This is a genomic window from Myroides indicus (assembly GCF_004364575.1).
GTDB lineage: Bacteria > Bacteroidota > Bacteroidia > Flavobacteriales > Flavobacteriaceae > Flavobacterium > Flavobacterium indicum_A.
In genome coordinates this window covers 1-57,671 of the sequence record NZ_SOAG01000009.1, presented here as the reverse complement: position 1 = coordinate 57,671, position 57,671 = coordinate 1, and the positions used below count along the sequence as shown (strand labels likewise).

General features: G+C 36.7%; 59 protein-coding genes, 1 tRNA gene and 1 pseudogene (1 of these 61 running past the window's edge). 20 read left to right on the top strand and 41 right to left on the bottom strand.

Annotated elements, in window-relative coordinates:
• The 3 genes from C8P70_RS14220 to C8P70_RS05190 form a co-directional block, all read left to right on the top strand.
• Nucleotides 1-81: the 3' portion of an SdpI family protein gene (locus tag C8P70_RS14220; RefSeq protein WP_133712278.1), read on the top strand. Its footprint begins 66 nt before the window's first position; 81 of the gene's 147 nt are visible here — the last part of the coding sequence; the start codon falls outside the window, past its left edge; the stop codon is at nt 79-81.
• A 156-nt stretch (nt 82-237) separates the two neighbouring features.
• On the top strand, nt 238-600 hold the full coding sequence (locus C8P70_RS05195) for an SdpI family protein (RefSeq protein ID WP_133712277.1): 363 nt from the start codon (nt 238-240) through the stop codon (nt 598-600).
• Nucleotides 601-715: 115 nt separating this feature from the next.
• A complete protein-coding gene (locus tag C8P70_RS05190) occupies nt 716-1,993 on the top strand; it encodes a replication-associated recombination protein A (RefSeq protein ID WP_133712276.1) in 1,278 nt (425 codons plus the stop codon).
• A 35-nt stretch (nt 1,994-2,028) separates the two neighbouring features.
• On the opposite strand, the gene C8P70_RS05185 is transcribed toward C8P70_RS05190, so the two are convergent.
• The 15 genes from C8P70_RS05185 to C8P70_RS05115 all read right to left on the bottom strand — a co-directional run bounded on the left by C8P70_RS05185 (nt 2,029) and on the right by C8P70_RS05115 (nt 16,700).
• Entirely contained in the window at nt 2,029-2,727 is a 699-nt protein-coding gene (locus tag C8P70_RS05185) for a YjjG family noncanonical pyrimidine nucleotidase (RefSeq protein ID WP_133712275.1), read from the bottom strand.
• Nucleotides 2,728-2,760: 33 nt separating this feature from the next.
• Nucleotides 2,761-3,513, bottom strand: a complete 753-nt coding sequence (locus tag C8P70_RS05180) for a JAB domain-containing protein (RefSeq protein ID WP_133712274.1) — start codon at nt 3,511-3,513, stop codon at nt 2,761-2,763.
• Between the two features lie 70 nt (nt 3,514-3,583).
• On the bottom strand, nt 3,584-4,939 hold the full coding sequence (locus tag C8P70_RS05175; RefSeq protein ID WP_133712273.1) for a UDP-N-acetylmuramate--L-alanine ligase: 1,356 nt from the start codon (nt 4,937-4,939) through the stop codon (nt 3,584-3,586).
• Nucleotides 4,940-5,081: 142 nt separating this feature from the next.
• Nucleotides 5,082-7,235, bottom strand: a complete 2,154-nt coding sequence (locus tag C8P70_RS05170; RefSeq protein WP_133712272.1) for a S46 family peptidase — start codon at nt 7,233-7,235, stop codon at nt 5,082-5,084.
• An 86-nt stretch (nt 7,236-7,321) separates the two neighbouring features.
• On the bottom strand, nt 7,322-7,684 hold the full coding sequence (mnhG, locus tag C8P70_RS05165) for a monovalent cation/H(+) antiporter subunit G (RefSeq protein ID WP_133712271.1): 363 nt from the start codon (nt 7,682-7,684) through the stop codon (nt 7,322-7,324).
• Nucleotides 7,677-7,952, bottom strand: a complete 276-nt coding sequence (locus tag C8P70_RS05160) for a monovalent cation/H+ antiporter complex subunit F (protein ID WP_133712270.1) — start codon at nt 7,950-7,952, stop codon at nt 7,677-7,679. Before C8P70_RS05160 ends, mnhG begins: the two co-directional genes overlap by 8 nt.
• On the bottom strand, nt 7,949-8,431 hold the full coding sequence (locus C8P70_RS05155) for a Na+/H+ antiporter subunit E (RefSeq protein ID WP_133712269.1): 483 nt from the start codon (nt 8,429-8,431) through the stop codon (nt 7,949-7,951). Before C8P70_RS05155 ends, C8P70_RS05160 begins: the two co-directional genes overlap by 4 nt.
• 6 nt (nt 8,432-8,437) lie before the next feature.
• Nucleotides 8,438-9,949 (bottom strand): proton-conducting transporter transmembrane domain-containing protein, encoded by a 1,512-nt coding sequence (locus tag C8P70_RS05150; RefSeq protein ID WP_133712268.1) that lies wholly within the window; start codon nt 9,947-9,949, stop codon nt 8,438-8,440.
• Nucleotides 9,946-10,299, bottom strand: a complete 354-nt coding sequence (locus C8P70_RS05145) for a Na+/H+ antiporter subunit C (RefSeq protein WP_133712267.1) — start codon at nt 10,297-10,299, stop codon at nt 9,946-9,948. The genes C8P70_RS05150 and C8P70_RS05145 overlap by 4 nt, the downstream gene beginning before the upstream one ends.
• Before the next feature lie 14 nt (nt 10,300-10,313).
• The gene (locus C8P70_RS05140; protein ID WP_133712331.1) at nt 10,314-10,751 is read right to left on the bottom strand and encodes a Na+/H+ antiporter subunit B; all 438 of its coding nucleotides are present in this window, start codon (nt 10,749-10,751) and stop codon (nt 10,314-10,316) included.
• Nucleotides 10,732-13,047, bottom strand: coding sequence for a putative monovalent cation/H+ antiporter subunit A (locus tag C8P70_RS05135; protein WP_133712266.1), 2,316 nt, complete (start codon nt 13,045-13,047; stop codon nt 10,732-10,734). The genes C8P70_RS05140 and C8P70_RS05135 overlap by 20 nt, the downstream gene beginning before the upstream one ends.
• A 514-nt stretch (nt 13,048-13,561) precedes the next feature.
• Nucleotides 13,562-14,374 carry a carboxypeptidase-like regulatory domain-containing protein gene (locus C8P70_RS05130; RefSeq protein WP_133712265.1) on the bottom strand — a complete coding sequence of 271 codons (813 nt, stop codon included), beginning with the start codon at nt 14,372-14,374 and terminating at the stop codon, nt 13,562-13,564.
• Nucleotides 14,375-14,392: 18 nt separating this feature from the next.
• Nucleotides 14,393-15,448 (bottom strand): alpha/beta hydrolase, encoded by a 1,056-nt coding sequence (locus C8P70_RS05125; RefSeq protein ID WP_133712264.1) that lies wholly within the window; start codon nt 15,446-15,448, stop codon nt 14,393-14,395.
• A gap of 196 nt (nt 15,449-15,644) precedes the next feature.
• Nucleotides 15,645-16,118 (bottom strand): ecotin family protein, encoded by a 474-nt coding sequence (locus C8P70_RS05120; protein WP_133712263.1) that lies wholly within the window; start codon nt 16,116-16,118, stop codon nt 15,645-15,647.
• A gap of 129 nt (nt 16,119-16,247) precedes the next feature.
• Nucleotides 16,248-16,700 (bottom strand): VOC family protein, encoded by a 453-nt coding sequence (locus C8P70_RS05115; RefSeq protein WP_133712262.1) that lies wholly within the window; start codon nt 16,698-16,700, stop codon nt 16,248-16,250.
• Between the two features lie 322 nt (nt 16,701-17,022).
• Here C8P70_RS05115 and C8P70_RS05110 point away from each other — a divergent pair, with 322 nt between their 5' ends.
• Nucleotides 17,023-18,903, top strand: a complete 1,881-nt coding sequence (locus C8P70_RS05110) for a TonB-dependent receptor plug domain-containing protein (protein ID WP_133712261.1) — start codon at nt 17,023-17,025, stop codon at nt 18,901-18,903.
• Nucleotides 18,904-19,048: 145 nt separating this feature from the next.
• Here C8P70_RS05110 and C8P70_RS05105 read toward each other — a convergent pair whose 3' ends face one another.
• The 6 genes from C8P70_RS05105 to C8P70_RS05080 form a co-directional block, all read right to left on the bottom strand.
• Nucleotides 19,049-19,720 (bottom strand): WG repeat-containing protein, encoded by a 672-nt coding sequence (locus C8P70_RS05105; RefSeq protein ID WP_133712260.1) that lies wholly within the window; start codon nt 19,718-19,720, stop codon nt 19,049-19,051.
• Between the two features lie 72 nt (nt 19,721-19,792).
• On the bottom strand, nt 19,793-20,542 hold the full coding sequence (locus C8P70_RS05100) for an SDR family NAD(P)-dependent oxidoreductase (RefSeq protein ID WP_133712259.1): 750 nt from the start codon (nt 20,540-20,542) through the stop codon (nt 19,793-19,795).
• Between the two features lie 82 nt (nt 20,543-20,624).
• Nucleotides 20,625-21,197, bottom strand: coding sequence for a pentapeptide repeat-containing protein (locus C8P70_RS05095; RefSeq protein WP_133712258.1), 573 nt, complete (start codon nt 21,195-21,197; stop codon nt 20,625-20,627).
• 39 nt (nt 21,198-21,236) lie between these two features.
• The gene (locus C8P70_RS05090; protein ID WP_133712257.1) at nt 21,237-22,382 is read right to left on the bottom strand and encodes a glutathionylspermidine synthase family protein; all 1,146 of its coding nucleotides are present in this window, start codon (nt 22,380-22,382) and stop codon (nt 21,237-21,239) included.
• 9 nt (nt 22,383-22,391) lie between these two features.
• Nucleotides 22,392-22,757, bottom strand: a complete 366-nt coding sequence (locus C8P70_RS05085) for a hypothetical protein (RefSeq protein WP_133712256.1) — start codon at nt 22,755-22,757, stop codon at nt 22,392-22,394.
• 13 nt (nt 22,758-22,770) lie between these two features.
• Complete coding sequence (locus tag C8P70_RS05080; protein WP_133712255.1) at nt 22,771-23,064, bottom strand: hypothetical protein; 294 nt, start codon at nt 23,062-23,064, stop codon at nt 22,771-22,773.
• A gap of 108 nt (nt 23,065-23,172) precedes the next feature.
• Between C8P70_RS05080 and C8P70_RS05075 the strand changes: the two genes are divergently transcribed.
• Nucleotides 23,173-24,045 carry a helix-turn-helix domain-containing protein gene (locus C8P70_RS05075; RefSeq protein ID WP_133712254.1) on the top strand — a complete coding sequence of 291 codons (873 nt, stop codon included), beginning with the start codon at nt 23,173-23,175 and terminating at the stop codon, nt 24,043-24,045.
• Between the two features lie 36 nt (nt 24,046-24,081).
• On the opposite strand, the gene C8P70_RS05070 is transcribed toward C8P70_RS05075, so the two are convergent.
• The 3 genes from C8P70_RS05070 to C8P70_RS05060 form a co-directional block, all read right to left on the bottom strand.
• Nucleotides 24,082-24,152, bottom strand: a tRNA-Trp gene (locus C8P70_RS05070).
• 44 nt (nt 24,153-24,196) lie between these two features.
• A complete protein-coding gene (locus C8P70_RS05065; RefSeq protein ID WP_133712253.1) occupies nt 24,197-24,565 on the bottom strand; it encodes a zinc ribbon domain-containing protein in 369 nt (122 codons plus the stop codon).
• 106 nt (nt 24,566-24,671) lie between these two features.
• Nucleotides 24,672-25,382, bottom strand: coding sequence for a hypothetical protein (locus tag C8P70_RS05060; RefSeq protein WP_133712252.1), 711 nt, complete (start codon nt 25,380-25,382; stop codon nt 24,672-24,674).
• 463 nt (nt 25,383-25,845) lie between these two features.
• Between C8P70_RS05060 and C8P70_RS05055 the strand changes: the two genes are divergently transcribed.
• Entirely contained in the window at nt 25,846-26,625 is a 780-nt protein-coding gene (locus C8P70_RS05055; RefSeq protein ID WP_133712251.1) for a hypothetical protein, read from the top strand.
• 23 nt (nt 26,626-26,648) lie between these two features.
• A complete protein-coding gene (locus tag C8P70_RS05050) occupies nt 26,649-27,002 on the top strand; it encodes a hypothetical protein (RefSeq protein ID WP_133712250.1) in 354 nt (117 codons plus the stop codon).
• A 26-nt stretch (nt 27,003-27,028) separates the two neighbouring features.
• Here C8P70_RS05050 and C8P70_RS05045 read toward each other — a convergent pair whose 3' ends face one another.
• The 3 genes and pseudogenes from C8P70_RS05045 to C8P70_RS13970 form a co-directional block, all read right to left on the bottom strand.
• A complete protein-coding gene (locus tag C8P70_RS05045; protein WP_133712249.1) occupies nt 27,029-27,637 on the bottom strand; it encodes an alpha-ketoglutarate-dependent dioxygenase AlkB family protein in 609 nt (202 codons plus the stop codon).
• Between the two features lie 78 nt (nt 27,638-27,715).
• Nucleotides 27,716-27,907: a hypothetical protein gene (locus tag C8P70_RS13900; RefSeq protein WP_133712248.1), complete on the bottom strand. Its 192-nt coding sequence runs from the start codon at nt 27,905-27,907 to the stop codon at nt 27,716-27,718.
• Nucleotides 27,847-28,116: pseudogene (locus C8P70_RS13970) on the bottom strand (MerR family transcriptional regulator). Before C8P70_RS13970 ends, C8P70_RS13900 begins: the two are co-directional and overlap by 61 nt.
• A gap of 181 nt (nt 28,117-28,297) precedes the next feature.
• On the opposite strand from C8P70_RS13970, the gene C8P70_RS05025 reads away from it, so the two are divergent.
• Complete coding sequence (locus C8P70_RS05025; RefSeq protein ID WP_133712246.1) at nt 28,298-28,651, top strand: hypothetical protein; 354 nt, start codon at nt 28,298-28,300, stop codon at nt 28,649-28,651.
• Nucleotides 28,652-28,662: 11 nt separating this feature from the next.
• Here C8P70_RS05025 and C8P70_RS05020 read toward each other — a convergent pair whose 3' ends face one another.
• The gene (locus C8P70_RS05020) at nt 28,663-29,514 is read right to left on the bottom strand and encodes a methylated-DNA--[protein]-cysteine S-methyltransferase (RefSeq protein WP_133712245.1); all 852 of its coding nucleotides are present in this window, start codon (nt 29,512-29,514) and stop codon (nt 28,663-28,665) included.
• A gap of 273 nt (nt 29,515-29,787) precedes the next feature.
• Here C8P70_RS05020 and C8P70_RS05015 point away from each other — a divergent pair, with 273 nt between their 5' ends.
• On the top strand, nt 29,788-31,392 hold the full coding sequence (locus C8P70_RS05015) for a L,D-transpeptidase family protein (RefSeq protein WP_133712244.1): 1,605 nt from the start codon (nt 29,788-29,790) through the stop codon (nt 31,390-31,392).
• A gap of 32 nt (nt 31,393-31,424) precedes the next feature.
• Here the strand turns inward: C8P70_RS05015 and C8P70_RS05010 are convergent, their stop codons facing one another.
• A complete protein-coding gene (locus C8P70_RS05010) occupies nt 31,425-32,165 on the bottom strand; it encodes a murein L,D-transpeptidase catalytic domain family protein (protein WP_133712243.1) in 741 nt (246 codons plus the stop codon).
• Between the two features lie 187 nt (nt 32,166-32,352).
• Here C8P70_RS05010 and gpmI point away from each other — a divergent pair, with 187 nt between their 5' ends.
• The 6 genes from gpmI (at nt 32,353) to pruA (ending at nt 39,153) form a co-directional block, all read left to right on the top strand.
• Nucleotides 32,353-33,870, top strand: a complete 1,518-nt coding sequence (gpmI, locus tag C8P70_RS05005; RefSeq protein ID WP_133712242.1) for a 2,3-bisphosphoglycerate-independent phosphoglycerate mutase — start codon at nt 32,353-32,355, stop codon at nt 33,868-33,870.
• Nucleotides 33,871-34,012: 142 nt separating this feature from the next.
• Nucleotides 34,013-34,831, top strand: a complete 819-nt coding sequence (map, locus tag C8P70_RS05000; RefSeq protein ID WP_133712241.1) for a type I methionyl aminopeptidase — start codon at nt 34,013-34,015, stop codon at nt 34,829-34,831.
• Between the two features lie 17 nt (nt 34,832-34,848).
• The gene (locus tag C8P70_RS04995) at nt 34,849-35,613 is read left to right on the top strand and encodes a class I SAM-dependent methyltransferase (RefSeq protein WP_133712240.1); all 765 of its coding nucleotides are present in this window, start codon (nt 34,849-34,851) and stop codon (nt 35,611-35,613) included.
• A 114-nt stretch (nt 35,614-35,727) separates the two neighbouring features.
• On the top strand, nt 35,728-36,978 hold the full coding sequence (locus C8P70_RS04990) for a type IX secretion system plug protein (protein ID WP_133712239.1): 1,251 nt from the start codon (nt 35,728-35,730) through the stop codon (nt 36,976-36,978).
• A 72-nt stretch (nt 36,979-37,050) separates the two neighbouring features.
• The gene (apaG, locus tag C8P70_RS04985) at nt 37,051-37,437 is read left to right on the top strand and encodes a Co2+/Mg2+ efflux protein ApaG (protein WP_133712238.1); all 387 of its coding nucleotides are present in this window, start codon (nt 37,051-37,053) and stop codon (nt 37,435-37,437) included.
• Between the two features lie 90 nt (nt 37,438-37,527).
• Entirely contained in the window at nt 37,528-39,153 is a 1,626-nt protein-coding gene (pruA, locus tag C8P70_RS04980) for an L-glutamate gamma-semialdehyde dehydrogenase (protein ID WP_133712237.1), read from the top strand.
• Between the two features lie 45 nt (nt 39,154-39,198).
• On the opposite strand, the gene rsmG is transcribed toward pruA, so the two are convergent.
• Nucleotides 39,199-39,828, bottom strand: a complete 630-nt coding sequence (gene rsmG / locus C8P70_RS04975) for a 16S rRNA (guanine(527)-N(7))-methyltransferase RsmG (RefSeq protein ID WP_133712236.1) — start codon at nt 39,826-39,828, stop codon at nt 39,199-39,201.
• A gap of 111 nt (nt 39,829-39,939) precedes the next feature.
• Here rsmG and C8P70_RS04970 point away from each other — a divergent pair, with 111 nt between their 5' ends.
• From C8P70_RS04970 to C8P70_RS04955, 4 genes are all read left to right on the top strand, one after another.
• Nucleotides 39,940-41,130 (top strand): pyridoxal phosphate-dependent aminotransferase, encoded by a 1,191-nt coding sequence (locus C8P70_RS04970; RefSeq protein WP_133712235.1) that lies wholly within the window; start codon nt 39,940-39,942, stop codon nt 41,128-41,130.
• A 98-nt stretch (nt 41,131-41,228) separates the two neighbouring features.
• Entirely contained in the window at nt 41,229-41,810 is a 582-nt protein-coding gene (locus tag C8P70_RS04965; protein ID WP_133712234.1) for a Crp/Fnr family transcriptional regulator, read from the top strand.
• Nucleotides 41,811-41,888: 78 nt separating this feature from the next.
• On the top strand, nt 41,889-42,620 hold the full coding sequence (locus C8P70_RS04960) for a pirin family protein (protein ID WP_133712233.1): 732 nt from the start codon (nt 41,889-41,891) through the stop codon (nt 42,618-42,620).
• Between the two features lie 25 nt (nt 42,621-42,645).
• On the top strand, nt 42,646-43,170 hold the full coding sequence (locus C8P70_RS04955; RefSeq protein WP_133712232.1) for a YceI family protein: 525 nt from the start codon (nt 42,646-42,648) through the stop codon (nt 43,168-43,170).
• A gap of 82 nt (nt 43,171-43,252) precedes the next feature.
• On the opposite strand, the gene C8P70_RS04950 is transcribed toward C8P70_RS04955, so the two are convergent.
• The 11 genes from C8P70_RS04950 to C8P70_RS04900 form a co-directional block, all read right to left on the bottom strand.
• A complete protein-coding gene (locus C8P70_RS04950) occupies nt 43,253-43,522 on the bottom strand; it encodes a hypothetical protein (RefSeq protein WP_133712231.1) in 270 nt (89 codons plus the stop codon).
• 17 nt (nt 43,523-43,539) lie between these two features.
• Nucleotides 43,540-44,454 (bottom strand): pseudouridine synthase, encoded by a 915-nt coding sequence (locus C8P70_RS04945; protein ID WP_133712230.1) that lies wholly within the window; start codon nt 44,452-44,454, stop codon nt 43,540-43,542.
• Between the two features lie 76 nt (nt 44,455-44,530).
• Nucleotides 44,531-45,133: a TlpA disulfide reductase family protein gene (locus C8P70_RS04940; RefSeq protein WP_133712229.1), complete on the bottom strand. Its 603-nt coding sequence runs from the start codon at nt 45,131-45,133 to the stop codon at nt 44,531-44,533.
• 101 nt (nt 45,134-45,234) lie between these two features.
• Nucleotides 45,235-46,158, bottom strand: coding sequence for a geranylgeranylglycerol-phosphate geranylgeranyltransferase (locus tag C8P70_RS04935; RefSeq protein WP_133712329.1), 924 nt, complete (start codon nt 46,156-46,158; stop codon nt 45,235-45,237).
• A gap of 63 nt (nt 46,159-46,221) precedes the next feature.
• A complete protein-coding gene (locus C8P70_RS04930; protein ID WP_133712228.1) occupies nt 46,222-47,160 on the bottom strand; it encodes a mevalonate kinase family protein in 939 nt (312 codons plus the stop codon).
• A gap of 73 nt (nt 47,161-47,233) precedes the next feature.
• Nucleotides 47,234-47,587: a cysteine-rich CWC family protein gene (locus tag C8P70_RS04925; protein WP_133712227.1), complete on the bottom strand. Its 354-nt coding sequence runs from the start codon at nt 47,585-47,587 to the stop codon at nt 47,234-47,236.
• 15 nt (nt 47,588-47,602) lie between these two features.
• A complete protein-coding gene (locus tag C8P70_RS04920) occupies nt 47,603-49,036 on the bottom strand; it encodes a COG3014 family protein (RefSeq protein WP_133712226.1) in 1,434 nt (477 codons plus the stop codon).
• 16 nt (nt 49,037-49,052) lie between these two features.
• Nucleotides 49,053-49,646, bottom strand: a complete 594-nt coding sequence (locus C8P70_RS04915) for a penicillin-binding protein activator LpoB (protein ID WP_133712225.1) — start codon at nt 49,644-49,646, stop codon at nt 49,053-49,055.
• A gap of 29 nt (nt 49,647-49,675) precedes the next feature.
• Nucleotides 49,676-50,062, bottom strand: coding sequence for a hypothetical protein (locus tag C8P70_RS04910; protein ID WP_133712224.1), 387 nt, complete (start codon nt 50,060-50,062; stop codon nt 49,676-49,678).
• 62 nt (nt 50,063-50,124) lie between these two features.
• Nucleotides 50,125-51,213 carry a diphosphomevalonate decarboxylase gene (gene mvaD, locus C8P70_RS04905; RefSeq protein WP_133712223.1) on the bottom strand — a complete coding sequence of 363 codons (1,089 nt, stop codon included), beginning with the start codon at nt 51,211-51,213 and terminating at the stop codon, nt 50,125-50,127.
• 94 nt (nt 51,214-51,307) lie between these two features.
• A complete protein-coding gene (locus C8P70_RS04900) occupies nt 51,308-52,900 on the bottom strand; it encodes a tetratricopeptide repeat protein (protein WP_133712222.1) in 1,593 nt (530 codons plus the stop codon).
• 448 nt (nt 52,901-53,348) lie between these two features.
• Here C8P70_RS04900 and C8P70_RS04895 point away from each other — a divergent pair.
• Nucleotides 53,349-57,671 (top strand): MBG domain-containing protein (locus C8P70_RS04895; RefSeq protein ID WP_133712221.1); only part of this gene is annotated, 4,323 nt, incomplete at its 3' end.

Sequence of the window (57,671 nt, the reverse complement as noted above, 5' to 3'; positions counted from 1 at the left end):
ATGAAAAGTCAAGAGCACTGGCATTTTGCTCAAAAAAAGCAGCTAAAGAACTCATTCGTTCCGGATTGTGGTTATGTGTAAGTTTACCCTTATTGTTTATTATTCCGGACGGAGATATTTATACATCCTATATTTTAGGAGCGATTGTAGCTTTTAGCCTTTTTGTTCCTTGTATTTCCATTTTCAAAACCGAAAAAGCATTAAAAAACAAATTTAAATAAACTAAAAAAACGCTTTATGAACCCCGAAGATAGTATCTCTGTCATCTTATTTTTTGTCGCTTTTATTACTTTAATTTCAGGATATTTGTTTCGGTTTAAACCACCCAAAACAATAAACTTTATTTATGGTTATAGAACTAAAAGATCCATGAGCGGTCAGGAACATTGGGATTTTGCACATCTTTATTCGGGTAAATTAATGTTGATTTTGGGCGCTGTTTTATTCTTTTTAGCCCTTCTTTCCTTGTTTGTTAAAATTCAATTAGAAGAGCCTTTTTTGGGTTTATTAGCTGTAGGTATATTTGTCATCGGAATGGCTATTGTTATTTATAAAACCGAAAAAGCCCTCAAAAAAACATTTGATAACAAGAAAGCTTAATGAGATTTGAGCTCGGGTTTTAAAAATCCAATTAACAGCTTCTGCTCTCCGATTGCAAATTTTAATTTTTAATTCGTCGCCAGAGATTGTATTTTTGTAACTCATACATCGGATCATGGAAGCACCCTTAGCAGAAAGAGTAAGACCTCAGGCTTTATCGGATTATATCAGTCAATCGCATCTGGCAGGCGAAAATGGCATTTTGACTCGTCAGTTAAAAACAGGATTTATTCCTTCACTCATTTTTTGGGGACCTCCCGGAACGGGAAAAACCACCTTGGCAGAAATCATTGCCAAAGAAAGCGAAAGACCTTTTTATGCGTTAAGTGCTATTAACTCGGGCGTAAAAGACGTGAGGGAAGTCATTGAAAAAGCCAAAACCAATTCCGGATTATTCACTGCCCGCAACCCTATTTTGTTTATTGACGAAATTCATCGCTTTAGCAAATCACAACAGGATTCTCTGCTGGCAGCAGTAGAACGGGGCTGGATTACGCTGATTGGTGCAACTACCGAAAATCCAAGTTTTGAGGTGATTCCCGCCCTGCTTTCACGATGTCAGGTTTACACGCTTAATCCGTTTACCAAAGACGATTTACAGGCGCTTTTGGAGAGAGCGATGGAGAAAGACGATAAAATAAAGCGTAAAAAAATCACACTTACAGAAACTGAAGCCCTGTTTAGGGTTTCTGGCGGCGACGGAAGAAAACTGCTCAACACATTTGAACTGATTGTCAATTCTATACCGGAAGAAAGCATTGAAATAACTAACGATGCCGTGATGAAAATTGTGCAAAAAAACACGGTCTTATACGACAAAACCGGTGAACAGCATTATGACATCGTTTCGGCATTTATCAAGTCTATTCGCGGGAGTGATCCTAACGGTGCTGTATATTGGCTGGCACGTATGATTGAAGGAGGTGAAGATGTAAAATTCATTGCCCGGAGATTGCTTATCGCCGCTTCAGAAGACATCGGCAATGCAAACCCTACTGCTTTGATCATGGCAAACAATACGTTTCAGGCAGTGTCTGTCATCGGTTATCCCGAAAGCAGAATATTGCTGAGCCAATGCACCGTATATCTGGCAACGTCTCCCAAAAGCAATTCATCTTATATAGCTATCGGCAAGGCACAACAAGTGGTAAAACAAACCGGAGATTTATCCGTTCCCATTCATTTGCGCAACGCTCCTACCAAGCTGATGAAAGAACTGGGCTACGGAGAAGATTACAAATACTCGCACGACTACGCCAACAATTTTGTCAACCAGGAGTTTTTACCGCAAGAAATCAGTGGTACAGTTTTTTATGAACCCGGACAAAACGCACGGGAAAACGCTACGCGGGAATTTTTAAAAAATAGATGGAAATTAAAATATAACTATTAGTTATAAAAAGTTGTATTTGGTTATAAACATAAAAGCTATAACAACCCCTTAATATCAATGAGTTTGTTTACCTGCACTAAATCTGATGTTATATTTTTATTGTGCTCGTTGTAGTAAATAACATCCATTCCTACGTTTTGCGCACCTTTAATATCTGCCAATAAATTGTCGCCTATCATTACCGAATTGCCAACGGAAACCTTAGCCTGATTTAACGCATAAGTAAAAATTCCGGCATCCGGTTTTTTAACTCCTGCCAGTTCCGAATTGGTAACGGTTATAAAATAATGGCTAATCCCTGAATTAATCAGCTTTTGGCGTTGTACTTCATCAAATCCATTAGTAATAATATGCAGTCTGTATTTATCCTGTAGATAATCTAAAAGCTCTAAAGCGTCATCAAATAAATAGTTGTAGTCAGGAAGATATTTTAAGTAACTCTCCCCTATCTGAAGTATTTCTTCTGTATTGCCCTCGTATTTTAAATATTGAAAAGTATCTCTGATCCGCCCGACGCGCAGTTCATCGTGCGAAATAAGATTCAGACTGTATTTATGCCAATATTCTTCATTGATTACAACATAATGACTCAAAAAATCAGCAACAGAAAAGGGCATTTTCATCTCGTCGATTACGCGCTCAAATGCCAAAGCTGAATTTTTTTCAAAATCCCATAAAGTGTGGTCTAAGTCAAAAAATATATCGGTTTTGTTGTCAAAGGGTTTAAATATCATAGTCATTTTCATTAAACGACAAAGATACTTTTTTTAAATCAGTCCGTTATCGGCAAAACTAAAATAGTCAAATTCGGTAATGATAAAATGATCCAAAATAACGATATCCATAATCTTACCTGCTTCGACTACCTTTTTAGTCAGCTGAATATCGGCATGGCTCGGTTTGAGCTTGCCTGAGGGATGATTGTGCACGAGAATTACTGCAGTTGCCTGATATTCTAATGCCAACTTAAAAAGAATACGCAAATCTAAAACTGTTCCCGTCATTCCTCCTTTGCTTATATTTAAAGTATCTATTACTTTTTGACTGTTAAACCGCTCTTCAATCAGCATATCCCTGCTTTTTACAATTTTCCTGACCCGATTGGCATTGCTCAGCAAAATAACCCAAAACTCTTCATGACTGAGTTCTCCTACTCTGGGCTGCATCATTTCAAAAACATCTTTACTGCAGGTTATTTTCTGAGAAACTGTTACTTCGCGCATCCGTCTTCGCTGTCCAAGCTCCAGCGCAGCCACGATAGATAAAGCCTTTGCTTCACCTATTCCTTTATACGTCATCAATTGTTTTTCACTCAGTCGTGCCAATTCGGGTAAACTATTTCCGTTATCCTGTAAAATTCTTCGGCATAAATCTACTGCCGATTCGTTCCTGTTGCCCGAATTGATTAAAATTGCCAGTAATTCAGCATCTGTTAAAGCAGTTTTTCCTTTTGTCAGGAGTTTTTCTCTTGGGCGATCGTCTTCTGACCAAAAGTTTATCGGTATCTTCTGATTTTCCATAAGCATCTATTTCATTTCTACTCATTCATTGAAAATCATACCTCAAAAACCGAGCCTTAAAAAACAATTTCTACATGTTTTCGGCAACGTATTGATTTAAATCCAGACCGCCGTAATCTCCTGAACTCATAAACAGCAGTACTGCGTTATCCAGATTCAAAGTCTGCAAAAACAGTTTAAACTCTGCAGCATTTGTAAATGTTTTCAATCCCTCCCTTTGAAACGCACCCTGCATCTGTTCCGCGCTTATTTCGGGCATTCTCTTTATTTTAAGAGCTTCCAGCGAATAGAAAACTGCTGCTGTATCTGCTTTATCTAATGCTCCCTGGTATTGAGATAAAAATTCAACATTCAGACTGCTGTAAGTGTGTAATTCTAAAAGAGCGATCAACTTTTTGTCGGGATATTGATTTTTTACTGCCTCTGTCGTTGCTTTGACCTTACTGGGCGAATGTGCAAAATCTTTGAAAACAACAGTTGATTTATTTTCAGCAATTTTTTCTAACCGTTTTGATGCTCCCTTAAAGGTAGCTATTGCTTCATAAAAATCTGCCTCGTCAATTCCCATATTCTGGCAGATCCACTTCGCACCATTAAGATTATTGAGATTATGTGCTCCAAAAATCTCCAAAGGCATATCTCCGTCAGAAGTCTCCAGATAAGTAATTCCGTTACTGATAGTGTAAGGAGGGGTAGAATAAGGCAATCTGCGAATTGTATTTTCAGACTGTTCAACAATTTCTTTTACAACTGAATCTTCCTCATTATAAACCAAAATACCGCCATTGATAATTTTGTCAATAAAAATTTTGAATTGCTCTACATAATTTTCAAACGTTGGAAAAACATTAATATGATCCCATGCAATACCGCTTAACAAAGCAATATTGGGCTGATATAAATGAAATTTAGGTCTTAAATCTGCAGGAGATGATAAATATTCGTCTCCTTCTATCACCATAAAGTCATTTTCATGAGTAAGGTGTACCATATTGTCAAAACCCTCCAACTGTGCACCTACCAAGAAATCAACAGCTACGTTGTGATAATTCATCACGTGTAAAATCATGGAAGTAATAGTTGTTTTTCCATGCGAACCCCCAATAACCACGCGGGTTTTATTTTTGGAATGCTCGTAGATAAACTCAGGATAAGAATAAACTTTTAATCCGAATTCTTGTGCTTTCAGCAATTCGGGATTATCTTTTTTGGCGTGCATTCCCAAAATAACCACATCAATATCCTTGGTTATTTTTTCAGGAAACCATCCCATTTGTTCGGGTAGCAATCCTTTTGCCAGCAAACGCGATCGGGAAGGTTCAAAAACAGCATCATCGCTTCCGGTTACTATGTCTCCTTTATCGTGTAAAGCCATGGCGAGATTGTGCATTGCACTGCCCCCAATGGCTATAAAATGTATGCGCATTGTCTTATTTTTTCAGTATTCAAAGCTACATTTTTTTTGATAGAATAGAAAGCAGAACAAAGAGAATTGACCAGAGAAAGATAATAAAAAAAATGCCTTAGAAAAATATCTAAGGCATTTTTTATAGTTTTAAAGCTGATAATTATTTCATTACTGTCATTTCCTCAACAATGTGTTTTGCATCTGCAAATTTATCAATGATAAATAACACATAACGGATATCTACATTGATTGTTCTCTGCAATTCCGGATCGTAAATAACGTCTCCCGCCATAGCTTCAATATTTCCGTCAAACGCTAAACCGATCAATTCTCCTTTTCCGTTCAATACCGGTGAACCTGAGTTCCCTCCTGTAATATCGTGGTTAGTCAAAAAGTTAACAGGCAAGTATCCTTCTTTAGCGGCATATTGTCCGTAATCTTTGGTTTTGTATAAATCAATCAGTCTTTGAGGAACGTCGAATTCATCATCCCCGGGAATATGTTTATCAACAGTACCTTTTAACGTTGTATACCAATTTTCTTTGGCATCGTTAACTTTGTTTCCGCGCGGCAAATCTTTTACTGTTCCGTAAGTCAATCTCAAAGTTGAATTAGCATCCGGATAATATTTTCCTTCCGGATTGCTTTTTCTCACGCCATCAACAAATAATCGATATGCTTTTTGATATTTATCTTCCAGCTTAGCTATATGTTCAGGTGTTTCTCTGTATTTATCTAATAAAGCTGTTGAAACTTTAAGTAATAAATCTTCTGAAATATCTTCTTGATCCGGATTGTTTAAAAAGGCTTCCATTTTTTCTTTATTTCCAAAAACGCTTTTGTCAAAAGCTTCATTGACGAATTTGTGGAAATCTCCTTTATACTCTTCTTTAATTTGAGCTATATAAGGAGCAATTTCGTATCCTTCAGATTTAGTTGCATAAAGCTTTAGCTGTTCTGCCAACATTTCTCTTTCTAATGATTCGTCAAACCCCGTATACATATCTTCGATATACGCTTTAAAGTCCGGCAACATTTCTGTACGCTTTTCTTCATCTCCGGCAATATACGCCTGCATTCCACCTGCTAATCTATACGGAGCGGCAGCGATAGAAGAAGTTCTCAGAATAGTCATCAGATAGTTGTCATGACGAGCTTTTTCGTTTGTAGCCGCGTAATAAACGTTAATATCTTCAATAACATTTCCGTATTTAGCTTTGTTTTCTTTTTGATTTGCCCATTGGCTAAACTCTTTTTCTGCTTTTGTTTTAGCCGCTACTGTTTGGTGTTCGGTCAGAGCATCAATCATTCCCTGACGGTTTTTCCAGTAGTTAGCAACCCCCGCATATTTGCTGGCATACGCTAAGCGAACTTCGTCACTTTCGTTCATGTGTTTTTTAAGGACATCCATTCCTAAACGGGATCCTTCTACCCAAGCCGGATAAGCAAACTTAATATTTTGCTCCACTCCCTGTGCCGGCATCCAGCGGTTAGTTCTTCCCGGATAGCCCAAAATCATCGAAAAATCTCCTTCGCTGATTCCGGCAATTGAAACCGGTAAATGATGTTTCGGTTTCATCGGAACATTTTCAGAAGAGTATTCTGCCGGATTTCCTTCTTTATCTGTATAAACACGGAAAATAGAAAAGTCTCCTGTGTGACGAGGCCACTCCCAGTTATCAGTATCTCCCCCAAACTTTCCAATGCTGTTAGGCGGTGTTCCCACCAATCTTACATCATTAAAGTCTTGATAAACGAAATAATAATATTCATTTCCCTGAAAAAAAGATTTGACAGAAACAGTATATTTTCCGTCTTCTCCGTTTTCTTTCTGAATTTTAGCAATTTCCTGATTAATTGCTTTTTCTCTTTCTAACTCTGTCATATCATCGTTGACAACACCTAAAATTCGCTTAGTTACATCGTCCATACGAACAAAGAAGCGAACAGAAAGATTCTTAGCAGGACGCTCGGAAGCATGGTCTTTTGCCCAGAAACCATTTGTTAAAATATCATCTTCGGGCGTAGATAAATCTGCAATTTTATCGTATCCACAATGGTGATTTGTCAATACAAGTCCTTGGTCAGATACGATTTCGGCAGTACATCCGCCGTCAAACTGTACAATAGCATCTTTTAGCGAATGATTGTTGATACTGTAAATCTCTTCGGCTGTCAGCTGTAAGCCCATTTTTTCCATATCGCGCTGATTTAACCGCTCTATGAACATCAAAAACCACATTCCTTCATCTGCCTTTACTTTTACCGGCAATGCCAATAAAAAAGCAGTAATAAATAAAACAATTTTTTTCATAATTATATTTAAGTGTATTCTAATATGCGAAGATAGCTTTTTAAACAATTTTTTTGTTTTTAAATGTAATTTATATTGCGTTAATTTCATTTTTTATCCGAATCCTTATTTTTTTCTGCTTCTTCTTTGTATTTATCTTTGAGTTCATCTATAACGGTTTTATCCCAAAGCTTTATTCCGGTATGATAAGCAGTACGGGCAATTAAAAAAGCCGCTACCGGAGAGGTTATAAACAAAAAGAAAACAATGGCTATTGCCTTTGTTGTAATTGAAAACTCGGAAAAGTGAATTGCGGCTGCGCCTAAAATACAGCCTATACCTAAAGTGGCCGCTTTTATAGTTACAGAAAGCCGGGTATAAAAATCGGGCAGCCTAAAAACGCCAATCGACGCAATTAAAATAAATATTGCGCCCAAAGTACTCAAAACCATTATTAAAATATCAATCATCCTTGTTTCGTTTTTCTAAATAAAAGGAAAAAGCAACCGTACTCAAAAAAGCAATCAGAGCCAAAATAACTGCCACATCCAAAAAAATAGGATTATCAGCTATCAGGCTAAACAAACCAATAAAGCCTACACCTACTGTAATCAGCAAATCAAGTGCCACTACTCTGTCTACCACTGCCGGTCCTTTGAGAAACCGTAAAAAAATAAAAATCAATGACAAACAAATGATAGGCATTACGATATATATTAAATACGTTTCTACCGTCATCGCAATATTTCTAATAGTTTTTTTTCAGTTCTTTCTTTCATTCGGGATATAAATTTTTCTTTGTCCTTCAAATACATGGTGTGAATATAAATATGCGTTTTATCTTCTGCAATCTCTACCACCATTGTTCCGGGGGTAAGTGCTATAATATTGGTAAGCATCGTTATTTCAAAATCCGTTTTGGCATCTATATCATATTTAATCATTCCGGGAGTAGTATGGTAATTGGGTGTAATTACATCTATAGCCACCTGAAAATTAGCATGCAGCATATCATATAAAAAATACAGGATAAATAAAATTATTTTGGGTACTCTGTAAAAATACTCTTTTTCAGATTTGTTTGAATTCTTAGTTAACAACCACAAAATAAAAAAGCCGGCAACCGCACCAAATACAAAGTTTGGATAATTTAACTGTCCGGTTAACGCCACCCAAACAAAAATTAAAAGTATATTGAGTAGAAAATATTTTAACATCTGCTTTTATTTTAGATTTTTCATTACTGCATCAATATATATAGACGGGTTTTTCATTTCGTGCGCTACTCTTTCCGAAACCTCAATAATGACCGGTGCATTTAATCCGATATAAAGAGAGACACCAGCCAAAGCTGTTATCGGCAATATAAGAGCTATTTTTCCGCTTTTTGAAAACGGAGCAAAATGGTCTATTTCTTCGCTGTTTGGCTTGAGCAAATCTTTCCAGAAAACCTCTGACCAGATTCGAGCCACTATAAACAAAGTGATAAAACTTGCAAAAATTAAGGTTCCGAGCAACACATATTGCTTTTGTACAAAAGCTTCCTGAAATAGCATTATTTTTGGCCAAAATCCTGATAAAGGCGGAATCCCTACTAATGAAAAAAGGATTACAGCAAAAATTAACGACAGTTTAGGGTAATCTTTATAGAGTCCTCCTAAACGAGTAATATCCTGTGTTTCTCTGATTTTTTGAATAAGACCGCTCATCATAAACAGATTGCTTTTTACAATCACATCGTGAATTAAATAAAATATTACTCCTACAAAAGCAAGTTCGGTATAAAGTCCTATTCCGGCAATCAGATAACCAATATGGCAAACGATAAAATACGACAGGATTCTTCTGATATTTCTCTTGTTAATTACACCGAAAGCCCCGCTGATCATGGTCAAAATTGCAATTACAATAAATACCTGCAGAATAAAATCATCCGGCTTAAAAATAATTGTAAAAACCCTAAATAAAGAATACACTCCCATCTTAGTCAATAATCCCCCAAAAATCGCTCCAATTGCCGAAGGCGGTGTGTGATAAGAAGAAGGCAGCCAAAAATAAAGCGGAAACACAGCAGATTTAATACCAAACCCGACAAAAAACAGCAATGATGTTACAGTCACTAAACCTCTGTTCTCAATAATAGCAACCTGATTTGCCAAATCAGCAATATTTAAACTTCCTGTAATTCCGTATAAAATTCCGATAGCTGTCAAAAATATAACGGAAGCCAGCATATTCATTGTTACATACTTTACAGCACCTTCCATCTGTCTTTTCTTACCTCCTAAAGTAAGCAATACAAAAGAAGAGATGATAACCACTTCAAACCAAACGTATAAATTAAAAATATCTCCGGTTAAAAAGGCGCCCATAAGCCCCATAATCAAAAAGTGATATATAAAGAAATAACCATATTTTATACGGCTTATATTAATCGCTGAAGTAGAATATATGCCAACCGACAACGATACGATTGCCGTCAGCAAAACCATAACGGCACTGAGCGTATCCGACACAAAAGTGATTCCAAAAGGAGCTTCCCATCCCCCTAATTGCAGTGTTATATTTCCGTATTTCCACGTGGCAGAAAATAATCGCCAGCACATTATAAATGCAATACTGTTGCCGATGATGCTGATAATTTTTTGAGCTTGTACCCTCTTCCAAAAAAACATCAGCAAAACTGCCGTAAACATATGCGCAAATATGGGTGCCAATATGAAGTTTGAAATCATATATCTAAATCTTGAATATTAAGTGAATCTAAATCATCAGATCCCGTTGTACTGTAAACTTTGTTTAATAAAACAATAGCAAAAGCCGTCAAGCCAAAACTGATTACAATTGCTGTTAATATCAATGCCTGCGGAACCGGATCGGCATACGCATCTACAAAATGAGTTTCTTCCGCATCAATAATAGGAGCTTTTCCTTTAGTTAGTTCTCCCATCAAAAAAATAAGAATATTAGCTCCGTTTCCTAAAATTATAAAGCCCAGCAAAAGCTTCACCATACTCCTTCTGAACATAAGGTAAATTCCTGCGGAATAAAGAACCCCTACCAAAGCGACTAATAATAATTCCATTTCTTTTCTACAATTTAAACATTTTCAGCTATGGTAAATAAAATAGTGAGCACTACGCCTATCACCACCAAATAAACTCCAATATCAAAAAACAAAGCAGTTCCTACCGATCCTATTACAGCTACTGAATCCGCAAACCAAACCCCGGTCATAAAAGGCAATCCCAACAAAACCGGTAGAAGTCCACTAAGAATAGAAAGCGCCAATCCCGCCGGGATCAAAGCCATAGGCGAAAATTGAAATAACGACAGCGTTTGCTTGGTACTGTAAGCAAAGGAATGAAGTACAAATGCGATAGAAGCTATTAGCCCTCCAACAAATCCTCCACCCGACAAATAATGCCCTCTCAATAAAACAAATACAGAAAACAACAACAATACCGGTAACAAATAATTAGTTGCGGTTCTTAAGATGGTTTGATCCTGTTCTTTTTTACTCCGATATCTCTTCATCACTTGCTCTATATTTTAACAAACTAAATACTCCTATAGCCGCAATAGACAACACAATAGTTTCTATTAGCGTATCAAATCCTCTAAAATCTACCAGAATCACATTCACTACATTTTTTCCTTTTGCCAGTTCATAAGCATTTTCAGCATAAAAACGGCTAATTTCTTTATCTGCCGGAGAAACTAATGCCTGCAAGGTGATCAAGGATATCAAAACGCCAAAAGCAATAGATATAACAGCGTCTCTAAACTGAATAGCGCGATTGCTTAAATTTAAAAATGCCGGCAATTTAAACAATACAAATACAAAAAGCACAACAGTTAAAGTGTCTATTGCAAACTGAGTCATCGCTAAATCCGGAGCTCCGTAAAACACAAAAATCAAACAAATACAATATCCGATTACACCCGTTGCAGCAATTGCTGTAAGCCTTGACGAAGTACGGATAGTAAACAATATAGCTACTACCATAATCAGAAAAACAACTAACTCATAGACTCGGAATTCTGAAAGCCCGGTTGTATTTACGTGTAAAGGAACATCTTCAAACAATTTATATCCCACTAATCCGATCACGAAAATTACAATAACCATTAAATAGACTCTCAGATACCCATTTTGAAAAAAGCGGGTATAAATAAAAGCAAAAACCCTGAATTTATCTACAAATAACGTAAATATATTTTGCGGAGAAATTGCATTAAAACGCTCCGTCAGCCGCATAGGATTTCTAAATTTCTTAAAAAGAAAATACAACAATATTCCGAAACCAATGGTCATTCCACTTAAAATCAGTGCCCGATTAACTCCGTGCCATATTTGTAAATGCTGATCTATCTTTTTTCCGTTGATAGCATGTGCCAAGGCTGTCACAAAACCGTCATCTGCCAAAATAGGTAAAACGCCAAACAGAACGCTAAAAAATGCCAGTATTAACGGAGGAAGCCACAAAACAGCTTCTGGTTTTTCAATCTCTGCACAGCGTACGGTTAATTTTCCAAAAAAAGGTTTTAGACCTACTAAAAATCCTGAACACGTCAAAAAAACATTTGTCACTACTGCCGTCACTGTTAATATCATAGCTATCGTATGCAACGGATAATGTAAAGTGGCTTCATATATAAGCTCTTTTCCTATAAACCCAAAAGTCAATGGAATTCCCGCACAAGACAAAGCACTAATCAGTCCTGCAACGGCAATCCAAGGCATCTTATGCCTGATTCCTCCTAGTTCGTTTATGTTTCGCGTATGCGTACTGTGATCGACAACCCCTGTAATTAAAAAAAGAGAAGCTTTATACAGTGCGTGAACCACAATAAAAGCACTAGCAGCATACAAAGCTTTTTCTGTACCTACACCCAGCAAAAAAACCAGCATTCCCAATGCAGAAACAGTAGAATATGCCAAAATCGACTTCATATCTTTCCTAAAAACAGAATGCAGAGCCCCATAAAGCATAGTTACTCCTCCCGCAATCTGTAACGTAGTATTCCATTCGTATTCACCGCCTAAAACGGGAGTAAATCTCGCCAGCAAATAAATACCTGCCTTTACCATTGTTGCCGAGTGCAAATAGGCAGATACCGGTGTTGGCGCTTTCATTGCTCCGGGCAGCCAAAAATGAAAGGGAAACTGTGCTGATTTTGTAAAAGCTGCAGCGAACAAAAATGAAATCAGCAATATATAGGCACTGTGATTTTTAAGAATCTCTGATTGTCCTAATAGCTCCTGAATAGAATATGTTCCGGTAATACTTCCCATCATTACTCCGAATGACAGCAGGAAAAAACCTCCTAATCCGGTAATAGACAACGCCCAAAGTGCGCTTTTCCGGGACTCTTCATTTTCATTGTTAAAGCCTATTAAAAAAAATGATGTTATACTGGTCAGTTCCCAAAAAATAAATAGCGAGATCAGATTATCGGATAAAACCAAACCCAGCATCGCTCCCATAAAAAGTCCTAAATAGCAAAAAAAGCGATGTAGATAAACATGTCCTCTCATATATGAGGAGGCATACAGATAAATTAATGTTCCTATTCCTGTTATCAGCAAGCTGAAAAGCAATGAAAGTCCATCAATTTTTAAATCCAGAGAAATCCCCAAGGAAGGAATCCATTCGTTTTTAAAGAACACATTTGTTCCTTCCCTAACCTTAGGAATATACGACAAAAAAGTAATAAAAAGAGTAAAAGGCACTAAGGTTATCAGCCCTACATATTTTGAATGCACAAACCTTTTCATCAAAAGAGTGATGAAAGCTAGTGCAAAAGTGAGTACAATTAATGTCAACATAAATGAGATTTATTTCTCTTTTTTCTTCTTTTTTCGAACGTTTGTAAATATACTCAAAAAATCAAAAACGGGAAATTACAGCTATATTCTGCGGCTTTTTTTAACAGTAAATTAGTATGAACATCTAAAAAAATACATTTTTTGTTTGTACATCATTAGTTTTATAACACAAAAAATCACAGTCATTGATAAAACTCCAATTCGCAGTATTTTAGAGAGATATTAATAAATTACTTTTTAACAGAAATAATTTTTAACCCTAATATAATAATAGTTTTTGATTGTTAATATTTTATCAATCCTTACCTCTTTATAAAAATAGAAGTTTGCGCTACAAAAACAATCTATAAACCTGAGTTCGACATAAGGATTTAGTAAAACAGGGCTAGTTGGGTTGTGTTTTCTGTTTCAAATTTAATGCTTGGTTTGCTTTCCTGAAACAAAGAGGTATATTTTAATAGCTTTTATTCTGTTTCTACTTCAGTTACATCAAGGTAAAGCGTCATCTCCTGTTTCAGTTTTCTCCACGGAAATTCACCTGCACGCTTAAATATTCCGTATTTATGCTTTCCGGTTTTATATGTAATTCCAAAACATTTTGGTGTTTCCCTTCCACTAAACCGTCAACCCATTCCAAAGAAACTGCTATTTGTTTTTTGTCTTTTATTATAATATCATAATCCTGTAAATCAACAGTAAATATCCCTTTTTTTCTATCTGTTATATCAAAAATAATATCTTCTCTATTAAATAATTTTATTGGTTCTCCTTTGTCAACATCATAAAATTTTAATCGCAATTTTACATTTTGATATTCATTACAACCAATATGAAAACTAAATTTATCAACCACAAAATCATTTTCCACATCAAAAATCATCCCTTGTTCAACGCCTAATTGATCGTCTTTAGAAGCGTCGTGGATACTGTAATATTTCATCAGCATTTTTCCAACTTTGGTATTACCGATTTTATAGCGATTAATGTGTTTTTTGATAATTGCAATTTCAGGTAAAACAGACGATTCGGGAATCAAATAAATAGTTGGATTATTTTCGAGTTCTTTTACTGATGCAACATAATCCTGATAACCTATCATCGAAAATCTAACTTTATTTTTTTCAGTGAGATATTTATTTGTTTTCATTAAAAAAGTTCCGTCTTCTTTTGAAATTGTTCCCATCGCTTTATCGATAACGCCAATACTCACATAAGCAAGATTAGCATGGGTTTCTACGTTTTTTATCGTTCCGCTAATTTGATTTTCCTGAGTAAATCCTATACTCGCCAATAAAAAGAGTATAATACTTAAAGCTATTTTCACCATAATATATTAATATTTAAGCTATTGATTTAAAATCCAGTTAACCATATAAGCACTCGCCTTTTCATCAATATAATACATCTCTTTTCCCAATACCAGTTCCGGTTCGGTTGTTAGATAATGGTCTAATCCATCCAACACTTTTATTTCCACCTTAGTATTACCTAACGACTTTAATTTTTCAACTCCCGCCACAGGATCAACAATGATATCATTAGTACCAATTATATAAAGCATTGGCACTTCTACATTAGCATACATCTTTTCAAAATCCTTTTTGATAAGAGCCTTATGTGTAGGGAATGTGGCATAAGTAAAACGTTCATAGCGCTTTGAAGTATATCCTTGTTTCTTCGCTATTTTTCTCGTCTTATACAGTAGTTTAATATCTTGTTTCATCGTAGTAGAATCTTTTGTTGTTGCAAAAGCTTGATTAAAGATATCCATAATCTTATAAGCCTCTTCTAGGTTTTCATATTTAAACTGCATTGGTAACTCCCCTATTCCATTTTTTAACTGGTATTTAAACCATTCACCATGACTTTGAACAGGAGTTGCCCATTGGACCATAAAATCAGGATTAGCTTTCTTTTTATTAACAGCATCAATAGCAATCATTCCTCCAAAACTATGACCAATAACTCCTACTTTTTTATCTTTTAAAGCAGGAAGTTGTTTCAATTTTTGAAATAAAACTGCCATATCATCAACTAATTCGTTGATTCCTATTCTAATTTCATTAAATTCTCCTTCCGATTCAGAGATTCCTCGTTCATCATATCTAAAAACAGCTATGTTATGCAACAACAATTCTTCTGCGAGTTTAAAATGATTTTCACGCGTATCAGGTCCCGATCCAGGAATTATCATCACTACTTTATAAAAGGGTGTTTTTGGCAATAACAAAGTTCCATACAACTGTATTTTTTCAACTTCATTAGTCGCATTTACCTCTATCTTATCGAAGCGTTCTTGATAGGGTAGCACGCTTTCGTATTCGTAGTAATATTTTTTGTTTTGAGCAATTGCAAAAGCTGAAAATAAAAAAACAACAGCAGTCAGTAAGATTCTTATCATATTAAATTATTGATTTATTTTTTAATAAAATATTAGTATCACTTTTTTTTTATTTCAAAAAATATTTGATAAAACTATCTGATTGATCAAATAAAAACAAAGCATATAACTATTAATTAACAAATAGAATCAGTCTGATATTAAAAAAGCATCGATGATTACTCCTCGATGCTTTTTTAAACTTTTAAAATGCTTATTATTTTTGCACTACTTCCAGAGCTTCGTAATCATCCCCATCTGTCTGATATATTTTAAACTTTACCTCATAATCCTTCGGCACGTAGATAACAATCGGCATACGTCCGTTATACCTTGCCGTTTCAGGAGTTGTCGAAACAAACATATGTCTGCCTTCTGCATCCGGACACGCCATACGCGTAGCAATAACGCCGCCTCCGCTAAAAACATAATAGTCATAGCCCCAGCCTTGCAAATCTTTTTTCTCTACCACTCCGTTGAGCTTAAAACTGTTGCATCCGTCAACATCCATCCACTTGCCTACTCTGAATTCCAGCTTTTTATTACCGTCATTTTCAGAATGAGGAACTTCTATGACCATCTGTTTATACCCTTGTTCGGGTTTTGGAAAAATAGATAAATCAACTTTTTGCGCCATAGCCCCTGTTGTTAATCCTAAAAAGACAATTACGAAACTAAATAATCTTTTCATATCAATTATTTTTATAAATAAATTTTAATACTGCAATATACAACGTTTTTTTACCAACAAATCACATATATTTACAATAAAAAACAAAAATAACTGTTAATTTACCTGATACAACTTTGCTGCAGAAACTTATTTGCCGCCGTTCATCCTGTTTTTTCCTTCGTAATGTATCATCCAGGCAACGCCAAACTGATCGATAAAAGAAGAAAACAGTTCGGCAAAAAACGTTTCACCCAATTCCATTTCCAGTTTTTGTGCTTTATAGCTCAGCTTTTCATATAATTTTTTTGCTTCGTCGGCTGTTTGAGCATCCAGCATAACATAAGTACTTGTTCCAAAAACGGCTTTTTGTCCAAAATGATCGCTGCAGTCAGACCCCATCAGCATAACCTCATCGTTAATCATAATAGCCGTGTGCAAAATTTTGTTTTTTTCCGATTCAGGAAGTTCAAAATCCGGGCTGGGCGGCATATCTCTGTATCGATTTTTGCCCAACGACGGTTTGTCAAATACCTGTTGATAAAAATTGAATGCTTCTTCACAATTGCCGTTAAAATTTAAATAAGCGTGTACTTTTGCCATACTGATTGTTTTTAGTTATTAATTATATATAGAAACTGTCTCTAATAAGCGCGGGGTATTCCTTTATGCCCTAAAAAAGACAACTCAAAAATATAGACTTTGAAAAGGTTTTTTCTTTGCATAGGACAAGTTTTAAGCGCCGGATAAAAATTCTCAATCAATCGGCGATACAGTTGGTTTGCTTTGGTTTGCAGACCGGACTACCTCAAAATTTAAAAGTGGCATAGCTGCATTTGCAAAAGAACCGATACTTTTGCCGCAATCTAATGAGCTTAAAAGAGTTATTTGAACCCTATAACAGAAAATTAATTTTTTATAACGTATGAAAAAATCAGCTATACTGTCTGCTTTTGCCTTTACTTGTGCGGTATTGAATGTGCAGGCACAGGAAGAACAAACGATACAAACCGATACCGATATAGCAGAAATTGTTATTTACGACCAGCGTTTGCAATTGCCGGAATCTTTAAAAAACAGAAACATAACCGTTCTTACACAGGAGCAAATTAAACAGCTGCCCGTAGAGTCTGTTAATGAACTTTTGGCATATGCATCAGGCGTTGATTTGCGTCAGCGCGGTCCGTTTGGCACCCAGGCAGATTTAAGCATAGAAGGAGGAAGTTTTGAACAGAACCTGCTGCTGTTAAACGGTCAAAAGATAACAGATCCGCAAACCGGACACAATTCGCTCAACATTCCGGTACCGCTGGAAGCCATTGAAAGAATCGAAATCGTAAGAGGTGCTTCGGCTCGTTTGTATGGCGTAAACAGTTTGACCGGAGTAGTAAACATCGTAACTAAAAACCCGAAAAAAGACGGTGTATTTGCCCATGTATACGGCGGAACAAGCTTTAAAAAAGATGAAGAAGAAATAAACAGCGGCGAATTCTATAATGGCAGAGGGATACAGCTGGGCGGAACACTGATAAAAGAAAAACACAATCACATGCTTTTCGGAAGCCACGATTCCGGAAGTGGATACCGCTACAATACAGCTTTTCACAACAACAAATTATTCTATCAGGGCAATATTGTACCGGATGAAAACAATGCCATTATGGTTTTGGGCGGATGGGCGCAAAGTTCATTCGGAGCCAATGGTTTTTACGCTGCTCCGGGCGATAAAGAATCGGAAGAAATCGTAAGCAGCTACTTACTCAATCTCAGCTCCACCCATCAGCTAAACAACCGTTTCAGACTATTGCCAAGCATAGCCTACCGCTATAACTTTGACGATTACCGCTATTTCAGACATCAGCTTGATGTCGCCCGAAGCAGACATTATGCACATTCGCTAACCTCAAATGTGAAAGGAGAATATCAGGGCGATTTTGGAAAAATAGCTGTCGGAGCAGAAATGCGATACGAAAAAATAAACTCGACAAACATAGGCGATCACAGCAAAAGCAATTATGGAATATACACCGAGTTTCAGAGAGAATTTATACCTGACTTAGACGTTAATCTGGGTGCATACGTCAACTACAATACAAAATACGGCTGGCAGATTTTTCCGGGTATTGATGCAAGCTATGCCTTTAATCCCAACTGGAAAGCTGTTTTTAATGCCGGAACCAGCCAGCGAATTCCTTCCTTTACAGATTTGTATTTAGATCAGCGTCCCGGAAATATAGGAAATCCCGAACTGGAACCGGAAAGAGCCTATCAGGTGGAAGCCGGAGGGAAATATATAGACAGCAGACTGAGCGCAGAAGTATTTGCTTTTTACCGGGTAATTGATGATTTTATCGATTGGATAAGACCGAATACAGACCAGCCTTATCAACCGTACAATGAGGCAAAAAATAAAACAACCGGAATAAGCGCCTCCGTAAAATACAGAGTGGGTGATGAGATTACGCAATGGAACTTAGGATTGGGCTACACTTACTTATCTCCTGAAATAGAAATCAGCCAAAAGGACTTAATTTCTAAATATGCCATTGAGAGTCTGAAACACCAGCTCGTTGCCACACTGAATTTTAAGCACCAAAACTGGAGTGCCACACTGGCTAACCGCTACAATCAGCGCTTGAGTTACAAAAGCTATTGGATTAACGACATCCGCATCAGCTATACGGCTAATCAGTTTGGAGTATATACAGATGCTCAGAATATTTTTGACGCCACTTATATTGAAGCCGGAGCTGTACCTATGCCGGGCAGATGGTTTACGATAGGGATAAAGTATAACGGCTTGTAAATTTAAAAACCTAAGAGATACTGAAATGAATTCAGCAAGACAGAAAAAAGACAGACTTGTCAAGCTGAACTTGTTTCAGCTTCTTTGTTTTATATCCTCAAAATCAGGATAGACCGAAATAAATTCAGCAGGACAGGATGAAAACCTATTGCTCAGAAACGATCACTCCCCTTTTGTTAATAACAAAAGACTTGAGCTTTATTTCCACCTGTGCTTCTCCTCCTTCAAAACTGCCAGCATAATCATACTGAAAAGGAATAACCACGTTGCCTTTGCGATTGATATAGCCAAAAAGATTATCCTGAGAGGCTAAGGCAAGACCTTCTGAAAAACTGTCTACAAAGTCATATCTCGCTTCAACTACCTTGTCGCCCGACGTATTTAAAAAACCCCATTTATCGGCTTCTTTAAAAGCGATCAATCCTTCACTGCACGTATGCAGTTCTTCATAAACATAAGGAATCACAAGTTCTCCTTTATTGTTAATGGCTCCCTGAAAATCTTCAAACGTAACAATGGAAATCCCCTCCACAAAGGATTCGATCTGATAAAAAAGCGGTTCAATATAGATGTCGCCCTGTGCATTTTTAATTCCGAAAAGTGCTTGTTCACTATCCTGAAACCATCTCAGGTTATTTTTAAACCTAAAATCCGGATCGTTTTTTAAATCGATAAACAACGTATCGGACAGAGTCCTGTTTTCTGCTGCTAAAATTTCGGTAATGGTATTAAAATAAAAATCGCGTGGTGCAAAAGCGAAATTAGAAGTGCAATTCAGCCCGAAAATCAACAGGCTTATTGCAATATTTTTTTTCATTTTATAAAGGGATAATTTGTAGTAAAACCGATACAAATGTAGTTTTTTTCACCTAATGTCATCTAAAAACGGTTATATTTTTTTGACAAATGTAGTACCGTTTCCCTGTGCTTTGGGAAAAATAGTAACATCCGCAATCTGAACGTATTCCGGTTGATTTACGGCATACGCTATTGCCTGTGCAATATCTTGCGCTATCAATGGTTCGTAACCCTCATACACCTTGGAAGCTCTTTGTTTATCTCCTTTGAATCTTACCACCGAAAACTCCGTTTCAACAGCTCCCGGAGCTATATTGGTTACTTTGATTCCGCTATGCAAAAGATCAAGTCTAAGTCCCTTTGAAATGGATTCAACTGCGGCTTTGCTCGCACAATACACTGCTCCGTTCGCATAGGTTTCTTTTCCGGCAATGGATGATAAATTGACAATGTGTCCGCCGTTTTGCTTGAGCATATAAGGCAAAACAGCTTTGGTCACGTAAATAAGCCCTTTTACGTTAATATCAATCATGGCTTCCAGATCATTTAGATCTGCTTCCTGAAAACTAGACAAACCGTGTGCATTGCCGGCATTGTTAACCAGCACATCTATTGCTTTCCATTTTTCGGGGAGCGAATTTACCGCGTCAAAAACCTCAACTTTGTTGCGAACATCAAAAACAAGGGGATAAATCTCCGTTATTTCTTCAAGCTCTTTTTGCAGTTCTACTAATTTATCCGCTCTTCGTCCGCATAAAATTAACCTGTAATTAGAGGCTAAAATTTGAGCGGTGGCTTTTCCTATACCCGATGTTGTTCCTGTGATAAAAGCTGTTTTCATGATTGATCTTTTTCTGGATTTAGAAAGTTTTATCAAAGGTAGTTAATCTTTTTGACGTTTGTTTTCTTCGAAGTGCATAAAATCACTTCAGCACCAGCTGATGTTTTGTCAAGAGTCCGGCTAAGCCCTGCGCGGAAAACATGGCTTTTTTAATGCGAGTTGATTCCGGATCAATATCGTAGTTATAACTGGTATAAAAATCGGCTCCCTCAGCGTTTGCCTTCTCAAAAACGGTACGATGCAGGTTACAATTGTCAAACATCGCCATAGATAAATCAGCCCCCATAAAATCGGCACTAATCAGGCTGCAGTTAGAAAACACCTGTTTTTTTAACTTTAACCCATAAAACTGGGCAAATTCGAGATTGCAATCTGTAAAAGAAAACTCAAATATCGTTTGGTCGATCATTGCAAAATTGACACCCGTGAAATTACAGTTTGAAAAATGAACGCTTCTGAATCCCACATAGTTGATCTCTGCATTTTTAAAATTACAATCGGTAAACTCACAATCGATAAACAGCGTAGCTAAAAAAGAACAAGCGCTTAAATCGCAATTAACAAATTTGCAATTTTCAAATTCCTTGAAAGAGACCGAATCAAATTTAAAAATCTGGTCTTGATATATTTTGTCGTAAATAAATTCAGGAGTCATAACCGTTCGGGCTAAAAGGGATTAACAATTTAAACGCAATTAATTTTCAATGATATGAGGGATAAACCTGCTTTTATTAGTAGTAATGAGGCTGTCGCTCTCTCTAAACGTAATTCCGCAAGGTTCCTGTCCGATGGTCCAGCTACCGATTACCGCATATCCGCTTTTTTCTTTATGCAGAGATGCCAGCTGTTGGCAAATATAGCCTTCATCACCATATTCTCCAGGTGAAGCTTCAACTATTCTTCCACCTTTATACAGTGTAACGTTCGCTCCCTCACGGGATAACAGTGGTTTTTTAACGTAATCTTCCATCCCTTTAGGCTCTTCAAAATAAGTTTCCAGCAATAGCGGATGGTTGGGATATAATTGCCAAAGTACAGCCATTATGGCTTTGTTTGACAAAATCATTTTCCACGAAGGCTCAATCCAGTTTGCTTTAGCCATATCGTTTGGAATATGCAGTGAAAAAGGCTCATAGATCAACCATTCCCATGGATATAGCTTAAATATATCCGTAATCATTTCGTCTTCCAAATCGGTAAAGGTTTCTCCGTCCCAACCAATATCGTCAATGTATATCAACTTGGTTTGAATACCCGCCTGTATGGCACAATCACGTAAATACTCAACATTAGTCAAATCCTCCAAAGTTCCTTTCATACAGCTAAAATGGAGGGTTTCTCCTTTGAGATATGGTTTTAAATCACTCCAGGTCTGAATCAGTCTGTCGTGCACAGAATTAAACTGATCTTTGGAGGCACCGAAATACTGCTGCATCCAAAGCCATTGCACTACGCCGGTTTCATACAATGAGGTTGGCGTATCTGCATTAAACTCAAGCACTTTTAGTTGTTTACTATAATTATCGTACGCAAAGTCAAATCTGCCGTACAAACTTGGTGCATCGTTTTCCCAGGACTCCTCAATATGCTGCTGTATAAAAAGAGGGATCTGAAAAAGATCGTACAATTTATTGGCAATTACATGATCCACAGCCGCAAGGCACATCTGCCACAAATCGGAAGTAGCGGCATAAATCTCATCTGCTAAATTCTCTGTAATGCTGTAATAGTAATGCTCAATCCAATACGGAGTAGCATGATCTTCGGTATGGTAACCAAAGCCCGTTTTTTCCAAGCGCTGCTGCCAGTCCGAACTCGGTGTTAAATATTTTATCTTCATAAAGAGAATCTATGACGCAGAAGTACCGGACTTGGCTGTGGTTCCGAATCCGCCTCGTGCAGTTTGAGTTTTCAATGAATTGGCTTTTGCTGCATTTTTTCCTACATTGGACTGTGCTGCCAATCCCTGACTGGCATATCCCATATTACCTCCCATTAGAGGACGAAATGCCATATACCACAATAAAGCACTTCCCATTCCGCCTCCGCGGTGCCGGCTGCCGTATTGTTCGGTTACTTCTGTATAAGGCGCACTTTCATCTGCCCGCATAAAAACGCGCTGTTTCAGTTCTTTCTCTTCCTGAGGTTTGGCACAACCGGCGAGTGCTGCTGTTATTAAAACAAGGCTGACAGCCTTACTGCTTCTTTTTTTCATCTTTGATTTGTAATTATTCAACAGTAACGTAAATAGGCGTTTTTACCAGGCTAACGGGATTGCTTTCTCCCCAGGCAGTGATTTCTTTTGCCGTTTTAACGGTATCTGTTTTTTGAGCGACAATTTGTCCGTTTGCCCATATTTTTTGATGGGTAATGTGCAAAATGCTGTCTCCTGAAACTTCTGACTTAATCGTAACTTCACGAGATGATTTGGTATCGAGTGCTTCTAGTTTATTTGCAGTCTGCTGTGTACAGGCACTGCAAAAAACCACTGCTAAAACGATAGTAATAATACTTATCTTCATTGTCTTTTTTTGAGAAAACAAAGTTTGTAAATAAAATACTGTTTTGCAATCCCCAAAGCTTTAAAAAAAGATTTTATTACTTTTATAAAAATAATCATCGGTTACAATATGGATGAAATAGACATTTTACAGATTGGCGATCTGGTTCACCACAAAGAAGAAATAAGCTTTTATGCCAATACCATTCCCAATCACTTACTGATTAATCACAGCAGAATTGAGAAACCGCATAAACACAATTTTTATACCAGCATGATTTTTACGGCAGGCTCCGGAACGCATGAAATAGACTTTAATCGCTACATCGTAAAACCCGGCACTGTTTTTACGCTGGCTCCCGGACAAACGCACAGTTGGGAGTTGTCGGATGACATCAATGGCTATATCTTTTTCCACAATCAGGAATTTTTTGATTTGTTTTTTGTCCGCGAAACTTTGAGAGAATATCCTGTATTCCGCTCTATATTTTTTCCGAACGGAATTTGTTTATCCGATGAGCACCAGCATCACATTACTAACTATTTTAAGCGAATGCTGGAAGAGGTAAAAAGAGATTATTGGCGCAAAGATATGATGTTAGTGAATCTGACGGTTCAGTTTTACATCGAAATCAACAGAATTTTACTATCCGGAGAGCGCTTCCAAAAAACCAACAGTCCGTATAATCTGCACTTTCAGCGCTTTGAAGATTTACTGGAACAGCATTTTATCCAGGAGAAATCAGCTTTATTCTATGCCGAAAAACTAAATCTGAGTCCTAAACACCTTAACCGGATTTGCAAAGCAACCGTAAACCAAACGACGACCGAAGTAATCTGGAACAGAGTACTCCTTGAAACAAAGAGAATGCTGATTTACTCTCGAAAAAATTTTGCCGAAATCGCATCCGTCTTAGGTTGCGATGATTACTCTTACTTTTCGAAAGTTTTTAAGCGAAAAACAGGAGCAACACCAAAAGATTTTTTAAAACATTACGAATAAAAAAATCCCTGTACAAAACTACAAGGATTTCTTTTGCACGGGTGGAGGGATTCGAACCCCCATCAACGGTTTTGGAGACCGCTATTCTACCCTTGAACTACACCCGTTTTTCGGTAAAGCGTGCAAATATAAACAACTTCCCTATATAATGCTATTCTTTTTTATAAAACATATTCAGCCACATAATCCTCGACACCCTATAGTTAAAGGTCCAAAATACAAACAATACGGCAACAATGACAATAAAAGCATCAAGCATAGATATATGCAATCCAAAGAATTCATTTAAAATAAGCCGTAAAACCATAATGGTAATCATTTCTGCTACAGTTACTCCATAACTTACATACATTGCTCCAAAGTAAAACCCGGTTTCTCTATGAAAGTTATAGTGACAATGAGGGCATTTAGGCGACATCTTTGGCATTCTGAATGTAATAGAATTTCCTTTGTCATAAAATATTTTTTCTTTACCGCAATTAGGGCATCTCCCGCTGATAACTTTACTTAGATATGACATAATTTATTTTTTTGCAAAGTAAGCTAAAAATTAGCTAAACAATAGGAACGATATACTTGTTTTTTGGTATTATTAGGACATTTAATACTCATAAAAAAAGAGATTTCTAAAAATCTCCTTCTTCTATAACGGCTTCTTCAACTTTACCTCCTTCTTCCTGAATTTCGAGGTAATTTAAAGGACTTGGAGTGTTCGTATTGTTATAATAGTCATCGTACTCTTTATATAGATTAGCAATTTCTTCCAAAGACATCACCTCTTCTTCATTTTCTTCTCCCAATGCCTTGTAATAACTAATTAACTTCAACTTATTAGTTTCATACTGACGCCTGGCGTTGCTGCGTTGTGCATAGTACAACTTTCGGTCATATCGGTATTTAGTATAAATTTCTTTGAGATTTTCTTTGTGTCTTTTTTCAAGCATTTTAAGGTCTGTTTTCAAGTTTTCATGGCTTTCCACCTCTGCCAACATACTTTTTTGAATTACCCCCCATTCTTTTAACTGAGCATCTGTTAATGTCCGTTCTATAAAAAGCTGATAAGAGTCTTTTAAATCTCTCTCATACATTTTAATTTCCGCCGGTTTTAAATTTTGTTGAGAGTTTACAAACTGAAGATCTCTTTTGATATATTCGTTTTTAATAGTCAATATACCGATTTGGCGGCGAGTAAGTTCTAATTTGTCTTTATTATCCAGAATCTGCTTTATATCGCTATATTCTACTTTTTGAACTCCGGATACAGGAATAACTGGTTTTTTTTGACTGTAACCGGCTAAAGCTACCATCAGAGATAAAAATACAATTAGCTTTTTCATTTTTTTCCTTTTTCAATATTTCACACCACAAATTTAATACAAAATATGTAATTCTTGTTTTTTATTTTAAATGTTAAATAAAAAATACTTTATTTAATAATTTATTTTTTAGGTTAAAAAAACATATAAAAAATATTTATTTGACACTATATAACAAAATATAAACAGTTTAATTTCACAATACGCACTCTTTATTTTGTCTGTTTTTTTCATACATTAGATAAATCATCAATTATTTTATATGCATTTTTTGTTAAAACCTCTTGATAATAACGCCGCTGAAAATAGTTTATTTTAGTTTTCAGCAATTGTTTTTTACTTTATTTTTTAATAAGTGACTTTAAAAGATTATTTTCGTAATAATTATCATACAAAGCTGATTAAGGCAAATCAGGAGTAAAATATTGTAACACCCATTTTTATTTGCTCTTTATTACTATATTAACTATATAAAATCAATTTTATGAAAGCTAATTTTGTAACGCTACTTTTACTTTTCGCCTCTATTAACGCATTTGCTCAGGTAAAAAACACTTCTTTGATAGAGGAAAACCCGAATTGGAAATCCTATAAGGAATTTGCTGAAACCACTTTTAGTAATGGCGAAATTAAAGAGAAAAGAGAGTATACGCTAAAAGACGGTATAATATCATTTTACAGAGTTTATGATAAAGAAGGCGACGTACAAAGAGAGGTAGAAGTAGAATATGATGCTCAGGGAAATCTTTATCAAGAGCGAAAAATGTTTGATAAATCCACAGGGATTACAAGAGAAATCATTTTTCAAAACGAATTTACCTATGACGACAAAAACAACCTGATAGATGACGGCGAAAACTCCTATTCAAAATTTAACAGAGGATTACCTCAAGTAGTGACTTCGCGAGAATACTCGGAAGAGAGAGAACAAGGCTTTAGAAGAATTCTTGCGTATAATCAAAACGGAACGATCAAATTATCCAAAACTACTTTATTTGAAGGAGAAGACAGAAAAATGATAATCATTACGTATAAATACGATGATTGTAATAATTTGATTGAAACGGTTCAAAAAACAACTATACAGGCGAAACCCCAACCTAAAAAAAGAAGAAAACGCAATAAAAATGCAGCTCCGCCTCGCAGACCTGAATTCGAAAGAAAGTATTATGCCTATGAATACGAAGGCGATACTTGCCTTTGGACTAAAAAATATGAAGTTATTAATGACGAGAAAATTTTGTTGAAAGAAAGAGAGTTTTAATTTATCTCAAATAACTACACCACATGAAACATTTTACTATTGCGGATCTGTTTCAGGATACAAGGCTGTTTGACATGGAACAGCCTTTTCTGTTCTTATCTGTCAACAGGAATCTGCCGATTAACCCTGCGATTGTACAAAATATAGAACAGCGAACCGGTTTACGGTATCAAAACAAAATAAGTGACGGAGAGGTTTGTTTTGCACATCTCAATGCTGAATTGCGAAATGAATACAAACAGACTTTTACCAAGCAAGATATTTTAGATTATATATATCATCAGTTAAACAGTCAAAAACTGACTAAAGAAACAAAAGACATCTCCGACATTTTTCTTTCTTATCCCCGAAATGCAGATGAATTTTGGGAACGATAATACAAGACTCAGCTTTACTGCAAACCTTACTCTTCAATCGTTCTAAACGTGAGGTTAATCCGGGGAGCAATAATGCGTTTGCTGGCAGGAAGCCGATGCAGCCAGTATGTCTGCGTCGTTCCTTTCATAACCAAAAGACTTCCGCGTTCCAAAAACAATTCTTTCTTTTCACCGGTCTGTTTGTGTTTAAAGGCAAATTTACGCTCTGCACCCAAACTCAGCGAAGCAATCGCTCCGTCTTTTTTTAAATCCTTTTCTGCGTCACTATGCCACGCCATTCCTTCTTTTCCACTGTGATACAAATTCAGCAAACACGAATTAAAGGTTTCATGAGTTTCTTTTTCTACCATAGCTTTTAATGCCAGTAATTCTTTAGTCCAGCACAAGGCATATTTAGTAGTATTGGAATATGTGTAAGCATAAGGTTTTTCTCCGTACCATGCTACCTTTCTTTTAGTTACAATACGCTTTCCAAAAACATGAGCTTCATCATTTTTCCATTCAATAGCTTCAAATAGCCGACAGAAATAAAAATCCGCTTGTTCCGGAGTAAGCAGCTTGCCATAATAATGAACTATCCCGTCCTTAGGCAGTAGGTTTACAGTTCTTTCCGAAAAGTCTTCAAATAGCTTCATCTGCTTCTTTCTTATTTATATTTCTACGATTTTGGAGTGATAAATCAATATCACTATCTATTCAAGGCAAAAAAATAATCACACTGTAAACACAGAGCAAGTTTTATTTGGATTTTTTAATGGTCCCCCTTCGGTTTGACAACTTTTCTTACCCGCTGTTAATTGCTGACGTGCCATTTCTAATCCTTTTATCTTTTGAGTGAGAAGTATTATTTTTTCATCAATCTTATGGCATACACTTTCACAGGTAGCTTGGTCAGCATCAAACATATCCGAAATTCAGCAATCTCGTTTAATGTAAACCCAAAACTTTTTAATTGTTTTATAGACAATAGCCGCTTCAGAGTTTCCTCGGAATATTCTTTATAATTATTAAATTACCTTTCTTTTTTACCTTCCGTTATCAAACCTTTCTTTTCGTAAAAGCGGATAGTATCTCTTGATAAAGCAGAAGCTTTTGATAATTCACCTATTAACATAGTTTGTTTTTTTCCATTTTTTACTTGACAGTTGACTATACTCCACAGTTTATCTTTACAAAGTTAACCATAAAATAAAAAAACAATTAGCTATCCTTCTCTCAGCACAACCGTACTCATTTCACTATTTTTAATAGGAACGGCGCAAATAAAAGCACAAACCCACAAACAAAATACAGTAATGAATCAGCAAAAAGAAACACCTTACAACAAAAGCTTCATTACCGAAATGCAGAAAGAGCAATTATCGTGTAAGCTGACGACTCCTGAACTTCAAAAAAGAAAAGAAACCATTATTGCAAACCTCAAAAACCAGATTATCGAGAAAAAAGAACTCGAAAAAGGTTATGCTTTCAAATTCGCCGGAACAGATAAAACTTTAGATGAACTGACAGAATTTATTAAAACAGAAAGAGAATGCTGTAGTTTTTTTACTTTTACAATCTCTGTTAGCGGCGACAAAAGCGATGCTTGGCTTGAACTAACGGGAAATAACGGAGTAAAAGAATTTATCACCTCTGAACTTGGCTTTTAACATTAACAAGGTTACAGTTTTAACACATCTGTTTTGGCATTTTCCCAACCGATAATAGCCGTTTTTCTTGTCGTTCCCCACATATAACCTCCAAAAACTCCCGAAGACTGAATAACGCGATGACATGGAATCAGAAATGCAACGGGATTGCTTCCTATGGCTGTACCTACTGCGCGGGAAGCTTTGGGGTTTCCTATTTGCTCTGCTATATTTCCGTAAGTAGACAGTCTGCCCATCGGTATTTTTAATAAACTTTCCCATACTTTCAGCTGAAAATCTGTCCCCTTTAAATGCAACCTAATTTTAGACAATGAATCTGAATTATCCTTAAAAATCGTAAGGGCATTTTTTTGTATTTCATCATTTTCTAGCTGAAAATCAGCATTCAAAAAACGGTCTTTTAAATCAGTAAAAGCTTTCTCTTCATTCTCTTCAAATGCCATATAACAAACACCTTTCTCCGTCGAAGCAACAATTAAGCGACCAAAAGGACTGGATGCAAAGCTGTAATTAATCACAAGGTTTCTACCTCCATTTCTATATTCCGCAGGAGTCATGCCTTCAATGCTGATAAACAAATCGTGAAGTCTGCTCGTACTGGACAATCCGGTTTCAAACGCCGCATCAAACAACGTTGCCTGCTGTTCTTTAAGAATGCGCTTGGCATATTCAACACTGATATACTGCAAAAACTTTTTAGGGCTTGTACCTGCCCATGCAGTAAAAGTACGCTGAAAATGTGCCGGACTCAGATTTAAATACCTTGCTACTTCTTCTAAATCTGGCTGTGCTTTAAAATTCTGCCGTATATAATCGATTGCCTGAGCTATCCGCTGGTAATTTATATTGATCTCACTATCCATAACCTGCCTTTTATATACAAATGTGGTTATAATTTCAGAAATACAAAATCCGAAACATGCTATTTTTCGTGATTTTAAAATCGTTTTTCAAAAAAATGAATAAACCTCAGTTACATTTTATAAATTTACTTTTATCACTGACCAGCATACCATTAAACTAGTGTTATTACTTAGCATTAAGAAGACATATTTTTAAAAATAAAAACTTTTTAAACAATAACTTTATTAAAACCCATAAAAAATAACTATATTTGAGATATATCCAAACATATTATGAAACATTGGCTCATTTATTTCTTATTTTTAATAACGATGGTTTCCTGCAAAAAGCTAACACCTCAGCCTATGCAGGTAATTTATCACGATACGGTACAAATACAGCCCATAGCCCATCCGGATATTTTGGATATAGATACACTTTTGCTTTCCGGCGAATCCCAGGAAATTAAAAAATTCTACAAAACAAACGAATATAAAATTGGCTGGACAGAAGAAGAAAACCGCATGCAGCTCCTTGAGGTTCTGAAAAATTTAAAGACAGACGGAATCCCTACTGAACAGTTTCCGATAGCAAAACTGGAAGAATATAATAAGGATTACGCTGAACTGTCTGATCAGGAAAAAATGAAAGCCGATATTTTATTTGCTAATAATTATTCTCTTGCACTGAATCAACTTTACAATGGAGTATTAAATGCCCGCAAACTATATAACGACTGGGATATTGATGCAAAAAACTTGAGTGCGAGCAGTACGATGGTTCTCGCTCTTGACAATAAAGCGGTAGAAATTTCATTTGACAGCATACGTCCGGCAAAACAAGTTTACACCCGTATGCGAAGCAAACTGACAGACTTATACGAACTGAATAGCGATTCTTTGCAAGTATTTAAAAATACTACTGTCAACATAAATGATACACTTTCTCAAACGAGTACCCTTGTCAATCATTTGATATTTTTAAATTATCTTTCAGACAGCATCTCCTCAGCATCCGCTGTTTACACTCCGGCAATTGCCGATGGAATAAAACAGTTGCAAAACAAGCACAAGCTTAAAATTAACGGCATCGCCGATGAAAAAACGATGGACGCTTTGGTATCGGAAGTAAATATGGTCAAAGAAAAGCTAATCGTAAACTTAGAACGTTGGCGCTGGTTTCCTAGAGAATTTGGTGAATACTACATTTTAATCAACATTCCAAATTATAGCCTTGTTGCCGTATCTGAAAATGACACATTACAATCGCATAAAATTGTTGTAGGAAAAAAAGACAGAAAAACTCCTGTTTTGTCTTCACAACTAACCACCATCGTACTCAACCCGACATGGACAGTACCTCCTACCATTCTAAAAAATGATTTGACTCCAAAAGCATCTGCAGACCGAAGTTACTTTACCAAACAAAATTTCACCATTTACAATGCCCAAGGAAAAGTAGTTTCTGCCGAAGAATGGGATCCGTCAAAAGCAAGGTCGTATCGGTATGTACAAAAAGGCGGTCCGGGAAACACTTTGGGAAGAATCAAATTTTTATTTAAAAACAATCACGCTGTATATCTGCACGATACTCCGAGCAAATGGAACTTTGACATAGATAAACGCAGCTTAAGTTCGGGATGTGTCCGGGTACAGGATCCTTTTGATCTTGCTCAATATGTTTTTGAAATTGTAGGCAATAATATCTCGCAGGAAAAAATAAATGAGATATTAAAATCCGAAAAGACAAATAATATATCGGTTTCTAAAGTTCCCGTGCAAATACATCAATTGTATTGGACTATCCAAATTGATAAAAATGGTAAAATTAAATTACTGGACGACTTATATGATCTGGATAAAGACTTGTATAAAAAACTAAACACCTCAAAAGGATAATCAATCATAAGAGGACAGTCTAAAAAAGCTTTTTAACTCAAATAATGCGATTTGGAAAGATAATCCTTACTCGGATGATAAATAAAAAGACAGGATTCGTCTTTTATCAGCTCGATTAGCTTTTTGTTTACCTCCACCGGTACAGCAGGACATCCGTAACTTCTACCCAATCTGCCCTGTGCTTTTACAAGTTTTAGCGAAGCGTAATCCGCTCCGTGTATCACAATTGCCCGTTTACGCGCATTGCTGTTAATCCCTGCTTCCAAACCATCCAACCGCATCGAAAAACCATTAATTCCCTGATAGGTTTCTCCTGTTTTATAAAATCCCAGACTACTCATATGAGAATCTACTTTATCAGAAAAAACGGTAGCAAATTCATCACCTGTATTTCTGCCATGAGAAACAAGCGATTGCAAAAGAACCTCTTGCTTCACCATATCAATCACCCACAATCTGGGCATAGCCGAAGACAAACTAAAATCTACAATTGTCAGTTTTTCATTCTTGATTTCTCCCTCGTCCTTGAGTTTTAAATATCCTTTTAGTGCTTTAGCAAACACGTCTTCTGATGGAGCTTCAAAATTATTCAGCGCCAGCGATTCATACAGAGATAATGCCCTTGATTCAAAAGATTCTTCTTTGACATCCTCTGCGTTATCGTATAAAACAGCATCGTGTTCTACTTTTTCTTTTCTTAATGAACTTCCTTCAACATGAGTTGTCAACAGCGCCAGCGAAAGTGCCCCTAACGACAATAACCTATAATTCATTCGTTTTTAATCTTTAATCATGAAACACAAAGGCGTAAAAATATAAAAATAATTACAATCTCAAAATATTTATTGTTCATTATTTTCTGCTAATGAGTATTTTATAGCTGTCATTTATAACATTTTCGCCAACTATTGCGTAATTTTGCATTACACAACTAAAAAACGCATTAAGACTGAAATTATTATGAATAAAAAGGTAATTCTGATGATTTTGGATGGTTGGGGACAAACTCAAAATCCAAAAGTATCTGCTATCGAACACGCAAAAACTCCCTTTATTGACAGTTTATACACCAAATTCCCCCACTCTTATGTATTGACAGACGGGTTAAACGTAGGATTGCCTCCGGGACAAATGGGAAATTCTGAAGTAGGGCATATGAATTTAGGCGCGGGTAGAATTGTTTATCAAGACCTGGTAAAAATCAATATGGCTGTGGAAGATAAATCCATTGCTCTTGAGCCGGAATTACAAAAAGCCTTTTCGTATGCCAAAGACAACCACAAAAAAGTTCATCTTTTAGGACTATTGTCCGATGGAGGTGTACACTCTAACGAGCAACATCTGTACGGATTGCTCGATGTTGCCAAAACGTATGATTTATCAGAAGTATATGTGCACGCTTTTACAGATGGGCGTGATGTGGATCCAAAATCGGGAATCGGACATCTTCAAAAACTAGAAAAACACTTTCAAAAATCTACCGGAAAGTTAGCTACCGTCATAGGCAGATATTACGCAATGGATCGGGACAAACGCTGGGAGAGAGTAGCAAAAGCATATCAGCTTATCGTAAACGGAGTAGGGAGTCACAGTACTAATGCAATTCAAAGCGTACAAAACAGTTATGACCAAAATATTACAGATGAGTTTATCGAGCCGATTGTTATGGTCAATAAAACAAACCAGCCCGTTGCTAAAATTGAAGATGATGATGTGGTAATCTTTTTTAACTTCAGAACCGACAGAGGAAGAGAGCTGACTCAAGTGTTGTCTCAAGAAGATTTTCCGGAATACGATATGAAAAAACTATCCTTGTATTACGTTACGCTGACTAACTACGATAAAACTTTCACCAATATTCGCGTCGTATATGACAAAGCCAATATCAACAACACCTTAGGCGAGGTTTTAGAAAAATACGGTAAAAAGCAAATCCGAATCGCCGAAACTGAAAAATACCCGCATGTTACTTTCTTTTTTTCGGGAGGGAGAGAAATTCCTTTTAAAGGAGAAGAGCGCATTTTATGTCCTTCACCTAAGGTAGCAACTTACGATTTAAAACCAGAGATGAGTGCCTATGATATAGCCAATGCCTTAGTGCCCGAGTTGAAAAAAGAAGAGGTAGATTTTGTATGCCTTAATTTTGCCAACGGCGATATGGTCGGTCATACAGGTGTAATGGAAGCTGCCATAAAAGCTTGTGAGGTAGTTGACCAATGCGTCCAAAAAGTGATTGAAACAGCAATGGCACACAATTACACTACCATTGTTTTGGCAGATCACGGAAATTGCGAAACCATGATAAATGAAGACGGAACACCAAATACAGCACACACAACCAATCCGGTGCCTATTATTATTGTAGACAAAGACATTCAAAAAATAAATAACGGAATTTTAGGTGATTTAGCCCCTACTATATTAAAATTAATGGGAATACCGCAACCGGAAGAAATGCCCAGACACCCTCTTATTTAAAATATAATAGCCAAATATAATCTTGCCAAACATATAAAATACATCTGTCATTGAGTGATGAGCAAAAAAACAGAACAACACTTTTTTTGATTGGATTGAAAACCTTAATTTTGCAGTATATAAATACATTACCTATTCAAATATGATCATTCCAAAAACTTCGGAAGAAATCGAATTGATGCGCCAAAGCGCATTAATAGTTTCTAAAACACTAGGTATGCTGGCAGCAGAAGTAAAGCCGGGAGTAACCACCTTAGAATTAGACAAAAAAGCCGAAGAATATATCAGAGATCACGGAGCAGAGCCCGGATTTTTAGGACTATACGGATGTCCTTCCTCAATTTTAACGAGCGTTAACGAGCAGATTGTACACGGACTGCCGACTAACAAACCGTTGGAAAACGGTGATATAGTTTCGATAGACTGTGGTTCTATCATGAACGGTTTTTATGGAGACCACGCTTATACCTTTGAAGTAGGAGAAGTAACCGCTGATGTCAAAAAGCTTTTACAAATTACAAAAGAATCGCTTTACGTTGGGATTCGCGAATTTAAACTAGGAAACCGCGTGGAAGATGTGGGCAGTGCCATTCAGCGTTATTGCGAAGCCGAAGGCTATACCGTTGTTCGCGAATTAGTAGGACACGGACTAGGAAGAAAAATGCACGAATCCCCTGAAATGCCTAATTACGGAAAACCGGGAAGAGGAAAGAAATTTGTAGAAGGGCTGGTTGTTGCTATCGAACCGATGATTAATATGGGAACGCGCAACGTTAAACAATTAAGCGATGGCTGGACAATTGTAACTCGCGACGGAAAACCATCTGCCCATTTTGAACATGATGTAGCGTTAGTAAACGGAAAACCGGAATTGCTTTCTACTTTCCAATACATCTATCAGGTTTTAGGTATTGAAAGCAACGAAGAAGACGAATTCAGAGCAATTCCTTTAGTGCTTTAATTTTTTTTAAAGCCTTGATGAAAAAACTTTTTAAAACCATATTGAACCTTGTACCTCGACCGATATTAATTCGGTTGAGTTACCTCGTTCGCCCTTTTTTAGCATGGTATTTAAAAGGAAATACTTATACTGATCCTATTGATGGAAAAAGCTTCCGTTCATTTCTTCCTTACGGCTATGCCACGCAGCGAAATAATGTACTGTCTCCGGGAACTCTTTCCTTAGAAAGACACCGATTGCTATGGCTTTATCTCAAAAACGAAACGGATTTTTTTATTGCTCCCAAAAAAGTATTGCACTTTGCACCTGAACAAGCGTTTTATAAAAGATTTAAAAAACAAGCCAATCTGGATTATACAACAACTGATTTGATTTCACCTTTAGCAGACGTAAAAGCGGATATTTGTAATTTGCCTTTTGAAAGCAATAGTTTTGATTTTATTTTATGCAATCACGTGTTAGAACATATTCCGGATGACACCAAAGCTATGCAGGAATTGTACCGAGTACTCAAACCAGGCGGTATGGGAATTTTTCAGGTACCTCAGGATTTAAGCCGCAAAAAAACTTTTCAGGACGATTCTATTACAAACCCAAAAGAGCGTACCCAGATTTTCGGGCAATACGATCATGTTCGCATTTATGGAACAGATTATTTTGACAAATTGCGAAGTATTGGATTTGAGGTAAATGAAGTAGATTATACTCAAAATTTTTCTCCCGCAGAAATCAACAAGTACGGTTTGGCTGCAGGGGAAATAATTCCCGTCTGCATAAAATAATCTCTTTTATTTCGGAAGATTGACAAAACAAAGGAGTTTTAGTAAATTACACCTTCAGATCACCTTCAGTTAATTATTTTTTCATATCTTCATCAGTTTGAAAAACTGTTGACTATGATTAATAAACTACTTTATATTTTATGCTGCTTACTATTTGTGCACAGTGCAAAAGCCCAAAAAACTGCCGATTTTACAGCAGATTATATCAAAAGTGCCGCTTTTACAAAAGACAGTCAATCAGTCAACCCTTTCTTTGAACTTGGAGAAAGCTTTAGCATAGAATTTGACGACCTTTACGGCAATGAAGGAAACTATTTTTACCGCGTTAAAGCCTACAATTACGACTGGACACCTTCCAAACTCAAACAAATAGAGTACATAAAGGGCATGGAAAATCAGCGAATTAAAAACTATGTTAACTCCTACAATACACTGCAATCTTATACTCATTATAAACTGACATTTCCAAATGCCATGTACCGGATTACTAAAAGCGGAAATTACATTTTAGAAATTTACGACGAAGACAACGAAGTAGTTATCAGACGTAAATTTATTCTATATGAAACTATGGTTAATGTACCTTCACAAGTAAAACGAACTCGCAATCTTAAATATTCTGAGACCAAGCAAAACGTGGATTTTACGATAAAACTTGGAGATGCTCCTTTTCAAAACCCCGTACAAAACATAAAAGTAGCTATCTTTCAAAACGGTCGTTGGGATTCATACATCAAAGACATCAAACCCATGTATACGATTGGCACCGATTTGATATATAAATACGATGGAGAAACGCAGTTTTGGGCAGGCAATCAATTCTTGTATTTTGACAACAGCGACATTCGTCAGGTAAACAATATGATTTTTTCCAATAAAATTGAAAACGGAATCTATAACACCTATTTGTACACCAATGAAAGCCGAAGATATAAGGGATACACCTACTTCCCAGATATAAACGGAGCTTTTTATCCGCGTATAATCGGAGGAAAAAACGCAAATGCCGAAGCCGAATACAGCTGGGTGTACTTTAGTTTTAAACCTGATAGTGATATGCCGGATGGAGTAGATTATTACATAACCGGTATGTTTAACGGATATGAACTCACTCCTTCAAGCAAAATGGCATATAATACTCAAAAAGAGGCTTACGAAAAGGCAATTTTGCTAAAACAAGGCTTTACTAATTATAGTTACACAGCCGTTTTCAAAAACAAAGTGAATCCGGAATTAAATCCAGACGGCAACTATGCGCTCACAACCAATCAGTATCAGATTATCGTTTATTACAAATCTGCAACAGATTTATACGATCGCGTCATAGGCTTTGCAGAAGCAAATGCAAAAGAAATCACATATTAATTCGTCAATTTGCTTACAGTAAAGGTTTTATTTCTTAATTTTGATTGATTCCAAACGCTAAAGAAATAGATTATGGTTACTCAAATTACAAAAGGGATTAAGATTTCTGTACGAACGGAGTACGAAGGAAGTTTTTTTAAAGCACGCACAATACACTTTGCTTTCAGTTATGAGATAACAATCGAAAATCAAAGCAATCATTTGGTTCAGTTATTTTCTCGCCACTGGAAAATTCAGGATGCATTAAACGATTCTACAATTGTGGAAGGTGAAGGTGTATTGGGAGAAAAGCCCATTATAAAGCCCGGTGAATATCATCGTTATAGAAGCGGTTGTGTGCTAACCTGTCCCTACGGAGCAATGAAAGGCTTTTACAGAATGCTTAACCTATCTACTTCCAAATCTTTTAAAGTAATCATCCCTTCATTTAAGCTGGCTTCTCCTTTTGCTTTAAATTAACAGTATTGTATTTGTGCTGAATATCCGGCATTATTTAGTCCTTTTTTTTAGCTATATTTGTAATCAAAATCATTTAAAACAGTACGAATTATGTCTAAAGGATTCTATAAAGTTCCGACAGCATACAATGAGCCCGTAAAGTCATATGCTCCCGGATCAACAGAAAGAGAACTAACATTGGCTTCTTTCAAAGAACAATACAATCAACAAGTTGACATCCCGTTATACATTGGCGGTGAAGAAATCCGAACAGGAAATACAAAAAATCTATTTCCGCCTTTTGATCACAAACACAAATTAGGTGTTTATCATCAGGCAGACAAAAACCTTATTGAAAAAGCAATCTCTACCGCTTTAGAAGCTAAGAAAAAATGGGCACTTATGCCTTGGGAACAGAGAGCTTCAATATTTTTAAAAGCTGCAGAATTACTTGCCGGACCTTACCGCGCAAAAATTAATTCAGCAACAATGATTGCTCAGGCAAAAACCCTGCATCAGGCAGAAATTGATGCCGCTTGCGAATTTATAGACTTCCTGCGCTTTAACGTTCAGTATATGACACAAATCTATGCTGAACAACCAGCATCTTCTGAAGGAATATGGAATAGAACAGAACATAGACCATTAGAAGGATTTGTATATGCTATTACTCCTTTTAACTTTACAGCTATTTCAGGAAACCTACCTTCTTCCGTTGCCATGATGGGGAATGTAGTAGTTTGGAAACCTTCTGCTACACAGATTTACTCTGCACGCGTAATTGTGGAGGTATTCAAAAAAGCAGGATTGCCTGACGGAGTTATCAACGTAGTTTACGGAGATTCTGCCATGATTACAGATACAATACTATCAAGTCCTGATTTTGCCGGTATTCACTTCACTGGTTCCACGGGAGTATTTAACAGTATGTGGAGCAAAATCGGACAAAATATCAATAATTATAAAACCTATCCTAGAATTGTGGGAGAAACCGGAGGTAAAGATTTTGTTATTGCTCACCCTTCGGCATGTCCAAAAGAAGTTGCAGTTGCTTTGACAAGAGGTGCTTTTGAATATCAGGGACAAAAGTGTTCTGCCGCTTCCAGAGCTTATATCCCGACATCTTTATGGAATAAGGTAAAAGAGTATATGGCGGAAGATTTAAAATCCATCAAAATGGGAACGCCTGAAGATCCTTCTAATTTTGTATCTTCCGTAATTACAGAAAGCTCTTTTGACAAACTTTCAAAATACATTGAGCAAGCCAAAAAAGACGCAGATGCCGAAGTTATTTTTGGAGGAAACTGTGATAAATCAGTAGGTTATTTTATTGAACCAACGGTAATTTTAACTACTAATCCTCAATACGAAACCATAAAAACGGAACTTTTCGGACCTGTTTTAACCATTTACGTATACGAAGATGCTAAATGGAGCGAAACTCTAAAGTTAGTTGATGAAACTTCTGTTTACGCCTTAACAGGGGCTGTTTTCTCTAAATGCCGTTATGCTATTACAGAAGCTACAGAGGCATTGACAAATGCTGCGGGTAACTTCTACATCAACGACAAACCGACAGGAGCCGTTGTTGGACAGCAGCCTTTTGGAGGTGCGAGAGCTTCCGGAACCAATGACAAAGCCGGCTCGGTATTAAACTTATTGCGTTGGGTTTCTCCGCGTACAATTAAAGAAACTTTTGTACCCGCTAAAGATTATAAATATCCGTTTTTAGGATAAACACATAAAATGAAAAGGCTATCTGTTAGATAGCCTTTTTTAATTTCATCTTTTATACTTTAAAGGCAGATAAACCACCTTCTTGGTTTCAAAAAATTCGTTATCAAAAATATGAGACAAGGCAAATTCCACTGCATTTGGAAAGCCTTTCAGCTCTTCTGTCAAATCCCCTCCTTTTAGGTAAAGAATACCGTTTTCAAATTCGTGTTTATTTTCCTTTTTAGTTTTGTGCCTTATCCACTTCACAAAATCGGGCATATTAGTTACAGCACGGCTTACAATAAAATCGAATTTTGCAGCCACCGTTTCAGCTCTCTTTTGTTCTGCCACTACATTTTTCAATCCTAATTCAGCAACAACTTCATTAACTACGCGAATTTTTTTGGCAATTACATCAATCAGATAAAAATTAGTTTCCGGAAACAAAATAGCCAAAGGAATTCCCGGAAATCCTCCTCCTGTTCCTACATCCATCACATCCGCTCCGGCTACAAATTCCATGACCTTAGCAATACCCAGTGAATGCAAAACGTGTTTAGTATACAGCTCTTGAATATCTTTACGGGAAATTACGTTAATCTTAGCGTTCCAATCTTCATAAATACCCTTTAGTTTTTCAAACTGACTGATTTGCTCAGGTGTTAAATCAGGAAAATATTTCAGAATTTCTTCCATGGCTTATTTTTTGACAAAAATAGCTTTTATTTGGAAAAAACAGGACAGAAATTCCTTTTATCCGTTCAGAATAACTACCTTTGAGTAGCATTTTATAAAACCATTTTTATAATGAGTATTCAGTTTTTATCAGACAGAATTAACAGTTTGACTACGTCGCAGACTCTTGCCATGGCAGCAAAAGCACGCGAACTTAAAGAACAAGGAATCGATATCATAAGCTTAAGCTTGGGCGAACCCGACTTTAATACTCCCGACTTTATCAAACAAGCAGCAATACAGGCAATCAATGACAATTATAGCAAATATCCTCCGGTTGACGGGTACCTCGATTTAAAGCAAACAATTTGCAAAAAATTTAAAAGAGATAATAACTTAGATTATTCTCCCGCTCAAATTGTAGTTTCTACCGGAGCCAAACAGGCATTGTTTAACGTGGCACAAGTTATGATTAATCCGGGAGATGAGGTTGTTATTCCCGCTCCTTTTTGGGTAAGCTATGCCGAAATTGTAAAAATAGTCGGCGGTATTCCTATAGAAGTACCTACAACAATTGAAACCGATTTTAAAATAACGCCTGCACAACTGGAAAACGCTATTACCGCTAAAACAAAAATGATGTGGTTTAGCTCTCCATGCAATCCCAGCGGTTCGGTATATAGCCAAAATGAATTAGAGGCATTAGCTGACGTACTTAAAAAGCATCCGAATATTTTTATTCTTTCGGATGAAATCTATGAGCACATCAACTTCTCTGGTTCTCATTGCAGCATTGGTACTATCGGTAATCTTATTGAACGTACCATTACCATCAACGGCATTTCTAAAGCGTTTGCCATGACTGGATATCGCATTGGCTACATTGGTGCACCTGAATTTATTGCGAAAGCGTGTACAAAAATGCAGGGACAAGTCACTTCCGGAGCTAATAGCATTGCACAAAGAGCTACAATTACAGCTTTAGAAGCAGATCCCTCTGTTTTGAAAGAAATGGTACAGGCATTTAAGAACCGTAGAGATTTAGTTGTAAAATTATTGCGTGAAATTCCCGGAATAAAGATCAACATTCCTGAAGGAGCTTTCTATGTATTTCCTGATGTTTCTTCATTTTTTGGAAAAACCTTAAACGGTACTCTCATCAACAGCGCTGATGATTTATCCATGTATTTATTAGACAAAGCGCATGTAGCAACTGTAACAGGAGAAGCCTTTGGCAACCCAAACTGTCTTCGACTTTCCTATGCAACAAGTGAAGATCAGCTTACAGAAGCATTAAAAAGAATTAAAGAAGCATTAAAATAACCATCTCTAAAAGGCTTTGTTTTACACAAAGCTTTTTTTGTTTCTATTTAAAAACACACTATATTTAGTTGCCTATAAACAATACAATTATTTTTATTGTGGAATTACTTCTAAAAAACGTTGCCAAACACGTACAGCTTAACAAAGAGGAAGAACAAATCTTGTTGGATTCATTTGTCCTTACACGTCATCCCGCCCGAACAAAATTATTAAAATCAGGTGAAGTCTGTATTAACAGCTTTTTTGTAGTTTCAGGAATTTTGCGTAACTACTGTCTGGATGATAACCAAGCGAACGAACACACCATAAACTTTGCAACTACTGATTGGTGGATTGCGGATATGTACAGTTTTTTATCGCAAAAACCGGGAAATTCGTATATTGAAGTTGTTGAAGATGCTATTATTATGACACAAAGTCGTGAACAGCAATTGGCAATTTTTGAACGCATCCCCAAAATGGAGCGTTTTTTTAGAATTTTAATGGAGCGTTCTCTCATCGCTAATCAGCAGAGACTGATAGACAATATGGCTTTAAGTGCAGAGGAGCGCTATAAACGATTCTGCCAGCGTTTTCCTACTATTAAATACAATGTACCTCAAAAGCAGATTGCTTCTTATCTGGGGGTAACTCCTGAATTTTTCAGCAAAATGAAAAAGAAACTGCTAATGGAAAAATAGACCCTTTATTTTTCTTAACCTACATTAAGCACTCGCTAAATCAGGTTGTTGTATCTTTGTAATAGAAAAAAACGAGCTATGAAAAATAAAATTATTTACAAAGCGGACAGCAGAGGACACGCCGATCATGGTTGGCTAAAGTCTTTTCACACCTTTAGCTTTGCCAATTACAGAAACAACGACCGCGTTCATTTTGGTGTTCTCAGGGTGTTAAACGATGATTACGTAGCTCCGGGAATGGGCTTTGGAACTCATCCGCATGAAAACATGGAAATCATTTCTATTCCTTTATCCGGAAGCTTGGAACATCGCGACAGTATGGGGAATGGAGAAGTTATAAAAGCCGAAGAAATTCAGGCAATGAGCGCCGGAACAGGAGTGCAGCACAGCGAGTTTAACCCGGATGAAAATCAAGCCAGCCAATTCCTGCAAATTTGGGTTTTTCCCAATCAGCTCAATGTGCAGCCAAGATACCAACAAATTGGTTTATCCAAAAAAGACAGACACAATCAGTGGGATCAGATTCTTTCGCCAAATCCGGAGGATAAAGGAGTTTGGATTTACCAAAACGCATGGTTTCACCGAGCTGATTTAGATCAAGACAAATCGCTGTCCTACTCACTTAAAGACCGGGCAAACGGAATATTTTTATTTGTTTTGGAAGGAAGTATCTCTATAGATGAAGTTGAATTAGGCAGGCGCGATGCAATAGGTTTCTCAAACGAACCGGATTTTACTATACATGCCCTGCAAAACAGCGAAGTATTGCTGATGGAAATCCCTATGGAACTCCCATCTTATTTAAAATAATTAATTAATATAAAAAAACAAAATTATGGAATCAAAAATCTGGAAAATCGACACAACCCATTCAAACATTGGGTTTAAAATCAAACACATGATGTTTACCAATGTGAAAGGAAACTTTAACAGCTATTCAGCTTCAGTTGAAATGCCTGAAAGCAATTTTGAAAAAGCAAAACTCACATTTGAAGCAGATACCTCGTCTATTAATACAAATAATGCAGATCGAGATAATCACTTAAAAAGCGTAGACTTTTTTGATGCTGAACAATTTCCAACTGTAAAATTTGAATCGACAAATATTGCTAAAAAATCAGATAATGAATATGCTGTAACCGGTAATTTGACGATGCATGGCGTAACTCAACCGGTAACATTAAATGCAGAATACAGCGGGTTGATGAAAGATCCATGGGGAAACACCAAATTGGCCTTGTCTCTTGAAGGGAAAGTAAACCGAAAAGATTGGGGGTTAAACTGGAACTCTGCTCTTGAATCGGGAGGAGTATTGGTTAGCGAAAACGTAAACTTTGATATTGAAACTCAATTTTCGTAATTACATTACAAATGTTTTCAATATAAACAAAAAGGCTGTTTACTACGAAACAGCCTTTTTGTTTATAAAAATATTCTTACTTTTAAAAATCTGATTGTTCTCCTCTAAATAAAGCAAGAAAAACAGAACCAAAAACCACAGCAGCAAAAATCCACAAGCACATCATAATTAAAAACATGATTAATTGTGCTTTTGCCCAATTAACTCTATTTCTGTTTCCGCTATCTCCTAATCCCCACACAAAAAGCATTACTATATTAGCTATCGGAATCATCATAATAAGCATTGTAATAATCCATTCCTTAACAGACATTACCTGATTTCTGCTATCTGTTACTTCAAATTTTTCCATCTTTACGTATATTTATTTTATCCTCTTTTTAAACTTCCTATTTCTTCTTCTGTCAAGAATCTCCATTTGCCACGCGGCAAATTCCATTTTGTCAAGGATCCGTACATTACTCTGTCTAGCTTAATAACATTATATTCCAACTTTTCAAACAGAGCACGTACTATTTTCACGTTAGAAGCTCTGAGCTTGATACCGATTTCTGTTTTTGGTTGTCCGTCTACATATTCTATTTCTTCTACAAAAACCTTGTGTTCATCTATTAGCAAGCCATTCTTTATCTTCTCTATATCCGTGTATTTTAAATTTCTATCCAGTGAAACCTGATATAATTTAGACACTCTTTCTTCCGGAGAATTCAACTTTTGAACTAAATTCATATCATTAGTAAACAACATCAGCCCTATTGTAGTTTTATCCATTCTTCCTACAGGAATCAAGGTTTTATTATGTGCTGATTTAACTAAACTCAAAACATTTTCAGCGCTGACAATCGACTCATTAATCGTTGCAAAACCTTTTGGCTTATTCAATAGTACATACACTTTTTTCTCCGGGGTAATAACCGAACCATCAAAGTTTACAACATCGTCCGGTTTTACGCGGTACCCCAATTCTGTGATTACTTCACCGTTTACCTTCACATTGCCCGAAACAATATAGATATCTGCTTCTCTTCGTGAACAGACCCCGGAATTACTAATATATTTATTCAATCGCATTTCTCCAGCAACGGACTCTTGAGGCTCTCTTTTGATTTTGGGTTTATTCTCAAAAAACTTTCCTCCGCCTTTGCCGTAACTCTTTTGAGCAGCATTATTTCTCCCTGCATTTTTAGAAAGAGACTTCTTTCCGGCATTACCCGAAGTCTTCTGATTTCCTTTATTGCCTCGATTTGAGCTGTTGTTTTTTGAATTGGATTTACCGTTATTCATATTAAAATATTTCTGCAAAGATAATCATTCCCTTTTGTAAAAGAACTACTGTTTTTAGATTACCCTTTGCTCTTATTTATTTTTTTATCTGATCATCAAAGTAATTATCAAAAGCCGTGCTAATATCAAATCCTAAAAATTCATTTACAATTTCTCCATTTTCGTCCAGCATAACACAAAAACCAAAACCGTGAACCTTCGTTTCATCAGCTCCTATATTCTTTACAAATTTTTTTAACGCCATATAATTTTGGACATCCACCGTTGAAGATGATTCTTTAATGATATAAGATACAGGCATCCTCAATCGATTCATTTGCTTGCTCATCAGATCTTTTTGCTTTTCATTATTCTTGTCTGAACTAATAAAAATCAAATCCATATTGTTTTTCTGTGCATATCTTTTTAAATAAGGGATCTCTTCTACACAGGGTTTACACCACGAAGCCCAAAAATTAATCATAGTTGGTTTATTTATTTTTTTTCTGATTTGCAAAAAATCTTCTGCCGTCACCTCTTTTATTTCTGTTTCAAAATCACTGGATTCTATCGGTAATATGTCTGTTGACTCATCCATTGTAATAGTAACCATCTTTGTATTCAAATACAAATAGGCAATTCCACCCAACACAAAAATCCCGACAACAATTCCCGCTAAGAACAATAAGACTTTTCTCATAACGTCAATTTTTAAATCATTTACCCTATTAGTAGCAGAAAAAGAGATTTGTTACACTAAATTTTAATTTATAAACTCTAAAAAAACTATAGGATAAATATTTAAAGAACTTCTTCTAAAAGTATTTTACCATTCACTAAAACGTCGGGGCTAATCAATACTATTGAGAATACTCCTAATAAAATTAAAATTTTTAAACTAATGTGAAGTTGATGATATTCGGCAGTAGTATAGGACCTCCACAATTTATATAGAAACACACCTAACACTATAATGCTCAAATAAAAATAGTATTTCATATATCCTACATCGTGTTGATACACCAATAAAGAAACGGGAATCAAAGTCAATATTACCAAAACAGTAATGACTGTTTTTGCTGTTCTTTCGCTGAATCGCACGGGAATAGTTTGATAATTATTAGCAAAATCTCCCTTTATATTTTCCATATCCTTAATCATTTCTCTGATTAGAATGATTAAATACAGAAAGAATGCGTGAATAAATATGGCGGAATGAAAAAACTTAAAATACATTAAAATCCCGAAAAAAGGCAGAATAGCAAGCAAAGATGCTACCAAATTGCCGATTATGGGATATTTCTTTAATTTATGTGAGTAAAACCAAAGCAGAAAAATATATAATGAAAAAAATATCGCGGCATGAACAGAAATTAACAGCGCAACTCCTACCGATAAAAAGTTCAGACCAAAATATACTTTTAGTTTAGTAGACTGACTGACCAAACGATCCAGCATAGACTTATTGGGGCGGTTAATTAAATCTTTTTCGGCATCGTAAAAATTATTAATAATATATCCGCCGGCAATGGCTAAAGAAGAAGCAAAAATAATCAGCAGCAAACGCCAGTCTAAAATAACTTCTAATGCTCGCTTTTGAGGAGCAAATATAAATATAGATGCCAAATATTGGGCAAGAACAATAATAGCAATATTATAACCCCTCACAACAGAGAACAAACTGAATATTTTAAGTAAGAATAGTTTGTTTTTTCTGGACAGCATATTCCTTCTGATATCCATTTGTTTCGCCCAAAGCGAAAGGTTTATATTTATTTATCTCTCATATCAGAACTGGTAAACCACCTCCAATTTATAGTCTTTTAAGGACTCTTTGGCTTTTTCAATATCTGGTGCAAATCCCAAAATATATCCTCCTCCGCCTGAACCGCAAAGTTTTAAATAATAATCGTTGGTTTCTAATCCTTTTTGCCAAACGGTATGAAATTGTTCCGGAATCATGGGTTTAAAGTGATTTAAAACAACTTTAGACAACTTTTTGGTATTGTTGAACAGCGATTTCACATCCCCTTTCAAAAAGTTTTCCACACAGGCATTCGTGTATTTTTCAAACTGATCTTTCAGCATATGGCGAAATCCCTGATCTTTCAGGTTTTCCATAAAAATAGTAATCATCGGCGCTGTTTCACCTACAATTCCTGAATCTATTAAAAATACCGCTCCTTTACCGCTTAAGCTTTGAGAAGGAATCCCCGTAGGTTCAATATTATCTTTAGAATTGATAAGAATAGGAAGACTTAAATAGCTGTTTAGCGGATCTAAACCAGAACTCGTACCATGAAAAAAAGCTTCCATCTTTCCAAAAATTCTTTTGAGGATAAGAAGCTTATCCTTTGTCAGGTTTTCCAGCACCGTAATTTTATCTAAAGCATACTGATCGTATATAGCTGCAACCAATGCTCCGCTACTTCCTACTCCGTAACCTTGCGGAATACTGGAATCAAAATATAAACCTTGCCCAATATCGTCATCCAGCTTTTTAAAATCAAACTGAACTAAGTCAGGTTCTGCCTCTTGCATATCCTTTAAAAAAGCAACAAAGTTTCTCAAATTCTCATTTGATTTTAATGCAGTTCCTGCCAAATCAGCTTCTACTTTAAGTGCTCCGTTATAAAAATTATAAGGAATGGAGAGCCCTTTAGAGTCTCTGATAATTCCATATTCTCCAAAGAGAAGAATTTTTGAATAAAATAAAGGTCCTTTCATAGCAATAAAAGTATTTTTACTCTGCAAAGGTAGGCATTAATTTTTACAGGGTAATTTTTTGAGATCTTATTTTTTATAAATATCTGTTTTTGAATCCATAAACACAATGCCTGCATCCGTTTTGGCAACATTGCCCTTTCATCAGGTGATAGAGTTCTGTAAAGACAAAATAACCGTTTTCCATATAGTAATGAGTACCTTCCTGCATCTGGCTTCTGCGCTTGGGAAATTCATTGACTTTCGCGTATTGGATCATCTTTTCAATTTTACTCAGGCAAGCGCTACATAAGCATTTGTGGTATGTTTGAGATAAAAACAATCTCGTATCATTAGAAACAGGCACATTTGAACATTCACATTCTGAGATGTTATCTACCTTGCATTCCAAAGATTTTTTACAATGGGTACAAACCGTATTTTTAGACATAATTTACTTTAGACTTTACATTGTAGCAAAATTATAAAACTGCATTTTCCCCTTGCCTTCTACCGTAATTTTTTGATCAACACGCTGTCCTTCAGGTTTTTCAAGAGAAAACGTAATCTCATTTGTTCCTTTTTGCAATGGAACCCTCACATAACTAATCTGTGACGGCAGTGTTTGCCAGTTTCTGGTATCTGCTTTTTCAGAAAGCATGTTAAATAATTGTACTCCTAAACCCAAGCCTTCCAAAACCGCATTGTCATTTCCATTTTTGCCGCTTGATCGGGAAGCTGCTTTTAAAGCATACTCTGCCGACTTTTTAACAGCCAAACGAGTTAAAATCTGCCCCAGCTCTTTCCCTGCACGCTCTTTTAAAGTCAACACTGCCAAAGCATCGATATCCTCTACCAATTCAAATTTAAAAGAATCCGATTCATTTACCTTTGCCGTGGCATAAGTAAACGGCAGTTTTTGAACTATGTATTTTGGATAAGCAATATTTACACTGTGAATATCATTTAAAGACGTTTGTCCGGCAATACCAAAATCAATAGGAATCATTACTCCCAAGGCATTAGTAAAAAACACGCCTCCTTCTTCTCCTTTCACCAAAGAAAACACAATATTTTCTTGCTCTTTAATCGGCGCTTTTCCGTTTTCCCAAAAAATCACCAGCTCCCCTCCTTCTGTCGGTGTATAATCCTGAAATACCAGATCAAAATCTCTTTCTAATTTATTCAGTTCACTTGTAAATCCCAATTTATAAGCCATTCGCATAGCGTCATATTTCAGGTTCTCAGGCATAGATACGCCGTAATACATTCCGTCAGCAGATTGCTGGTACACCTCAACAGCGTTTCTATACGCTATAAAAGCATCGTTATAATTGCCGTCGTATTCATAAATCAACCCTTGTAAAGTCAGTGAAAAAGCATCTTTTGAATACCGGTTTGACTTGTCGTTATACTTGTCGCCCTGAGCGTAATTTTGCAACGTAATTCGTCTGGCTTCCACAATAGCCTCATCCGTTTGCCCCAGATACATATAGTTGAGCGCCTTGTAATAGTGAAGCATAAAAATCTCGAATTCCTCCCCTTTGTAATTTTGAGACATCGAATTTAAAAACAGCCCCACCGCTACATCGCCAACGTTTTTAAGCCCGTCTTCTATCAGTAAATCCGCCCGATTTAAATAGCGATTGCTTTCTTCGTATTCTCCACGCAAATGAGCCACTCGCCCTTTTTCCATATAATACAAAAGCTGATTCCGCGGCTTTTTTAACAAGGCATTCTTGTCCAGCTCTTTTTCTGCCTCTTCAAAATTATGTGCCCCTATTTTTTGATAATAATCCGTAATTCTGTCGTGATATGACGCACAGCCAAACACGAAAAACATCAATGTAAAACACACTGATGTTTTCAGAAAAAGATTGATGGTTCTTTGTAAAACCATTTATGTATTTTTAAAGTTAGTTTTTAACGTATTTAGCAATTTTTTTGTCTCCAATCCAAACTACTTCATTCGTCTGAATGTTAGTCAATTCTAAATTCACCTGATAGTAAACTACTTTTTGCTTTTTATGCGAATCTACAATAGAGTTTATTGATCCTTGAAGAATAAAATCAGCTCCGTTTTCCAACCCGAACTTTTTCATTGTAGAAACTGAAGCGTTTGTTTGCTGGTCTGCTTTTTCAGCTCTAAGTTCTTCCCGTTTCTTCCCTCCCTGTACCAAACGCACTCTTTGAGATTTGATAAACGACTGTTCAACATCTTTTACAAATGTTTCCGCATCAATGTGTTCGTGGCTTTTATTCATCACCATTCCAACAATAACAACCGGCTTTTTACCCGCGTTATCCTCCTGAAAATCACCTATCCAGGATCCGCTCAATACTTGATCTGTCATTTGATTGGCTACTTCTCTGGAATCTGTATTATTCCATCTTCCACTGATATCAATGGTTTCTTCTGTACTTACTCGGGTTACCTGACGGCTGCAAGAACCTATAAATAATCCTGAAGCAAGTAAGACTGCGGCTAATGCGATACGTTTCATCTGCATATTATTATGTTATATTTTTAAGTTTAGTATTAAATAGAAAACCACCAGTTTCCGGTTCTGTATCCTACGCGGGGCATCCAGTTCCAGTTCCATCCGCTATTATATCCGTAATAACTGCCATAGTAATTCGGATAATAATCGCGTCCGTATTTGATACGCGCCATTCTCTCCTCATGACGGTACTGTCTTCTTAAAGCTCGTCGCTCTTCTCTTGCCTCGTACCAATCATACGCTTTGTAGGTATCCTGTACGGTAGTGTTCATGGTTACTGACAATGAATCTGCTGCTGCAAGATATTTATTCATACTTACGCGAAAGTTTGGATTTTGATCCTCTGCCTGCGTTTGCGCATTTGCTTCCTGATATGCCATCAAGACACCAAATGCTATCCAAAATAAGGTTAATATCTTTTTCATATTCAAAAAATTTAATTGTGGAATAGCATCAATCTTTATACCACAATATAAAAATACAAAAATTATTTGATTCGTTCAGAACCAAATCCTAATTTATCTTCAATATATTGCTCATTATCACAAAAAACAGCTAATTCCTGTCTGATAAAAGTCATTACAAAATCCACTTCTTCTTCCGGAAACAGCACATGAACATTCGCACCTGCATCCAATGTAAAACAAACCGGAATTTTAGTCTGCTCTCTAAAACCCCATATTTTTTCAATAATCTTCAAAGTATTCGGCTTCATCAGAATAAAATAAGGAATCGAAGTCATCATCATAGCGTGCAAAGTCAGTGCCTCGCTCTCTACCAATTGAATAAAACCTTCCAAATCACCTTCTTTCAGAATGGCAGCCATAGCCGACAAGTTCTTCTCTGCCTGTACAAAACGCTCCTTAGCAAAAGGATGATTGTGCATCAAATCGTGTCCCGCCGTACTGGAAACCTTTTTTTCGCCTTTGTCTACCAAAAGGATGACATCCTTGTAATTTTTAAACTTTTCGTGAACTTCACAGGGAAAAGAAACGCCGTACAAGTCCGAACTCCCTTCTATCTCCGGATGACTTCCCCAAACAACTACGCTTCCCGAGATACTTCTGCAAGCGCTCCCCGACCCCAAACGCGCCAAAAAAGAAGCTTTTTGATCAAAGTATTTTTCTGTCATTTCCGGCACAAACAGTTTTTCTAAAGACATGATATTAACCGCCAATGCTGCCATACCTGATGCGGAAGAAGCAATGCCTGAACTGTGTGGAAAAGTATTGCGGGTGTCAATAGTAAAGTGAAAATAATTAATATAGGGGCAATATGGCATTATTCGCTCAAAAAACTTCTGAATTTTAGGCTTAAATTCCTCTTTAACCTCCCCTTCAAATAACAAATCAAATAAAATTCCGCTATCGGACTTAGCCTTATAGGTCAAAGTCGTAATTGTTTTACAATCGCTAAGCGTAAAGCTTATGGAAGCATTCGCAGGAATTTGATTTTCCTTTTTACCCCAATATTTTACCAATGCAATATTACTTGGAGATTCCCACGAGAAACTACCCTGTAGAGCAGAAGCCAGCTCTATCTTTTTATCAAAAATAAAATCATTTGTGTTTGCCATAGTCATCCTATATTTAAGCAAAAATACTATCTTTTATTACAATTAGAACGTTGCGAAGCCAAAAATGCAAACCGCCGTTCAAAACCAATTAGTTTTAATTCAAAAATTGCTCAAAACCAAGTATATCTTGTTTAACACCATATTTTTTTCGCAAACGCTGCTTCGCTTTTTTAACAGCCTCTGTAGTTACACCCAAAATATGGGAAGTTTCTGAATTACTCAGTCCCGTTTTTTGCAATAATATAATTCTCAGATTAGACTCCGTCAGTTCCGGAAAATTACTCCGCAATTTTTTGTAGTATTCCGGTTCTTCTTCAATAAAAGCTTGCTTAAAAAGCTCCCAATTTTCATCAGTCATCAAGTGGGACAACAACAATTCTTTGAGTGTTATCGTTTGCTTTTTTCCATTTATTTTTTGTATTTCTTTTTCTAAAAGACTGATTTGTTGATTTTTTTCTTCCAAAAAGGTATAAAAAGAGGCTAAAGAATTATTAGCTGTCCTTAGTTTTTGCTCTGACTGTATTTTCTCATACTGAAACGAGAGTATTTTTTTGTCAAACTCCGTCATTCGCAATCTCAGACGGCGCCTGTATGAAATATAAATCAACACGACTACAACCAACAACAAAATACTGACCATCGTCCAAGTCCAACGCAGTAAAGAAGCTTTTTCAAGCTTTGCCTGCTCTGCTTCTAACTCCCACTGTACCATCTCCTTCTGAAATTTAAGAACAATCTTATCGATAGCTTCTCTATTCTCTGTTTCAGTTAACACATTTAGCGAGTCCAGTTCCCTTCTGAGCAATAATTCCTCTGTAGTATCCTTCTGTTGAACAACAATTTGCAAAAGCAATTCTACACTCTCTTTTTCAAACCCTTTTAAATATGTTTTACTGGCTGCATATTGCTTGGCTGTGGTTAAGGTAGTATAAGCTTGCTCAATATCTCCTTTTTCCCAATAGAGTTTACCCAATTGCAATTGAGCAAACATGGTATTGCGGTTATCACCGTTATTAACCGATAAAGCAATGTCCTTCCAAAGCAATTCTTCTGCTTTTTGCCAGTTTTTCCGAGATATTTCAACCCTTGCCAAATCCCCTAAAGCTTTGGCATAACGTATGACATCCTTATTTTTTTCAGCACTCTGTTTGGTTTGTTCAAAATAAGTCTCCGCTGCAACAGTATCTCTCTTACTCAAATAACAATTGCCCAAAGCATTGAGCAAATCGCCATAACTTTTTGATTCAGTAGACGTTAATTTTAAAGCCCGGTGGAGATACGCTATACTTTTGTCATATTCGGCAATAGTACTAAAAAAGTATGCGTTTAGCTTTAAAACTTCTGATCCCTGTATCAGTTCGTTGTCCGAAATAAACTCCAATGCCTGCGATGACTTAAAAAAATAAGGCAATGCTTCTCCGTATTGATTGTATGAATAAAAATAAAAACCTGCCTTGGTAAACGCCCAAATCTGTAAAGCCTTATTTTCAATATCTGTAACCCTATTTACTGCTGTTTCATAAAGAGATGTACTTTTATCATTAAACCGATCCAATTCACGAGAATACAACCCAGCCAATAAAACCTTCTGAATAATAGCTAGTTCCTTCTCTTCTTTTTTAGAAGCTTGCTTTAGCTGCTGTTCGGTCATCTGCATTAAACTATCTTTATCGGAAACAAGTTCCATGCAAATAATTTCTTTTTCCAAAACAGCAGACCTGCTATTTTGTGCAAAGCTCTTTAAAAACAGTCCCGAAAAACAAACCAGTATGTAGAAAGGTGTTCTGATAATATTATTTTTTGGCTAAGATAGCCAATTGCCGTTATTTTTTAAAACACCTATAAACATATAAAAATCAATAAATTACAAAAACACTATTCTTTTGTCCACCCCTTTGTCCACCCCCTAAATGCGCCATTTATTCATTTCTTCATTTATTTTTGATACTAAAATGAAAAGATAAAAACATGACACAAGCTTTTAAACGAGAAAAACAAATACAAGGTTGAAGTAGAGCTAAAAAAGAAGCATTAATTAATTAATTAATTGGAACTCCTAAATTATTACCAAGCCTTGCAATTGCATACCGTGATTTAAATAAAAATAAAACTACTACAATTATTAAGACAAATAAATGAAAAAACTTTACTTATTACTTACATTTATATTTCTGGGAGTTCAAATGCAAGCTCAAGACTATACTCCTTTAACTATTACTTCCGGTTTTAATGAAGATGTTATTGCAGAGGATAGCCCTGCATCTACCTATACCACCTCGGCCGTTGATGCAACAAGCTCTGGTGCAAATAATGCTTTTATGAGTACTAATTACCCCAATGCAACAGTAGGACTTCCTGCGAACGGGTTAATTACTTCTATTGCAACAGGTACACCAGGATTGACCTTTCAACTAGCGCCATATAATCAAAATAACAGTTTAAAGATTAATGCAAATAATGGCACAGGTACCTTAGCGGTTCAAACAACAAATAAGTTAATTAAATTATATTTATTAGCTACTTCTGGGAGTTCAACGTCAACATTTACTGGGACTATTACTTTTACAGATGCAACAACGCAAACATTTACTTCTCAGTCTGTTCCGGATTGGTACGACCAAGGTACACCAGCAATTACGATTCGAGGAATTGGAAGAGTGCCTCGTACTGGAACTCAAAACCCAGATAACAATACGACTAATCCAAAACTATTTCAAGTAGCCATTGATATTAGTTCAACCAATCAAAATAAGATTATCCAACAAGTTGCCCTTACTAAAACCAGTTCAACTAGTGGATTTTTGCATATTTTTGCTTTATCCGGCGAAATTACACCAACTTGTTTTAAACCAGAGAACTTAGGTATTGAGAATTTGACTGCAACAAGTGTAGATTTAACTTGGACAAGCGCAGGAAATACGTTTGATATTAAATGGGGGGAAAGAGGTTTTAGTGTTGCTACAGCTGGAACCTTAGTCACTGGTTTTGCCAATGGAGGAACACTTTCTGGTTTAACTGCAGATATGAATTACGACTATTATGTACGCCGTGATTGTGGTGCTGTAGATGGAGTAAGTGCCTGGGCAGGTCCTTTTCAATTTAGAACAGGTTATTGTATACCTACAGGAGCTACTAATAATTCGGATGAGATTAGAAACTTTAAACTTTCCAATTTAAACAACAACTCAACAGCCTCTGAAGGAACAGCTGGATATAAGGATTATTCCGGAACAGTTGAGCCAGCGATATTAGAAATAGGGGAGGCTTACGTGGCTTCGTTGACTAGTGGATCCGGAACTGGAACTCACGGAGCTGCTATTTGGATTGACTATAATAATAATCTCATTTTTGAAGCCAATGAAAAAGTGAGTATAATTGGCAATACCATTTCATCGAGTACCACGGTCAATTTTCCTAGTTTTACTGTTCCTGCAACAATACAACCTGGTATATATCGACTTAGAGTACAATATCATCACAATAAATCCGGAGCTGATCTAGATCCGTGCACCATCACCTCTATCTATGCAGAGACGGAAGATTATGCGGTTCAAATTATTTGTAAACCACCTGCTTTAGTTTCTTCTACTGGAGGATCAATTTGTAGAGTTGGTACTGCAACACTTCAAGCGACTTATGAAAGAGGCTTGGTAAGATGGTATGAATCAGCAACAAGCACAACTGTATTAGGTACAGGAAATACATTTGTTACACCAGAAATTTCACAAACGACATCATATTGGGTAAGTTCAACCGCAGATGCAGTAATTAAAAATGTAGGAAAAGTTGCCCCAACTGATAATTCTACGTATGAAAGTACGGATACGGGTATTGTATTCTCTGTTACAGAGCCAATAAGAATTACAAGTGCAAATATTTATGCTACAAGTAGTGGAACGATAAATGTAAAAATTACTAATAGTGCTGGAACCGAATTATATTCTACAGGGAATATAAATATTCAGGCAAATGGTATAACAACACCGACTCAAGTTCCTATGAATTATGATGTACAGCCAGGTACAGGTTACCGCATGTTAATTAAAGCTTATTCAGGAGTATCTTTAATTAGAGAATATTCAGCTACTTTTCCTTATGTAAGTGATGATAATGCAATAACACTTACAGGAGGATATCTTTTGGGTGCAAGTTCTACCTATTATTATTTTTATAATATTGGATATGAAGTAGGATGTACAAGTCCTCGTACTGAAGTAGTAGCTACTGTAAATGAAGCTCCAACAGCTCCGACTGTTAACGCTGCAATTCAATATACTTATGGAGAAACAGCCGTTGCATTAACAGCAACTACGCCGGCTAATCATAGCTTGTTGTGGTACACAACCGAAACCGGCGGAACGGGTAGCAACACCGCGCCAACACCAACAACGGATGCAGTGGGCACTCAAACCTATTGGGTAAGCCAAGTTACAGCCAACGGTTGCGAAAGCGAACGCACAAAAATAGAAGTAGTTATTAACCAAGCCACATTGACCATAACCGCCAACAGCGGACAAAGCAAAGTATACGGCGAAACCGATCCGGTACTAACTTATAGCGTTAGCGGATTCCAAGGCACAGATGACCCAACCATCCTGACGGGTGCTTTGGACAGGGCAACCGGTGAAGACGTCGGCACCTACGCTATTGGGCAGGGCGATTTAAGCGCAGGAGACAACTACGAGATTGACTTTACAAGTGCGGATTTTGAAATTACCAAAGCCACGCTGACTGTTATTGCCGATGACAACCAAGGTAAAGTTTACGGCGAAGCTGATCCCGTATTGACCTATACCGTTAGCGGTTTCCAAGGCTTGGATGATGAAACCATTATAACCGGTTCTCTAAGCAGAACTGTAGGAGAAGACGTCGGTACTTATCCGATCACTCAAGGCGATTTAAGCGCAGGAGACAACTACGAGATTGACTTTACAGGAGCAGATTTTGAAATTACCAAAGCGAAACTCATTGTTACTGCCCACGCAAACCAAAGCAAAGTGTACGGCGAAGCTGATCCCGTATTGACCTATACCGTTAGCGGTTTCCAAGGCTTGGATGATGAAACCATTATAACCGGTTATCTAAGCAGAACTGTAGGAGAAGACGTCGGTACTTATCCGATCACTCAAGGCGATTTAAGCGCAGGAGACAACTACGAGATTGACTTTACAGGAGCAGATTTTGAAATTACCAAAGCTACGCTGACCGTAATTGCCGACAGCGGACAAAGCAAAGGGTACGGCGAAACGGATCCAGTGCTGATATATACCGTTTCGGGTTACCAACGTTTAGATGACAACAGCATCCTAAGCGGAGCGTTGAGCAGAACCACCGGAGAAGACGTCGGTACTTATCCGATCACCCAAGGCGATTTAAGCGCAGGAGACAACTACGAGATTGATTTTACAGGAGCCAATTTTGAAATTACCAAAGCTACGCTGACTGTTATTGCCGATGACAACCAAGGTAAAATATATGGCGAAGCTGATCCAACATTTACTTATACCGTTTCGGGCTATCAAGGCGCGGATGACCCAACCATCCTGACGGGGTCTTTGGACAGAACAGCAGGCGAAGACGCGGGAACCTACCCAATCACTCAAGGTGATTTAAGCGCAGGAGCGAATTACGAGATTGACTTTACAAGTGCGGATTTTGAAATTACCAAAGCCACGCTGACTGTTATTGCCGATGACAACCAAGGTAAAATATATGGCGAAGCTGATCCAACATTTACTTATACCGTTACCGGATTCCAAGGCTCGGATGACCAGACTCTTTTAATCGGTGCATTGAGCAGAACCGCCGGAGAAAACGTCGGCACCTATCCAATTACCCCAGGCGATTTAAGCGCAGGAGCAAATTACGTGATTGACTTTACAGGAGCCAATTTTGAAATTACCAAAGCTACGCTGACTGTTATTGCCGATGACAACCAAGGTAAAATATATGGCGAAGCTGATCCAACATTTACTTATACCGTTACCGGATTCCAAGGCTCGGATGATGAGAGCATCTTAACCGGAGCTTTGGACAGAACAGCAGGCGAAGACGCGGGAACCTACCCAATCACTCAAGGTGATTTAAGCGCAGGAGCGAATTACGAGATTGACTTTGCAAGTGCGGATTTTGAAATTACCAAAGCCACGCTTACGGTAACGGCAGACGCTAACCAAAGCAAAGGGTACGGCGAAACCGATCCGGTGCTGACTTATACCGTTAGCGGTTTCCAAGGCTTGGATGATGAAACCATTATAACCGGTTATCTAAGCAGAACTGTAGGAGAAGACGTCGGTACTTATCCGATCACTCAAGGCGATTTAAGCGCAGGAGACAACTACGAGATTGACTTTACAGGAGCAGATTTTGAAATTACCAAAGTTACGCTGACTGTTATTGCCGATGACAACCAAGGTAAAATATATGGCGAAGCTGATCCAACATTTACTTATACCGTT

Coding starts and splice junctions, on each gene's coding strand:
- C8P70_RS05055 (WP_133712251.1), top strand. CDS start 25,846: ATGAAAGCTAATTTTGTAACGCTACTTTTACTTTTCGCCTCTATTAAC.
- C8P70_RS05080 (WP_133712255.1), bottom strand. CDS start 23,064: ATGAAGATAAGTATTATTACTATCGTTTTAGCAGTGGTTTTTTGCAGT.
- C8P70_RS05020 (WP_133712245.1), bottom strand. CDS start 29,514: ATGGATAGTGAGATCAATATAAATTACCAGCGGATAGCTCAGGCAATC.
- C8P70_RS05115 (WP_133712262.1), bottom strand. CDS start 16,700: ATGGCAAAAGTACACGCTTATTTAAATTTTAACGGCAATTGTGAAGAA.
- C8P70_RS05140 (WP_133712331.1), bottom strand. CDS start 10,751: ATGAAGAGATATCGGAGTAAAAAAGAACAGGATCAAACCATCTTAAGA.
- C8P70_RS05065 (WP_133712253.1), bottom strand. CDS start 24,565: ATGTCATATCTAAGTAAAGTTATCAGCGGGAGATGCCCTAATTGCGGT.
- C8P70_RS05195 (WP_133712277.1), top strand. CDS start 238: ATGAACCCCGAAGATAGTATCTCTGTCATCTTATTTTTTGTCGCTTTT.
- C8P70_RS05095 (WP_133712258.1), bottom strand. CDS start 21,197: ATGACTCCTGAATTTATTTACGACAAAATATATCAAGACCAGATTTTT.
- C8P70_RS05145 (WP_133712267.1), bottom strand. CDS start 10,299: ATGGAATTATTATTAGTCGCTTTGGTAGGGGTTCTTTATTCCGCAGGA.
- C8P70_RS13900 (WP_133712248.1), bottom strand. CDS start 27,907: ATGTTTGATGCTGACCAAGCTACCTGTGAAAGTGTATGCCATAAGATT.
- C8P70_RS05125 (WP_133712264.1), bottom strand. CDS start 15,448: ATGATAAGAATCTTACTGACTGCTGTTGTTTTTTTATTTTCAGCTTTT.
- C8P70_RS05075 (WP_133712254.1), top strand. CDS start 23,173: ATGGATGAAATAGACATTTTACAGATTGGCGATCTGGTTCACCACAAA.
- C8P70_RS05180 (WP_133712274.1), bottom strand. CDS start 3,513: ATGGAAAATCAGAAGATACCGATAAACTTTTGGTCAGAAGACGATCGC.
- C8P70_RS04910 (WP_133712224.1), bottom strand. CDS start 50,062: ATGAAAAAGATATTAACCTTATTTTGGATAGCATTTGGTGTCTTGATG.
- C8P70_RS04950 (WP_133712231.1), bottom strand. CDS start 43,522: ATGGAAAAATTTGAAGTAACAGATAGCAGAAATCAGGTAATGTCTGTT.
- C8P70_RS05155 (WP_133712269.1), bottom strand. CDS start 8,431: ATGTTAAAATATTTTCTACTCAATATACTTTTAATTTTTGTTTGGGTG.
- C8P70_RS04945 (WP_133712230.1), bottom strand. CDS start 44,454: ATGAATAACGGTAAATCCAATTCAAAAAACAACAGCTCAAATCGAGGC.
- C8P70_RS05150 (WP_133712268.1), bottom strand. CDS start 9,949: ATGATTTCAAACTTCATATTGGCACCCATATTTGCGCATATGTTTACG.
- C8P70_RS05050 (WP_133712250.1), top strand. CDS start 26,649: ATGAAACATTTTACTATTGCGGATCTGTTTCAGGATACAAGGCTGTTT.
- C8P70_RS04990 (WP_133712239.1), top strand. CDS start 35,728: ATGATTAATAAACTACTTTATATTTTATGCTGCTTACTATTTGTGCAC.
- C8P70_RS04955 (WP_133712232.1), top strand. CDS start 42,646: ATGGAATCAAAAATCTGGAAAATCGACACAACCCATTCAAACATTGGG.
- C8P70_RS05130 (WP_133712265.1), bottom strand. CDS start 14,374: ATGGTGAAAATAGCTTTAAGTATTATACTCTTTTTATTGGCGAGTATA.
- C8P70_RS05085 (WP_133712256.1), bottom strand. CDS start 22,757: ATGAAAAAAAGAAGCAGTAAGGCTGTCAGCCTTGTTTTAATAACAGCA.
- C8P70_RS05015 (WP_133712244.1), top strand. CDS start 29,788: ATGAAACATTGGCTCATTTATTTCTTATTTTTAATAACGATGGTTTCC.
- rsmG (WP_133712236.1), bottom strand. CDS start 39,828: ATGGAAGAAATTCTGAAATATTTTCCTGATTTAACACCTGAGCAAATC.
- C8P70_RS05100 (WP_133712259.1), bottom strand. CDS start 20,542: ATGAAAACAGCTTTTATCACAGGAACAACATCGGGTATAGGAAAAGCC.
- C8P70_RS05120 (WP_133712263.1), bottom strand. CDS start 16,118: ATGAAAAGATTATTTAGTTTCGTAATTGTCTTTTTAGGATTAACAACA.
- C8P70_RS04915 (WP_133712225.1), bottom strand. CDS start 49,646: ATGCAGATGAAACGTATCGCATTAGCCGCAGTCTTACTTGCTTCAGGA.
- C8P70_RS05045 (WP_133712249.1), bottom strand. CDS start 27,637: ATGAAGCTATTTGAAGACTTTTCGGAAAGAACTGTAAACCTACTGCCT.
- gpmI (WP_133712242.1), top strand. CDS start 32,353: ATGAATAAAAAGGTAATTCTGATGATTTTGGATGGTTGGGGACAAACT.
- C8P70_RS04920 (WP_133712226.1), bottom strand. CDS start 49,036: ATGGTTTTACAAAGAACCATCAATCTTTTTCTGAAAACATCAGTGTGT.
- C8P70_RS04995 (WP_133712240.1), top strand. CDS start 34,849: ATGAAAAAACTTTTTAAAACCATATTGAACCTTGTACCTCGACCGATA.
- map (WP_133712241.1), top strand. CDS start 34,013: ATGATCATTCCAAAAACTTCGGAAGAAATCGAATTGATGCGCCAAAGC.
- C8P70_RS04960 (WP_133712233.1), top strand. CDS start 41,889: ATGAAAAATAAAATTATTTACAAAGCGGACAGCAGAGGACACGCCGAT.
- C8P70_RS05010 (WP_133712243.1), bottom strand. CDS start 32,165: ATGAATTATAGGTTATTGTCGTTAGGGGCACTTTCGCTGGCGCTGTTG.
- C8P70_RS05110 (WP_133712261.1), top strand. CDS start 17,023: ATGAAAAAATCAGCTATACTGTCTGCTTTTGCCTTTACTTGTGCGGTA.
- C8P70_RS05135 (WP_133712266.1), bottom strand. CDS start 13,047: ATGTTGACATTAATTGTACTCACTTTTGCACTAGCTTTCATCACTCTT.
- pruA (WP_133712237.1), top strand. CDS start 37,528: ATGTCTAAAGGATTCTATAAAGTTCCGACAGCATACAATGAGCCCGTA.
- C8P70_RS05170 (WP_133712272.1), bottom strand. CDS start 7,235: ATGAAAAAAATTGTTTTATTTATTACTGCTTTTTTATTGGCATTGCCG.
- C8P70_RS04935 (WP_133712329.1), bottom strand. CDS start 46,158: ATGCTGTCCAGAAAAAACAAACTATTCTTACTTAAAATATTCAGTTTG.
- C8P70_RS05160 (WP_133712270.1), bottom strand. CDS start 7,952: ATGACGGTAGAAACGTATTTAATATATATCGTAATGCCTATCATTTGT.
- mvaD (WP_133712223.1), bottom strand. CDS start 51,213: ATGGCAAACACAAATGATTTTATTTTTGATAAAAAGATAGAGCTGGCT.
- C8P70_RS05105 (WP_133712260.1), bottom strand. CDS start 19,720: ATGAAAAAAAATATTGCAATAAGCCTGTTGATTTTCGGGCTGAATTGC.
- C8P70_RS05185 (WP_133712275.1), bottom strand. CDS start 2,727: ATGATATTTAAACCCTTTGACAACAAAACCGATATATTTTTTGACTTA.
- C8P70_RS05060 (WP_133712252.1), bottom strand. CDS start 25,382: ATGAAAAAGCTAATTGTATTTTTATCTCTGATGGTAGCTTTAGCCGGT.
- C8P70_RS05025 (WP_133712246.1), top strand. CDS start 28,298: ATGAATCAGCAAAAAGAAACACCTTACAACAAAAGCTTCATTACCGAA.
- mnhG (WP_133712271.1), bottom strand. CDS start 7,684: ATGATTGATATTTTAATAATGGTTTTGAGTACTTTGGGCGCAATATTT.
- apaG (WP_133712238.1), top strand. CDS start 37,051: ATGGTTACTCAAATTACAAAAGGGATTAAGATTTCTGTACGAACGGAG.
- C8P70_RS05090 (WP_133712257.1), bottom strand. CDS start 22,382: ATGAAGATAAAATATTTAACACCGAGTTCGGACTGGCAGCAGCGCTTG.
- C8P70_RS04940 (WP_133712229.1), bottom strand. CDS start 45,133: ATGAGAAAAGTCTTATTGTTCTTAGCGGGAATTGTTGTCGGGATTTTT.
- C8P70_RS04970 (WP_133712235.1), top strand. CDS start 39,940: ATGAGTATTCAGTTTTTATCAGACAGAATTAACAGTTTGACTACGTCG.
- C8P70_RS04925 (WP_133712227.1), bottom strand. CDS start 47,587: ATGTCTAAAAATACGGTTTGTACCCATTGTAAAAAATCTTTGGAATGC.
- C8P70_RS05175 (WP_133712273.1), bottom strand. CDS start 4,939: ATGCGCATACATTTTATAGCCATTGGGGGCAGTGCAATGCACAATCTC.
- C8P70_RS04930 (WP_133712228.1), bottom strand. CDS start 47,160: ATGAAAGGACCTTTATTTTATTCAAAAATTCTTCTCTTTGGAGAATAT.
- C8P70_RS04900 (WP_133712222.1), bottom strand. CDS start 52,900: ATGGAACTTGTTTCCGATAAAGATAGTTTAATGCAGATGACCGAACAG.
- C8P70_RS05190 (WP_133712276.1), top strand. CDS start 716: ATGGAAGCACCCTTAGCAGAAAGAGTAAGACCTCAGGCTTTATCGGAT.